Source organism: Actinoplanes palleronii (assembly GCF_016862315.1).
Taxonomy (GTDB): Bacteria; Actinomycetota; Actinomycetes; order Mycobacteriales; family Micromonosporaceae; genus Actinoplanes; species Actinoplanes palleronii.
The window spans coordinates 1-56,550 of the sequence record NZ_BOMS01000088.1; the positions used below are offsets into that span (position 1 = coordinate 1).

General features: G+C 71.0%; 48 protein-coding genes (1 of these 48 only partly in view). 31 read left to right on the forward strand and 17 right to left on the reverse strand.

Annotation, left to right across the window (positions count from 1 at the left end):
• The first annotated feature begins 158 nt into the window (after nt 1-158).
• Entirely contained in the window at nt 159-1,319 is a 1,161-nt protein-coding gene (locus Apa02nite_RS27585) for an epoxide hydrolase family protein (protein ID WP_203827568.1), read from the forward strand.
• Nucleotides 1,320-1,522: 203 nt separating this feature from the next.
• On the opposite strand, the gene Apa02nite_RS27590 is transcribed toward Apa02nite_RS27585, so the two are convergent.
• The gene (locus Apa02nite_RS27590) at nt 1,523-9,040 is read right to left on the reverse strand and encodes a type I polyketide synthase (RefSeq protein WP_203827569.1); all 7,518 of its coding nucleotides are present in this window, start codon (nt 9,038-9,040) and stop codon (nt 1,523-1,525) included.
• A gap of 134 nt (nt 9,041-9,174) precedes the next feature.
• Here Apa02nite_RS27590 and Apa02nite_RS27595 point away from each other — a divergent pair, with 134 nt between their 5' ends.
• The 3 genes from Apa02nite_RS27595 to Apa02nite_RS27605 all read left to right on the forward strand — a co-directional run bounded on the left by Apa02nite_RS27595 (nt 9,175) and on the right by Apa02nite_RS27605 (nt 11,990).
• Nucleotides 9,175-9,555 (forward strand): BlaI/MecI/CopY family transcriptional regulator, encoded by a 381-nt coding sequence (locus tag Apa02nite_RS27595; protein ID WP_239164616.1) that lies wholly within the window; start codon nt 9,175-9,177, stop codon nt 9,553-9,555.
• A complete protein-coding gene (locus Apa02nite_RS27600) occupies nt 9,552-10,442 on the forward strand; it encodes a M48 family metalloprotease (RefSeq protein ID WP_203827571.1) in 891 nt (296 codons plus the stop codon). Before Apa02nite_RS27595 ends, Apa02nite_RS27600 begins: the two co-directional genes overlap by 4 nt.
• Nucleotides 10,443-10,556: 114 nt before the next feature.
• A complete protein-coding gene (locus Apa02nite_RS27605; RefSeq protein WP_203827572.1) occupies nt 10,557-11,990 on the forward strand; it encodes a glycoside hydrolase family 76 protein in 1,434 nt (477 codons plus the stop codon).
• Between the two features lie 27 nt (nt 11,991-12,017).
• Here the strand turns inward: Apa02nite_RS27605 and Apa02nite_RS27610 are convergent, their stop codons facing one another.
• Entirely contained in the window at nt 12,018-12,704 is a 687-nt protein-coding gene (locus Apa02nite_RS27610) for a hypothetical protein (protein ID WP_203827573.1), read from the reverse strand.
• A 176-nt stretch (nt 12,705-12,880) separates the two neighbouring features.
• Between Apa02nite_RS27610 and Apa02nite_RS27615 the strand changes: the two genes are divergently transcribed.
• From Apa02nite_RS27615 to Apa02nite_RS27625, 3 genes are read left to right on the forward strand one after another with little or no spacing between them, the layout of a single operon-like run.
• Entirely contained in the window at nt 12,881-13,192 is a 312-nt protein-coding gene (locus Apa02nite_RS27615) for a hypothetical protein (RefSeq protein ID WP_203827574.1), read from the forward strand.
• A gap of 4 nt (nt 13,193-13,196) precedes the next feature.
• Nucleotides 13,197-13,628: a hypothetical protein gene (locus Apa02nite_RS27620; RefSeq protein ID WP_203827575.1), complete on the forward strand. Its 432-nt coding sequence runs from the start codon at nt 13,197-13,199 to the stop codon at nt 13,626-13,628.
• Complete coding sequence (locus Apa02nite_RS27625) at nt 13,625-13,939, forward strand: transcriptional regulator (RefSeq protein WP_203827576.1); 315 nt, start codon at nt 13,625-13,627, stop codon at nt 13,937-13,939. The genes Apa02nite_RS27620 and Apa02nite_RS27625 overlap by 4 nt, the downstream gene beginning before the upstream one ends.
• A gap of 62 nt (nt 13,940-14,001) precedes the next feature.
• On the opposite strand, the gene Apa02nite_RS27630 is transcribed toward Apa02nite_RS27625, so the two are convergent.
• Nucleotides 14,002-14,202, reverse strand: a complete 201-nt coding sequence (locus tag Apa02nite_RS27630) for a hypothetical protein (RefSeq protein WP_203827577.1) — start codon at nt 14,200-14,202, stop codon at nt 14,002-14,004.
• 295 nt (nt 14,203-14,497) lie between these two features.
• Here Apa02nite_RS27630 and Apa02nite_RS27635 point away from each other — a divergent pair, with 295 nt between their 5' ends.
• The 5 genes from Apa02nite_RS27635 to Apa02nite_RS27655 all read left to right on the forward strand — a co-directional run bounded on the left by Apa02nite_RS27635 (nt 14,498) and on the right by Apa02nite_RS27655 (nt 21,495).
• Nucleotides 14,498-16,159, forward strand: a complete 1,662-nt coding sequence (locus Apa02nite_RS27635) for an SWIM zinc finger family protein (RefSeq protein WP_203827578.1) — start codon at nt 14,498-14,500, stop codon at nt 16,157-16,159.
• Between the two features lie 15 nt (nt 16,160-16,174).
• Nucleotides 16,175-18,574: a helicase-associated domain-containing protein gene (locus Apa02nite_RS27640; RefSeq protein WP_203827579.1), complete on the forward strand. Its 2,400-nt coding sequence runs from the start codon at nt 16,175-16,177 to the stop codon at nt 18,572-18,574.
• A gap of 146 nt (nt 18,575-18,720) precedes the next feature.
• Entirely contained in the window at nt 18,721-19,164 is a 444-nt protein-coding gene (locus tag Apa02nite_RS27645) for a hypothetical protein (protein ID WP_239164617.1), read from the forward strand.
• Nucleotides 19,165-19,815, forward strand: coding sequence for a nucleotidyl transferase AbiEii/AbiGii toxin family protein (locus Apa02nite_RS27650; RefSeq protein WP_203827580.1), 651 nt, complete (start codon nt 19,165-19,167; stop codon nt 19,813-19,815).
• 216 nt (nt 19,816-20,031) lie between these two features.
• Nucleotides 20,032-21,495 (forward strand): plasmid pRiA4b ORF-3 family protein, encoded by a 1,464-nt coding sequence (locus tag Apa02nite_RS27655; protein WP_203827581.1) that lies wholly within the window; start codon nt 20,032-20,034, stop codon nt 21,493-21,495.
• Here Apa02nite_RS27655 and Apa02nite_RS27660 read toward each other — a convergent pair.
• Nucleotides 21,470-22,036 carry a sigma-70 family RNA polymerase sigma factor gene (locus tag Apa02nite_RS27660; RefSeq protein ID WP_203827582.1) on the reverse strand — a complete coding sequence of 189 codons (567 nt, stop codon included), beginning with the start codon at nt 22,034-22,036 and terminating at the stop codon, nt 21,470-21,472. The genes Apa02nite_RS27655 and Apa02nite_RS27660 overlap by 26 nt on opposite strands.
• Before the next feature lie 480 nt (nt 22,037-22,516).
• Here Apa02nite_RS27660 and Apa02nite_RS27665 point away from each other — a divergent pair, with 480 nt between their 5' ends.
• Nucleotides 22,517-22,939, forward strand: a complete 423-nt coding sequence (locus Apa02nite_RS27665) for a hypothetical protein (protein WP_203827583.1) — start codon at nt 22,517-22,519, stop codon at nt 22,937-22,939.
• Nucleotides 22,940-23,029: 90 nt separating this feature from the next.
• Complete coding sequence (locus tag Apa02nite_RS27670; protein ID WP_203827584.1) at nt 23,030-23,182, forward strand: hypothetical protein; 153 nt, start codon at nt 23,030-23,032, stop codon at nt 23,180-23,182.
• Nucleotides 23,183-23,217: 35 nt separating this feature from the next.
• On the opposite strand, the gene Apa02nite_RS27675 is transcribed toward Apa02nite_RS27670, so the two are convergent.
• Nucleotides 23,218-24,441 (reverse strand): COG4705 family protein, encoded by a 1,224-nt coding sequence (locus Apa02nite_RS27675; RefSeq protein ID WP_203827585.1) that lies wholly within the window; start codon nt 24,439-24,441, stop codon nt 23,218-23,220.
• Nucleotides 24,442-24,716: 275 nt separating this feature from the next.
• Between Apa02nite_RS27675 and Apa02nite_RS27680 the strand changes: the two genes are divergently transcribed.
• Nucleotides 24,717-25,565, forward strand: a complete 849-nt coding sequence (locus Apa02nite_RS27680) for a COG4705 family protein (protein ID WP_203827586.1) — start codon at nt 24,717-24,719, stop codon at nt 25,563-25,565.
• Between the two features lie 361 nt (nt 25,566-25,926).
• A complete protein-coding gene (locus tag Apa02nite_RS27685) occupies nt 25,927-26,532 on the forward strand; it encodes a hypothetical protein (RefSeq protein WP_203827587.1) in 606 nt (201 codons plus the stop codon).
• A 106-nt stretch (nt 26,533-26,638) separates the two neighbouring features.
• Here Apa02nite_RS27685 and Apa02nite_RS27690 read toward each other — a convergent pair whose 3' ends face one another.
• Entirely contained in the window at nt 26,639-27,517 is an 879-nt protein-coding gene (locus Apa02nite_RS27690; RefSeq protein WP_203827588.1) for a GNAT family N-acetyltransferase, read from the reverse strand.
• A gap of 241 nt (nt 27,518-27,758) precedes the next feature.
• The gene (locus tag Apa02nite_RS27695; RefSeq protein ID WP_203827589.1) at nt 27,759-28,478 is read right to left on the reverse strand and encodes a sulfite exporter TauE/SafE family protein; all 720 of its coding nucleotides are present in this window, start codon (nt 28,476-28,478) and stop codon (nt 27,759-27,761) included.
• 356 nt (nt 28,479-28,834) lie between these two features.
• Here Apa02nite_RS27695 and Apa02nite_RS27700 point away from each other — a divergent pair, with 356 nt between their 5' ends.
• From Apa02nite_RS27700 to Apa02nite_RS27725, 6 genes are all read left to right on the forward strand, one after another.
• Nucleotides 28,835-29,827 carry a serine hydrolase gene (locus Apa02nite_RS27700; RefSeq protein WP_203827590.1) on the forward strand — a complete coding sequence of 331 codons (993 nt, stop codon included), beginning with the start codon at nt 28,835-28,837 and terminating at the stop codon, nt 29,825-29,827.
• 156 nt (nt 29,828-29,983) lie between these two features.
• Nucleotides 29,984-31,204: a sensor histidine kinase gene (locus Apa02nite_RS27705; protein WP_239164628.1), complete on the forward strand. Its 1,221-nt coding sequence runs from the start codon at nt 29,984-29,986 to the stop codon at nt 31,202-31,204.
• Nucleotides 31,201-31,860 carry a response regulator gene (locus Apa02nite_RS27710; RefSeq protein ID WP_203827592.1) on the forward strand — a complete coding sequence of 220 codons (660 nt, stop codon included), beginning with the start codon at nt 31,201-31,203 and terminating at the stop codon, nt 31,858-31,860. Before Apa02nite_RS27705 ends, Apa02nite_RS27710 begins: the two co-directional genes overlap by 4 nt.
• A 74-nt stretch (nt 31,861-31,934) precedes the next feature.
• Complete coding sequence (locus tag Apa02nite_RS27715) at nt 31,935-32,627, forward strand: ABC transporter ATP-binding protein (protein ID WP_203827593.1); 693 nt, start codon at nt 31,935-31,937, stop codon at nt 32,625-32,627.
• Nucleotides 32,624-34,927: an ABC transporter permease gene (locus tag Apa02nite_RS27720; RefSeq protein WP_203827594.1), complete on the forward strand. Its 2,304-nt coding sequence runs from the start codon at nt 32,624-32,626 to the stop codon at nt 34,925-34,927. Before Apa02nite_RS27715 ends, Apa02nite_RS27720 begins: the two co-directional genes overlap by 4 nt.
• A 115-nt stretch (nt 34,928-35,042) precedes the next feature.
• Nucleotides 35,043-36,734 (forward strand): amylo-alpha-1,6-glucosidase, encoded by a 1,692-nt coding sequence (locus Apa02nite_RS27725; protein ID WP_203827595.1) that lies wholly within the window; start codon nt 35,043-35,045, stop codon nt 36,732-36,734.
• Nucleotides 36,735-36,764: 30 nt separating this feature from the next.
• Here Apa02nite_RS27725 and Apa02nite_RS27730 read toward each other — a convergent pair whose 3' ends face one another.
• Nucleotides 36,765-37,388: a hypothetical protein gene (locus Apa02nite_RS27730; protein WP_203827596.1), complete on the reverse strand. Its 624-nt coding sequence runs from the start codon at nt 37,386-37,388 to the stop codon at nt 36,765-36,767.
• 260 nt (nt 37,389-37,648) lie between these two features.
• On the opposite strand from Apa02nite_RS27730, the gene Apa02nite_RS27735 reads away from it, so the two are divergent.
• The 3 genes from Apa02nite_RS27735 to Apa02nite_RS27745 are packed head-to-tail and all read left to right on the forward strand — an operon-like array spanning nt 37,649 to nt 40,799.
• Nucleotides 37,649-38,146, forward strand: a complete 498-nt coding sequence (locus Apa02nite_RS27735; RefSeq protein ID WP_203827597.1) for a hypothetical protein — start codon at nt 37,649-37,651, stop codon at nt 38,144-38,146.
• Nucleotides 38,147-38,154: 8 nt separating this feature from the next.
• Nucleotides 38,155-40,158, forward strand: a complete 2,004-nt coding sequence (locus Apa02nite_RS27740; protein WP_239164618.1) for a sensor histidine kinase — start codon at nt 38,155-38,157, stop codon at nt 40,156-40,158.
• Nucleotides 40,155-40,799: a response regulator transcription factor gene (locus tag Apa02nite_RS27745; protein WP_203827598.1), complete on the forward strand. Its 645-nt coding sequence runs from the start codon at nt 40,155-40,157 to the stop codon at nt 40,797-40,799. The genes Apa02nite_RS27740 and Apa02nite_RS27745 overlap by 4 nt, the downstream gene beginning before the upstream one ends.
• Before the next feature lie 54 nt (nt 40,800-40,853).
• On the opposite strand, the gene Apa02nite_RS27750 is transcribed toward Apa02nite_RS27745, so the two are convergent.
• Genes Apa02nite_RS27750 through Apa02nite_RS27760 form a run of 3 tightly spaced genes read right to left on the reverse strand, consistent with a single transcriptional unit; the run spans nt 40,854 to nt 42,689 of the window.
• Nucleotides 40,854-41,510, reverse strand: coding sequence for a hypothetical protein (locus tag Apa02nite_RS27750; protein WP_203827599.1), 657 nt, complete (start codon nt 41,508-41,510; stop codon nt 40,854-40,856).
• 18 nt (nt 41,511-41,528) lie between these two features.
• Complete coding sequence (locus Apa02nite_RS27755; RefSeq protein WP_203827600.1) at nt 41,529-42,308, reverse strand: hypothetical protein; 780 nt, start codon at nt 42,306-42,308, stop codon at nt 41,529-41,531.
• Nucleotides 42,309-42,311: 3 nt separating this feature from the next.
• Entirely contained in the window at nt 42,312-42,689 is a 378-nt protein-coding gene (locus tag Apa02nite_RS27760) for a hypothetical protein (RefSeq protein ID WP_203827601.1), read from the reverse strand.
• A 176-nt stretch (nt 42,690-42,865) separates the two neighbouring features.
• Here Apa02nite_RS27760 and Apa02nite_RS27765 point away from each other — a divergent pair, with 176 nt between their 5' ends.
• Nucleotides 42,866-43,267: a hypothetical protein gene (locus tag Apa02nite_RS27765; protein WP_203827602.1), complete on the forward strand. Its 402-nt coding sequence runs from the start codon at nt 42,866-42,868 to the stop codon at nt 43,265-43,267.
• Entirely contained in the window at nt 43,264-47,604 is a 4,341-nt protein-coding gene (locus Apa02nite_RS27770) for an Hsp70 family protein (protein WP_203827603.1), read from the forward strand. The genes Apa02nite_RS27765 and Apa02nite_RS27770 overlap by 4 nt, the downstream gene beginning before the upstream one ends.
• A gap of 358 nt (nt 47,605-47,962) precedes the next feature.
• Here Apa02nite_RS27770 and Apa02nite_RS27775 read toward each other — a convergent pair whose 3' ends face one another.
• Nucleotides 47,963-48,229, reverse strand: coding sequence for a hypothetical protein (locus Apa02nite_RS27775; RefSeq protein WP_203827604.1), 267 nt, complete (start codon nt 48,227-48,229; stop codon nt 47,963-47,965).
• Nucleotides 48,230-48,482: 253 nt separating this feature from the next.
• On the opposite strand from Apa02nite_RS27775, the gene Apa02nite_RS27780 reads away from it, so the two are divergent.
• A complete protein-coding gene (locus Apa02nite_RS27780) occupies nt 48,483-49,418 on the forward strand; it encodes a FadR/GntR family transcriptional regulator (protein WP_203827605.1) in 936 nt (311 codons plus the stop codon).
• Nucleotides 49,419-49,433: 15 nt separating this feature from the next.
• Here the strand turns inward: Apa02nite_RS27780 and Apa02nite_RS27785 are convergent, their stop codons facing one another.
• The 3 genes from Apa02nite_RS27785 to Apa02nite_RS27795 all read right to left on the reverse strand — a co-directional run bounded on the left by Apa02nite_RS27785 (nt 49,434) and on the right by Apa02nite_RS27795 (nt 51,305).
• Nucleotides 49,434-49,604, reverse strand: a complete 171-nt coding sequence (locus Apa02nite_RS27785; protein ID WP_203827606.1) for a hypothetical protein — start codon at nt 49,602-49,604, stop codon at nt 49,434-49,436.
• A 65-nt stretch (nt 49,605-49,669) separates the two neighbouring features.
• Complete coding sequence (locus Apa02nite_RS27790) at nt 49,670-50,455, reverse strand: alpha/beta fold hydrolase (RefSeq protein WP_203827607.1); 786 nt, start codon at nt 50,453-50,455, stop codon at nt 49,670-49,672.
• Nucleotides 50,456-50,468: 13 nt separating this feature from the next.
• Nucleotides 50,469-51,305: an alpha/beta fold hydrolase gene (locus Apa02nite_RS27795; RefSeq protein ID WP_203827608.1), complete on the reverse strand. Its 837-nt coding sequence runs from the start codon at nt 51,303-51,305 to the stop codon at nt 50,469-50,471.
• Nucleotides 51,306-51,503: 198 nt separating this feature from the next.
• Here Apa02nite_RS27795 and Apa02nite_RS27800 point away from each other — a divergent pair, with 198 nt between their 5' ends.
• Complete coding sequence (locus Apa02nite_RS27800; RefSeq protein ID WP_203827609.1) at nt 51,504-51,755, forward strand: hypothetical protein; 252 nt, start codon at nt 51,504-51,506, stop codon at nt 51,753-51,755.
• On the opposite strand, the gene Apa02nite_RS27805 is transcribed toward Apa02nite_RS27800, so the two are convergent.
• The gene (locus Apa02nite_RS27805; protein WP_203827610.1) at nt 51,748-54,510 is read right to left on the reverse strand and encodes a helix-turn-helix transcriptional regulator; all 2,763 of its coding nucleotides are present in this window, start codon (nt 54,508-54,510) and stop codon (nt 51,748-51,750) included. The two genes, Apa02nite_RS27800 and Apa02nite_RS27805, sit on opposite strands and share 8 nt — an antisense overlap.
• Nucleotides 54,511-54,580: 70 nt before the next feature.
• Nucleotides 54,581-55,141, reverse strand: coding sequence for a TetR/AcrR family transcriptional regulator (locus Apa02nite_RS27810; RefSeq protein ID WP_203827611.1), 561 nt, complete (start codon nt 55,139-55,141; stop codon nt 54,581-54,583).
• Between the two features lie 130 nt (nt 55,142-55,271).
• On the opposite strand from Apa02nite_RS27810, the gene Apa02nite_RS27815 reads away from it, so the two are divergent.
• Nucleotides 55,272-56,078 (forward strand): alpha/beta hydrolase, encoded by an 807-nt coding sequence (locus Apa02nite_RS27815; RefSeq protein WP_203827612.1) that lies wholly within the window; start codon nt 55,272-55,274, stop codon nt 56,076-56,078.
• Nucleotides 56,075-56,550 carry the 5' portion of an alpha/beta fold hydrolase gene (locus Apa02nite_RS27820; protein ID WP_203827613.1) on the forward strand. Its footprint extends 367 nt past the window's final position, so 476 of the gene's 843 nt are visible here — the first part of the coding sequence; its start codon is at nt 56,075-56,077; its stop codon lies beyond the right edge, outside the window. The genes Apa02nite_RS27815 and Apa02nite_RS27820 overlap by 4 nt, the downstream gene beginning before the upstream one ends.

Below are 56,550 nucleotides of genomic sequence, written 5' to 3' on the forward strand. Positions count from 1 at the left end.
CAGCACGCAACCTATCAACCCGGTAGTGGATCTTCCAGCCGCCCGCAGCGACTGGACGCCCATCCGCCTCGACGGCAGATCGCCATTCCCTGCCCTGCTCCGCAGGCGTTCCATTTTCTCCCCGGCCCGAAGGCCGGAGTATCCACGAAAGGAATCCGATGACCGTACCGACGCCGACCTCGGCCCTCATCCGCCCGTTCACCGTCTCGATTGCGGATGCGGAGATCGACGACCTGAAGCGGCGACTGGCCGCAACCCGCTGGCCGGATCCGGAAACGGTGGGCGACTGGTCACAAGGGGTTCGCGTGGCGAACGTCAGATCCCTGGTCGAGCACTGGGAGCACCGCTACGACTGGCGGCGCTTCGAGTCCGATCTCCATCAGTTCCCTCAGTTCCTGACCGAGATCGACGGGCTGGACATCCACTTCATCCACGTCAGGTCCAAGAATCCCGGCGCGATCCCGCTGATCCTGACGCACGGATGGCCGGGCTCGATCGTCGAGTTCCTGAAGCTGATCGGCCCGCTGACCGATCCGGTCGCGTACGGGGCGGACGCCGCCGATTCCTTCGACGTGGTGATCCCGTCGCTGCCCGGGTTCGGGTTCTCCCAGAAGCCTGCGACGACCGGGTGGACGGTGTCGCGCATCGCGAGTGCATGGGTGGAGCTGATGAACCGCCTCGGCTACGCGAGATGGGCCGCGCAGGGCGGCGATTGGGGCGCCGTCGTCACCACCGCCCTCGGTGCCATGCAGCCCGAGGGGCTTCTCGGCATTCACCTGAACACCCCGTTCGCCTTCCCGGCCCGGATACCGGACACCCTGTCGCCCGAACAGCGCTACGCCGTGGACACCCTTGCCCGCTATACCGGTGATCTCGGTGGCTCGAACCACCTGCAGAGCACCAAGCCGGAGACCGTCGGCATCGCCTTGGCGGACTCGCCCGCCGGTCAAGCGGCCTGGATCTACGAGAAGTTCCAGTCCAAGACCGACAATCGCGGTCTCGCCGAGGACGCCCTCAGCGTCGACGACATGCTCGACGCGATATCGCTCTACTGGTTCACCAACAGCGCGGCGTCATCCGGCCGTATCTACTGGGAGAACCGGTCGGGGACCTTCGCCGGCCCGAAGCTGACACTTCCGGTCGCGGTGACCGTCTTCCCCAGGGACATCCCGCGCCTGCCACGAAGCTGGATCGAGGACACCTACAGCAACCTGATCCACTACGGCGAGGCCGACAGGGGCGGCCACTTCGCCGCCCTGGAGCAGCCCGAGATCCTGGTCAGCGAGATCCGCGCCGGGCTGCGCACCCTTCGTTCCTGAGGCCGTCTCGCTCTGCCCGCTTCCGGGAGCACGTCGGGCACCGTCAACAAGAGTGCACTGGACTCAATCGTTGCCGGGATGGATCGTTGACGCATGCCCCGGCGGCAGACCTGCCCTCCGTAGTGAGAGAGACCGTCGACGGAACAGCTCCTCTGGACGAGCCCCGACCGGCACCCGGCGGCCATGAGCGCAGGTCAGGGTGGTCATGGGTGGCCGTTGTCGCGCAGCCAGAACCGGATGGCGTCCGCGGTGGCACCGGCGTCGGTGTTCAGCGTCGTGTAGTGGTCGCCGGGGACGTCGGCAACGTCGTGCGGCACCGGCCAGCGCGGTCGCCAGTCCCGGCCGGGATCGGCATCGATCATCTCCCGGGTCGGTGCCGCGCGCAGCAGGAGGGTAGGCAGCCCCGCGGGTTCCGGCCGCCAGCCGTCGAAGATCCGCACGTAGGCGCCGCCGGCGATCATCATGGCGTCGGAGAAGACGCCGTCGAACATCTCCGCCGGCCGGTTGCGGTCGGCCGCCACGAGCGCGAGCAGCCTCGGATCGTCGCGGCCCTCGGCGCCGTAATGGGAGTCGATCATGATGACGCCCCGTGGTGGTGTGCCCGCTGCGCCCAGGTGGGTGGCGACGGCATGGGCGACCCCGCCGCCGGTGCTGTCGCCGATCAGCACGAACGGCCGGTCGCCGGCGACGGCGTGAATCGTGTCGGCGTGCAGTCGCACCAGGGTGTCCACGCTGTCCGGGACGTCCCTGCGGGCCCCGAACCCGGGATGGGTGAGCATGTGCAGGTCGTAGTCGCCGTCAACTGCCTCACCCAGCCCGGTGGGCGTCGGATCGTGCAGGGCCAGGAAACCGGGGAAGAAGATCAAGATTGGCCGGTGCGGTTCACCGGTCGCGAGGCGCACCGGGGCGAGGGCGTGCCGGGCACGGTGCTCGGAGCCGAACGTGGGCAGTCCGTAGGAGGCGACGTAGCGCAACGTCATCGCCGCCGGGGCGCCCTGGTCGCTGATCACCCGGTGGTAGATGGCGGTGAACCGTTCGCCGGCGACGACCGCGGGCTCCGTCTCCTCCGGCGCGGCGAATCCGTGCATGGCCGCGTACACGTGCGCGGTCAGGCCGGCCAGCGTCGGGTGGTCGAAGGCGATCGTCGCCTTCAGCGGTACGCCGGTGACGACGCTGAGCCGGTCGCGGAGCTGAATGGTCGCCAGTGAGTCGAAGCCGAGGTCCTTGAGGTGCCGGCCGTTGCCCAGCGGCGCCGCCTCCGGATCGGGGTAGCCGAGCAGGTCGGCGATCTCGGCGTGGATCAGCGTCGACAGGGCCCCGTTCCGGGCGTCCACCGGCAGGCGTGCCAGCACATCCCGCCAGCCGCCGGGCTGGCCATCGGTGTTCTCTGGAGCCTCGGCGCTCGTGACGCCCGGCCCCGCGGGTGCCGGCCGGCGGGGGACGAGCCCGCTGAGGATCGGCGGCGCGCCCGTTGCCGGCACGTCGATCATGATCGGTACGAGCAGCGTCTCGGCGGTCCGCAGAGCCCTGTCCAGCAGCGCCGTGCCCTGTGTCGCGCTGATCGCCCGGATGCCGCCGTCGGTCAGCACCCGTCGGGCCGCACCGGCTGCCGTGCGGGCGGCCATGCCACCATCGTCGGCCTCCCACAGGCCCCAGGCCAGTGATTGGGCCGGCAGCCCGAGGGCGGCGCGGTGGGCGGCGACGGCGTCGACGAAGGCGTTCGCGGCGGCGTAGTTGGCCTGGCCCGGCCTGCCGAGCACGCCGGACGCCGAGGAGTAGAGCACGAACGCCGCCAGGTCCAGGTCTTTCGTGGCCTGGTGCAGATACCAGGCGGCATCCGCCTTGGGAGCCAGGACGGCGGCGATCCGTGCGGGAGTCATCGCGGTCAGCACCCCGTCGTCCAGGACCCCGGCCAGGTGGAACACCCCGGTCAACGCGGGCCCGCAGGAGGTGACCAGTGAGGCGACGGCTGTCCGGTCACTGAGGTCACAGGCGGTGACGGTCACCCGTGCATCCAGATCGTCGACCCAGGCGGGTGCGGTTCCCGACCGGTTCGCGAGGACGAGATCGCGTACTCCGTACGCGGTGACCAGGTGGCGGACCAGGATCGCGCCGAGGGCACCGGTCCCGCCGGTGATCAGTACCGGTCCCGCGGGGTCCAGTGCGGCGGGGGTCGCGTCGGCCGGGCCGGCGAGGGCCAGGCGCGGTGCGAGGATGGCGCCGTTGCGCACGGCAACCCGGGGTTCGGTCAGCTCGGCGGCCTGCGGCAGGACGGCCGCGGAGGCGGGCGCGCCACACAGATCGACGACGGTGATGCGGCCGGGGTGTTCGCTCTGGGCGCTGCCGAGAAGACCCCAGACCGCTGCGGCGGCCGGATCGGGGTCGTCGGCGGTGGCCCGCTCGGTCACGATCACGAGCTGGCCGGGTTGGTCGGCGGCGAGCCAGCCGTTGACCTCGGCAAGGGCTCTGGTCAGCATGGCACGGGTCCGGGCGGGCACGTCGCCGGAGGGCTCGGCGATGTGGACGATGTGGTGAGGGGTGTTGTCCCGGGTGGTGGGGGAGGGAAGCCAGGTGAGACGGTGCAGTGAGCGGCGGGCGGCCGACGCGGCCGCATCCGGGCCGTCGATCGGGCGGGTCTCCATCGTGTCGATGGTGACGATCGGGCGGCCGGCGTGGTCGGTGACAGTGATCCGGGCGCTGCCGGGGCCGATCGGGGACAGGACCACCCGCGCGGTGGTCGCGGCGGCGGCGTGCAGTTCGACGCCGTGGAGAACGAATGGCACCCGCAGCCGGTCGGGCTGCTCGGCCAGCAGGACGGCGTGCAGCGCCGCATCGAGCAAGGCGGGGTGCACACCGAAGCGAGCGGCGCCGGCAGCCGCCACGGACGGCAGGCTCACCTCCGCGTACACGTCGTCGGGTCCTTGCCAGACCGCGGTGACCGCGCGGAACGCCGGGCCGTAGTGGAAGCCGGCGGCGGTGAGCCGCGCGTAGTCGACGGGGACGGGCCGTGCGCCGGGCGGTGGCCACGTGGCGGGAACGTCCGGCACGTGGCCGGTCGCGGCCGTGAGGGTGGCGGTGGCGTGGGTAGCCCATCGGTCTGCTGAACCGGCGGGCCGTGACCAGACGGTCAACAGCCGGTCGCCGGTCCGGTCCGGTGCGTCGACGACAACCTGGACGTCGACGGGCCCGGCGAGAGTCAGCGGCAGACCCAGCGAGAGCTCGGCGAGCCGGACAGCAGTGCGATGGGGTGTGCCGGCTGCGTGGAAGGCGAGCTCGACCAGGGCAGCGGCCGGGACGATGACGTCGTCGCCGATGACATGGTCGGCCAACCACGGCTGGCGAGCGGCGGACAGGACCCCGGAATACCGGATCTGTGGTCCGTCGGCGGCCGGTTGCGGGTCACCGAGCATCGGGTGCGACACCGGTGGTTCGGCGTTCTCCAGCCAGTAACGCCGCCGTTGGAAGGGGTACGTCGGCAGGTCCCGGCGGCGGGCACCACTGCCGGCGTACACCAGCGGCCAGTCCACCGGCGCGCCGTGCACGTGCAGGGTGGCGAGGTTGTCGAGGAACCCGGTGAGCCCGGTGGTTCCGGGTACGAAGGCATCGGCGGCCACGCACCGTTCGGCCAGGAGGGCGAGAACGGCGGCGGGCCCGATCTCGACGTATGCGGTGGCACCGGCCGTCTGCAGGCCTGTCACCGCGTCGGCGAAACGGACCGCGTCGCGTACGTGCCGCACCCAGTAACCGGCGGTGGCCATGTCGGCCTGGACGGCGAGAGCACTCGACACCGGGATCGACGGCTGGTGGTAGGTGATCGATGCGGCGACGGTGCGGAAGTCGTCCAGGATCGGCTCGAGGAGTGATGAATGGAAGGCGTGACTCACGCGCAACCGGTCGGACCGTCCGTCCAGGTGCCCGGCCACCGCGATCACGGCCGGCGCCGGGCCGGAGAGCACGACCGACTCCGGACCGTTGACCGCGGCGATCGACACCTGATCGCCCGCCGCGGCGAGCAGCTTCTGTACCTCGTCCTCGGTCGCTCGTACGGCGATCATCGCGCCACCCGCGGGGAGCGTGGCCATCAACCGTCCCCGCGCGGCGACCAGGACGACCGCGTCGGCAAGGGAGAAGACCCCGGCGACGTACGCAGCCGTGATCTCACCGAGGGAGTGACCGGCCAGCCGGTCCGGCCGGATGCCGAACGACTGGTAGAGCGCATGCAGCGCCACCTCGAAGGCGAACAGTGCGGGCTGGGCGTAATCGGTGCGGTCGAGCAGAGCGGCGTCCGTACCGTCGATCACCGCGCGCAGGGGCCGGTCGAGATGAGGCGTGAACGCCGTACATACCGCGTCGAAGGTGTTGGCGAAGTCCGGGAAGGCCTCGGCCAGCTCACGCCCCATGCCGAGGCGCTGCGCGCCCTGACCGGTGAAGAGGAAGGCCAGTCGCGGGTCGCGCCGGGTGGGTGCCCGGTGCACGGACGGATGCGTCACACCGCGAGCCAGCGCGTTCAGGCCGTCACGGTGACCGCCCCGGACGACTGCCCGGTGATGCAGCGCCGCTCGCCCGGTCGCCAGGGTGAAGGCCACATCCCGGGCGGGATGGTCCGGCGACCTGTCGGCGAGCTGAGCCGCCCTGGCCCGCAGCCCCGCCTCGTCGGCACCGCCGAGCAGCCACGGTGCGGCGTCCCATCCGGGGTGCGCAGCCGTGTCCCGGTTGTCCTCGACGTGATCCGGTTCCTCGAGGATGATGTGGGCGTTGGTGCCGCCCAGGCCGAAGGCGGAGACCGCGGCCCGCCGGGGACGATCACCGGCCGGCCAGGGCTGTGCGGTGTCCAGGAGCCGGACCGCTCCACCGGCCCAGTCGATGTGCGGCGACGGCTTCTCGGCATGCAGCGAGCGGGGCATCTCCCCGTGTCGCATCGCCTCGATCATCTTGATCACCCCGGCGATGCCGGCGGCGGCCTGAGTGTGGCCGATGTTCGACTTCACCGAGCCGAGCAGCAGCGGACGGTCGGCGGGGCGCGCCTGGCCATACGTCGCGAGCAGCGCGTGCGCCTCGATCGGGTCACCGATCCGGGTGCCGGTGCCATGTCCCTCCACGACATCCACGTCGGAGGGCCCCAGGCCCGCGTCGGCCAGGGCCAGGCGGATCAGGTCACGCTGCGCCTCACCGTTCGGGGCGGTCAGGCCGTTGGAGGCACCGTCGGAATTGACCGCGGAACCCCGCAGGACCGCCAGCACCGGGTGCCCGTTGCGCCGGGCGTCGTCCAGACGCTCCAGCAGGACCATCCCCGCACCCTCGCTCCATGCGGTGCCGTCGGCGCCCGCAGCGAACGACCGGCACCGGCCGTCGGCTGCCAGGCCGTGCTGCCGGCTGAAGATGATGAACGACTGCGGGGTCGCCATCACCGCCGCGCCACCGGCCAGCGCCAGCGTGCACTCACCGGCACGCAGCGCCTTCGCGGCCAGGTCCATCGCCACCAGCGACGACGAGCACGCGGTGTCGATGGTCATGCTGGGGCCGCGCAGGCCCAGCAGGTACGCGATACGCCCGGACGCGAGACTCCCGGCGGAGCCGAGGCCGATCTGCGACTCCAGCTCGTGGGCGTCGCGACGGTGACCGTAGTCCCCGTGCATCAGCCCGACGAACACACCGGTGTCGCTGTTGCGCAGGCTGGGCGCCGGGATTCCGGCGCGTTCGAAGGTCTCCCAGGCGACTTCGAGCAGCATCCGGTGCTGCGGGTCGGCAGCCAGGGCCTCACGGGGAGAGATACCGAAGAAGGCCGGGTCGAAGTCGGCGGCGTCGTGCAGGAAGCCACCGCGCCGGGTGCTGGTCTTGCCGATCCGGTCCGGGTCCGGGTCGTAGATGGCGTCGACGTCCCACCCGCGGTCGGCGGGGAAGTCACTGGTGGCGTCCACCCCGTCGGCGACCAGTCGCCACAGGTCCTCGGGAGTGCGCACACCGCCCGGATACCGGCAGCCGACCGCCACGATCGCGATCGGTTCGCCGGCCTGCCTCGGCCGGCGGCCGGGAACATCGCGAGCGTCACCGGTAAGACGTGCCTCCAGGTAGCTGATCAACGCGGCCGGACTGGGGTGGTCCCACATCACGGTGGCCGGGAGCCGCAGGCCGGTGTGCTGACTGAGCCGATGCCACACGGTCATCGCACCCATCGACGTCAGGCCGAGATCCGCGAACGCCGTGTCCAGGTCGTCGAACGGACCGCAGAGCGCGGCCACCTCGGCACGGACCAGGTCGGCCGGCGAGCTCGTCCCGGTGAGGCGCCCGGGGCCGGATATGAGCGCTTCCCGCAGCAGCCGGCGGCGGGGCTTCCCGGACGACGTACGCGGAATGATCGGCGCCAGGAAGATCTCTTCAGGGATTTTGTACGGCGACAGCCGCCGCGCGAGACCCGTGAGCAGGACGGTGGGATCGATCGACTCGCCGGCCGGTACGACGAACGCCACCGGCACCTCACCGAGCACCGCATGAGCGCGAGCCACCACGGCCGCGTCCCGCACGCCCGGCAGGGCACACAGCGCCAGCTCCACCTCGGCCGGGTCGACCTTGAGACCACCACGGTTGATCACGTCACTGACCCGGCCCACGACACTGAGGTGGCCGTGGGCGTCGAGCCGGCCGAGGTCGCCGGTGCGGTACCAGCCATCGACCAGCGCCGCGGGCCGGCCGTGGTAGCCGAGCATCAGATTCGGGCCGCGAACCCAGATCTCGTCGTCGACCAGGTGCACCTCGACACCGGGGGCGGGCGGGCCGCTGGTGCCACCGACCCGGGGCCCGGTAGCCGGTTCGACGGCGATCATCCCGCACGTCTCGGTGCTGCCGTAACAGTCCAGCAGCGGCGCGCCGATCAGCGCCTGCACCGCGGAGCGCAGCGCCGGGTCGCTGGCCGCGCCGGCGGTCAGAGCGATCCGCAGCGACGAGGCGGCCACCGGGCCACCGTCGAGCAGCTGACGGTAGACGGCCGGCACCCCGGCCAGGACGGTCGGCGACTCCTCGGCGATCAGCCGGGTCACCTGGCCCGGCCCGGGCTCACCGACGATCCGGGCGCTCGCACCGGCCACCGTGATGCCGAGGATGCACAGCGAATGGGCGAAACTGTGCGCCATCGGCAGCGGCCAGAGCAGATGGTCGTCGGCGGTCAACCCGAGCACCGGGCCGTAACAGGTGAATGCCGACCAGAGCGCGGCCCGCTGGGTGGAGACCACGGCCCTCGCCGAACCGGACGTGCCCGAGGTGTAGAGCATGAACGCCGGCTCGTCCAGGCCCAGGTCGTCGTCCGGCGTTCCCACCGGCAGCGGTGCGGCCCCCGTCACGAGCAGCCGCACCGGTGGGCCCGCGGCGGTCACCCGGCGAACCTGGTCGAGATGCCGCTCGTCGATGACCAGGAGGGCCGGTGCGCAGTCGGCGAGCAGGGCGGCCAGTTCGGCATCGGTCGCCTGCGCGTTCAACGGCACGCCGATCGCCGCGGCCCGCACCGCCGCCAGGACGGATTCCACCAGGTCCACACCGTTGCCGAGGACGAACGCCACCCGGTCGCCGCGTCCGGCACCCAGGCCGGCCGCGAGCCGGGCGGTCCGCTTCTCCAGCTCGCCCCATGTCACCCGGCGACGGTCGTCGGCGAACGCCAGCCGGTCCCCGTACCGTCGGGCATTTTCCTGCAACAGCTGCGGTATCGACCGGATCGCGTCCTGGTGCAGCATCGATGTGGAGCCTCTCGCTTGCCGGCAGCGTGTCCAATGTGGGCGCCATGGTGGCACGACCCCTCCACCCACGGGTCAGGCCAGGTCGGCACGATCCGCTGCCGGGCTATTCTGGGCGCGGAGGTCAGCGAACAGTGACGACGAAGGACGGGCGCCGCGCGCCGGGCACGCTCGAGGCCGGCGTGATGGGGGTCCTGTGGGCCGCCGCGACGCCGATGAGCGCCGCCGACGTGCAACGCGAGCTCGGCGGTGAACTCGCGTACAACACCGTGCAGACCATCCTGATCCGGCTGCACGAGAAGAAGACCGTCGAGCGCCGCCGGGCGGGGCGAGGCCACGTGTACTGGCCGGTCGAGGACGCCGCCACCGCGGCCGCCTCCCGGATGCGGGCCGCCCTGGCCGGCCTGCCGGACCGGCGCGCGGTGCTGCAGCATTTCGCCCAGGCGCTCGACGACGCCGACGCCGAGCTGCTGCGCGACCTGCTCGCTGGCACCGAGCAACGCCGGCAGCCGTGACGTTCGCCGTCTACCTGCCGCTGCTGCTGGCGTTGCCGCTGACGGTCACGGCGCGGCGGATCGCCGCCCGCGGCACCCCGGGCTCGGCCGCCTGGGCGCTCACCGTCGCCGCGGTCATCGCCGCCGCCTGCTCGACCTGGTCGCTGATCCTGCTGGCGCTGACCATGCTTGACGATCTGCCGCCGCTGTCCGCGCTCGACGACCACCCGACGCTCGAGCTGCCCGAGCCGGTTCCCGGCCCGATCGCCCTGGTCGCCGGCCTGCTGCTGCTCGCGGGCGGGGCCAGGCTGCTCACCGACGTACGACTGCGTCTGGCCACCTACCGTGACCTGCGCGCCATCAGTGAGCCGGGGGAGCGGTTCGTGGTGGCCGACCTGGCCACGCCGATGGCCGTGGCGGTGCCGGGCACCGCGCGCCGCCCCGGGCACCTGCTGGTCACCACCGGCATCCTGCGGCTGCTCGACGCCGACGAGCGCCGGGTGCTGTTCGCCCACGAGCGCGCCCACCTCGACCGGCACCATCACCGGCTGGTCGCTGCGGCGGCTGCGGCGGCCGCGCTCAACCCGCTGCTGATCCCGGTCCGCGAGACCGTCGCCTACCTGGTGGAACGCTGGGCCGACGAGGACGCGGCCGCGGACGTCGGCGACCGGGCGCTGACGGCCAAGGCGGTGGCCCGCGCCGCGCTGGCGACCGCCGGCACCCCGCCGCTGACGGCGCTGGGCATCGGCGGCGGCGCCGCGGTGCAACGGGTCCGCGCGCTGACCGCACCGGCGCCGGCGCCCCGGCGGCGCCGTCTGGTCGTACCCATGCTGGTGGTCGTGGTTTTTCTCGCGGTCGTGACCGTGGCGACCGGTGAGTTCATCGCCCTGGCCCGGGCCTGGCTGTAGCCCGGCGCCCGCGGGCCTGACCCCGTCCTCGGCGCGCAGAAGAGTTAACACTCTTGACTAATTGACGACAGTCGATGTCAAATGTGACAACGTTGTCGAGCGGCGGGAGCGGTCATGATGGCTCGGGGTGTGCTGGCAGCCGTGCTCACCGTCGGTGTGGTGCTGCCGGCGGTGCCGGTGCGGGCCGCGGTGCAGGCGGTGGTCTGCAATCGCTACTGCGACGGGCGCGACGCCGGCTCGGCCGCCGGCGACCGGATCGCGGTGACCAGCGCGCTGTACGGGCGCACGTTCCGGCTGCACGTCAACGACACCGACGCGATGGCCTGGGCCACGGTCGACGGCGGGCAGGCCGGTGACCAGGTGTGGCTGGACCGCTCGTTCGACGGCGGGCGCACCTGGGCCGGGGACAGCAGGCTCGGCGTCACCACCGTTCCGGCCGGCTCGACCGGCTGGCGCACCGGGCAGTACAACGTCGACGACTGGAACACCACAGGTGTCGGGGCGCTGCGGGCCTGCGGCAAGGCCGGCGACCGGCCCGAGATCAGCTGCACGTCGTGGGCGCGCAGCAACTGGAACGCCTGGGATCGCCGGACGGCCGCCGCGACCGCCCTGATGATGCGGTTCGACCGGGGCACCGGCCTGTTCGACGGCGACGGCTGGTGGACCGGCGCGAACGCGCTCACCGCCGTGATCGACAACATCAGGCGCAGCGGTATGCACAGCTACCAGTACGCGATCGCCAGCACGTACGACAAGAACGTCAACGCCCGGCAGGGGCAGTTCCGCAACGAGTACCTCGACGACACCGGCTGGTGGGGCCTGGCCTGGGTGGCCGCCTATGACGTCACCGGTGACAGCCGGTATCTGAGCACCGCCCGGGCGGACGCGGACCACATGTACAGCTACTGGGACGCGACCTGCGGTGGCGGCGTGTGGTGGAAGACCGATCGCAAGAACAAGAACGCCATCGAGAACAGCCTGTACATCCAGCTCAACGCGATGCTCAGCCAGCGGATCAGCGGCGACGTCACCTATCGCGGCCGCGCTCAGCAGGCCTGGGCGTGGTTCCAGGGGACCGGCATGATCAACGGTTCGAGCCTGGTCAACGACGGCGTCAACCTGAGCACGTGCAAGAACAACGGGGACGTGACCTGGTCGTACAATCAAGGGGTTTTGATCAATGCCTTGGTGCAGCTGAACAAGCTGACCGGCGACGCCAACGCCCTGAGTGTGGCCCGGCGCATCGGTGACGCGATGACCGGTAGTACCTACCTGTCGCCCGGCGGGATCCTGCGCGAACCGAACGAGCCGGACGCCTGCTCCGGCGACGGCGCGTCGTTCAAGGGCGCGGCGATCCGGGGTCTCGGCGTGCTGAACACGGCGGCCGGCGGCGCCTACAACACCTACCTGACCCGCAACGCCGACAGTGCCTACAGCCGCGACCGCGACAGCCTCGACATGTACGGCTCGCACTGGGCCGGTCCGTTCGCCGGGACCAACCACAGCTGCCAGCACAGTGCGCTGGACCTGCTCAACGCCGCCCCCTGAGCCGATCTCACCCGGTGGCGCTGACCGTCACCGCTGAGTCTCGAACGTGAGGGGAACTCCCGGATCGCCAATTCTCTCCTGGAGCGTCCTGCCGGTGTCACCGTCGCGGATGAGCACGTCGCACTGGTCCTCGACCGGGGTGGCGAGGATGCGAATCTTCTCGACCCCGCTGATGAGCACCGAGTCCGATCGCGTCTGTGTGATCGTGAACGGAAGTGACGCCACGCCGGCGCCGGGGCGCGGGCGGGCCGTACCTTCTCCGGAGGTCTTGCTGATCCGGTACCGGAAGGTTCCCGAGGAGCGCACCTGGAGCCAGGCGGTGCCGCTGGAGTCGTTGGTGCTGTACACCTCGCCGATGGCCTCGTCGGAGCTGTTGAGCAGTTCCACCCAGCAGCTGACACCGGTGGTTTCCAGGCGCCAGGGGGCCGTGGCCCCGAACGACTCGGACGCCGCGTGGAAGTAGGCGTCCGCTCCGTCGGCCGGTGTGGCTCTTGTGGTCGACGCCGGGGAACCGGGCGCTTGTCTTTCGTCTTCCACCGCGTCCGGGGACTCGTCTGGCGGTGGGACGCGGAGCTGGCCAGGTTCACCGGCGATCCCGTCCCGCAGCACCGTGGCGAAGTTCTTGGTGAAGTACGTGAGCGGCGGCTCGCTGCCGGATCCGGTGGAAGCGAACCAGGCCGCGCCGAACGGGCCGCTGGCCGCCATGGTGTACACGCCGTTCGCCCTGGCGCGGACGGCCAGGTCCGCCGAGGATCCGGACAGGCTGTTCGCTTGTTCGGTCGCGATACCCGAATCGCACCGTATCCGAGACCGGTCGTGCTGCGCCGGGGCGCCTCGGTCACCGACCTGGCGGTGCAGAGGCAGAGCTGATCCTCCTCGTCCACCTGCCCGTGTCCGACGACGTAGAACAACGCGACGTCGCGGGCCTCGCCGAAGAGCTGGACCAGCTGATCCGGCAGATCGGACAGGTAAAGGGAGGACAGCAGCGCCGGGTCGGACACCTCGACTTCCAGTTCGACCAGCTCATCCGGGTGGGCGTTGCCCGAGGCGGCGGTCCGCAATCCCGCCACTGTGGAGCGCCGATCGGCCCGGCCCTCGCGCCATGCCGGTCCCGGGAAGTACCTGAGCAGTTCGTGGCATCCGTGGCCTATCTTTCCGTCTCGGAAACAACTTCTCTTTCTGAGACGGAAAGATTGGAGTGATCTCATGTCGAAGGAGACCACGGGCCAGGGCGCCGAGGATGCGCTGGCCGTGATCCGGCAGGAGCAGGACGCCGTGGCCGACCGGCTGAACCGCGCGGCGTCGCCGAGCCGGCAGTGGGTCTTGGCGGGGGTGATGGGCGCGGCGGTCGCCGTGCTCCTGGTGGACAACGGCGTGGTCCTGGCGGCCTCGATCGTGATCTACCTGATCGGCACGCTGCTGGTGATGGGCAGCCCGGTCCGGGCGGGGGTGGCACCCCGGCCGAGCCGCCGGCAGCTGGGCCAGTCGATTGCCGCGGCAGCAGTGCTGCTCGTGGTGCACGCCGTGGGTACGACAGGGATGTTGCACCACGTGTGGTGGCTGACGGTGCTGGCCGCGGTCCTGGCGAGCGTCGTCACGGTGATCATGATCCGTTGGAAGCGCGCTCTCCGGTCATGAGCTTCGGGGCCGGGTTCAACGAGATGATCCATGCGCCGTACCGGTTGCGGATCTGCGCGATGCTGTCGGTGTCCGAGGCGGTCGAGTTCGGGACGCTGCGCGACGCGCTCGAGGTCAGCGACTCCGTTCTCAGCAAACATCTGGCGCCGCTGACCGCCGCGAACTACATCACGACCCGGCGCGTGGTGGGTGTGCCCCGGCGGGGACGGATGTGGGTGTCGCTGACAGTCGACGGCCGGCGTGCCTTCCAGGCACACGTTCAAGCCTTGCAGAGCATGGTGACCGACGCCGGAATGGCTACCGACGAGTGAAGCCCGGTGTCCATGGTGGCTTCTCGGCCACCATGGACACCGGGCTTCACCAGCCGGGGAAACTAGCAGAGCTTGGAATCGGCCCAGGCGTAGTAGGCCGCGAAGGAGCCGGAGAGTGCGGCCAGCGCGCCGAGCTGGGACGCGGTGATGAGCGTGCCGGCGATCACCACGCCGACACCGGTGGCGGCGAGTGCCCCGAGGGCGATAGCGCCGAGAGCGAAGAACGCGGCCCGCAGGAGACTGCATCCCGCCGGCGTACTCATCGGTCGCAGATCTTTCGGATGCCGGCGGCGAGCTATCGCAGCGTGCGGCGCAATGTCTCCAGGGCGCGCACGGTTTGGCTGGTCACCGTAGTCAATGAGCGAAAGCAGCCGAGAAATGTTCGGTACGCCCAGACGGCCCCTGTCCACCGGCATCCTGGCTGTCCAGGCCACGGCTCACAAGTGTGCAGCGTCCTTGCGCGGACTGTTTGCGTTGGCCTGTGAGGCGGCCGGGGACTCGGCCGGCCCGGCAGCCCCGCGCGAGATCTCATACCCAGCCGGGGTACGTTGAGCGACCATGGCGTGGTTCACCAAAGTCGATCTCGAAGAGCTCGCCGGCAGCCGGTCGTTCAGCCGAGGGCAGGGGTACGTCGAGGCGGTCGTCAACGTCCGCGATCTTCCCAACGGTGTCGTCGCGACGGTGCACGGATCCGATGAATACCAGGTCCGGCTGTACGACACGGGCGGTGATCTCGATGGTGAGTGTGACTGCCCCTACGGCGAGGAGGGCAACTTCTGCAAGCACTGCGTCGCCGTCGGTCTGCGGCTGTTGAATCGCTCCAGCGTCACCGGTGCGGCCGGCACCGGTGGATCATCCCCGGAAGAGGGAGCGGTGGATGTTCACGCGTTCCTGAGCACTCTCGACCACAGTGAGCTGGTCGAGCTGGTGTGGGCGCAGGTCAGCGAAGATCCGGCGCTCTACCAGCGGATGCTACTGCGGGCGATCGCCGGGGCGCAGACGGTGGACCTGTCGCTGCTGGTCCGGCAGGTGGAGAACCTGGCTGTGGACTGGCTGCAGTACGGCGAGGAGGAGACGTACGCCGAGGGGGCGGACGCCGTCGTCGCGGCCTTGGCCGGGTTGCTTCCCGGGCACGCGGAACAGGTCCGACCGCTGCTTCAGCGGGCGCTGGAACTGTTGGGTCAGGCTGCCAGGCGCAGCGAGGACCATTGCGGGGCGGCGCTGGGCTCGGCCGCCGAAGCCTGGGACGTGTTCCTGGCCGCCTGCGAGGAGGCCCCGCCGGACCCGGTGGGTCTGGGAACCTGGTTCGCCGAATTCCGGCTGACCGGAGTGGACATCCTGGACATGAGTATCACCGACGTAGCCGAACTGCTGGGTACCGATGGCTTGGATGCCTACTGGAACGCCTTGGACTCTGCACGCCGTGCGAACCATGACAACTGGACCGTGCGCTCGCTCCGCGAGGAGATGATCAAAGCGACCGGGGATGTCGACATGCTGGTGGCCTGCTACGCCGAGGACCTGTCCACCCCGGACCGGTACGTGCTCATCGCCCGGTTGCTGCGCGAACACGAGCGTCCGGCGGAGGCCGTCGAGTGGCTGGAGCGCGGTCGTGCCGAGGCTGGTCGCTTCGGTCACCGGACCGGACCGCTCGTTGATCTCCTGATCGAGTTGTACCCCGAGGCCGGGCGTACCGGGGACGTGATGGTCCTGCACTGGGAGCGGTTCCGCGCCGAGGCAAGCGTGGACTCCTACCGGCGGCTGCGAGAGTTCATCCTGGCCACCGATCCGCAGCGGTGGCCGCAGCGGTGCGAAGAGGCTTTGGATCTGCTGCGTACCCGCGCGACCGGCGGGGGTGCCGGGAACGCGTGGAATGCCGGCGAGGTCTATCTGCGGGTGCTGCTGTCCGAGGACCGGGACGAGGCAGCGTGGGAAATGCTGGATCAGGTCCGCTGCGAGGAGTCGACCCGACTCGCGGTCGTCGGCCGTCGGGCTGCCACCCATCCTGCCGAGGCACTGAAGATCTACCTGCCGGCGCTCGAGAATGCCGTTGCCCGGGCCAACAACGCGGATTACGAGTGGGCAGCCGACCTGCTGGTCACCCTGAAGGATGTATTCCGGCGGTCCGGTGAAGACCACGGTGCGGAGGTCGCTCGCCTGAAAGTGGCCCACTCCCGTAAACGTAACTTCATGGCTGCCCTTCGGCAGCGGGGCCTCTGAACGGCGGAGACATCTATGCGTGACGACGACCAGGCACTACTGATCTGGCTGGAGAACCTCCCGGTGGAAGCGCTCGCGCGGTTGCTGGCCCTCCGCCCGGAATCGCTGGAACCACCCTGGCCCCGGCACCTACGGGCGCTGGCGGAGCGCATCGGCGAGCCGGCTGCCGTCACAACAGCCATCCGAGGTCTGCCAACCCCGACCGTCCAGGTGCTGCGTGCCCTTGCCGCGCTGCCGGACGGCGCGACAAGCCAGACCCTGGCGTCGTTCCTCGGGCTGCCTCCGGATGATCCCGATCTGGCGCGGACCTTGACGACGCTGGCCGACTACGGGCTGGCCTGGATCGACGCGGGCGATCACGTCCGTCAGCCCCGCGGGGCGGTGGACGGATGGCAGCGGCCGCTCGGCCTCGGCCGTCCCCTCGCCGTATTCCTCAAGAGACTCGACTTCGGGCGGGTCAAACAGATGGCGCGGACCCACGACCTGCCGGTGAGCGGCGGGAACCAGGCGCTGACCGAACGCCTCACCGCCCACCTCAGCAGCCACGATCGGCCGGCCGAGATCGTCGCGGCCGGGCCGGCTGGAATCGAGGATCTGCTGCGGCCGTTCGTCTGGGACCGGCCGGTCGGCGCGGCCCCGGGGATGCGCTCCTATGCCCCGCCCAACGGGCCGGAGACGCCGGTGCGCTGGGCCGCGGACCGCGGGTTGCTGTGGTATCAGGACTGGGACCTCGCCGAGATGCCCCGCGAGGTGTCTCTGGCCCTACGTGGCAAGGACTATCACGCCCCGTTCGACCCGCAACCCCCGGCGGTCGCGACGGCTTCAGTGGATACGAGGGCAGTCGACCAGACCGCCGCCGTGGCCGCGGGTCATCTGCTCGACCGGGTCAGCGCGCTGCTCGATCTCACAGCCAAGACCCCACTGGCCGTCATCAAGACCGGCGGTGTCGGCCAGCGCGAGATCAAACGTGTTGCCAAGCTCCTGAGCTGTGCCGAGGACGAGATCCGGCTCCTGTTGGAGATCGCCTTCGGCGCCGGGCTGATCGGCGAGTTCGACAACGCTGTCCGAGTGACACCACGCCAGGCTCGATGGGTGGAGGGTGGTCCGGCGCAGCGGTATGCGGCCCTGGCCCAGGCCTGGTGGACCAGCCCGCATTCGGCGTTGCGGGTGCCGGAGGGACCGCGGCCGGCGGCGCTGGCCGACACCGATTACGGCGAGGTCGGGGTCGCGGTCCGGCGGGCCCTGCTGGTCGCGCTGTCCCGGCTTCCTGCCGGGACCGCAGCGGACCTGACCGGAGAAGCCTGCACCATCGCCGGGTACGTATGGTGGCTCTGCCCGGTCTACCCGGCCGACCTGGTCGATGGCTGGATCCCGTCGGTAGCCGCCGAGGCACAGCTGCTCGGTGTGATCGCCGCGGGCGCGTTGAGTATTCTGGGCCGCGCCCTGGCAGCTGGCGGCGACGTCGTCACCACCGCGCAGGGACTGCTGACGGCGTCCTGCGAGACGGCCCTGCTCGGCGCGGACTACACGGCGGTGGTGACCGGCCCGCCGTCTGCCGAGCTGGCCCGCGTCCTCGACCGCTTGGCCGACCGGGAGTCCCGAGGCACCGCCTCGATCTGGCGGTTCAGCCCGACCACCGTACGCAAAGCCCTCGACGAAGGGTTCACCGAGGAACGGATCCTCGCCGACCTGGCGGCCATCGCCGCGGGCGGGTTACCGCAACCCTTGGAGTACCTGGTCAAGGACGCGGCCCGCCGGCATGGTGAGATCGCCGTCACCGAGGTGGCCTGTGTGATCCGCGGATCGGATCAGCCCCTACTGGCCGAGTTGGTCGCCCATCGCAAGCTCGCCAAGCTCGGACTGCACCTGCTGGCGCCGACCGTGCTGGCCAGTGGGCTCCCGCCGGAGCAGACTCTGGCGATGCTGCGAGAGGCCGGGTACTACCCGGTACCGGCCGGGCTCGACGGCATCTCGACGATCCGGCGCGCTGACCAGCCAAGGGCCGACCGGAAGGAACGGGAGATCCGCGCCGACGACACTGGCCCGAAATCCGCAACGAGCGCGGCGTCACGGCCAACCGAGACCACTGCCGCAGTCCCCGACCCACGGTTGCTGGCCGAACGGCTGCGGACCGCTCCAGTTCCGGCCAGATTGTCCGAGACTGAGACCCGGGATCTGATCGCCCGGTACACCGGGCATCAGCGTGGCGTCGCCCCCGGGCAATTGCAGTACTACGTGACCTACCGGGTGCCGATGCGGGTGCAGGAGAGGCTCGAGGACGGAACGAAGACCTGGTGGGCGCTACAGTCCGCAGAAGTCGAGGAAGACTCACTCATCGGCTGGTGCCCCGAGTTCCACGACTACCGGCGGGTCCGGCTCGACGCGATCCTCCAGGTCCACCAGCACTGGAGCTGAGGGCAACACATCAACCGGGAACCCGACATCGGCCTGCCCACTCGTCCCAGCCTCTGGCACACACGTCAGGCTGCTTCGGATAACGCCGGATCCTGTGTTCACCGAAATCCCGGCGGTCCGGGCTACGGCTCGACGGGGGACCTACGATGACCGCTTCTGTGTATCTCCGTCTGGATTTCGGCGACGCGGTGGAGGGCAAGTACGCTGATACCGTGGGCGAGTTCTCAGATCACCTGGATTCGGATACGGCCCGACCGCCGGCGGGTTACCTTCCATACGGCGAGCGGAAGCCGTATGTCGTGGCCGATTCGCTCGCCGCGTTGACTGGGCCGACCCGAGGCGTGGTCTCTCTGCCACGTCATCTGGACTGGTCAGGCCGCGCAGAATACGACTTGAGCAGACCCGCTCGTCTGGTCAGCATGTACAAGGTGGTGCTCAGTGAGGCGGGCAGCGTCGACGATCTGTGCGCCTGGCTCGACGGTGGTCTGCTTCTTCGGCTGTGGCCCACGCTGTGGTTGCCGCCGCAGCTGCGGCGGCGCTGGGAGGAGCGGTTCCCGGAGCTCGCTGCCGCACGCCCGGCTGCCGCGTAGGTGGATCTTTTTCACGAGCGGCTCGCTCGGCTCGGGCTTGAGGCCGCCGGGCGGTACGGTTTCGCTCTTGCCGGTGGTTACGCGGTCCAGGCGGCCGGTCTTCTCGAACGGCCGAGCGAGGACGTGGACCTGTTCACCGCGTGGGAGCGTCGCGACGAGTTCAACACGGCCGTCACTGCCGTTGTTCAGGCGTACCGGGATGTCGGCGTCATAGTTGAGGTCGAACGGCGTTACGACACCTTCGCGCGGTTGATGGTGACCGAGGACGGCCGGACCGCGAAGGTGGAGCTCGGCGTGGATTGGCGCGCCAATGACCCGATCCTGATGTCCATCGGCCCGGTACTGCATCCCGACGACGCGGTGGCCAACAAGATGAGCGCACTCTACGGCCGGGCGTTCGCCCGCGACTTCATCGACATCGATGCAACGCTGTGCTCGGGCAGATACTCCGGTGAAGATCTCCTACGCCTTGCGGAGCGGGCCGATTCCGGCTTCGACCGGCGCATCTTCGCCGCAGCCCTCGGACAGGCCGGCCTGCTGGACCCGGCGGATTTCGCCCAGTACGGCATCGCCGGCCAAGACCTCGACGAGTTGCGGACCCGGTTCGCGGCGTGGCGTCACGATCTACTCACCGAGTCGTCGCCGGAATAGCCGCGCGCGGCGGGCCGGCTGGCCTTCGCCCGGCGGTGGGTGGTCACCCGACGAGCACCGGCTGTTCGGCAGACTGGCGCGATGAGTTCTCGAAGCCGACGCCCCGCAAAGCGGGGAACCAGCCGGGCCCGCCGCCCAGATCTCACCATCGTGTCCGGCGCAGAGCAGGCCTGCGATTGCCCCGGCTGCGCAGAAGGCGGACCGGACCCCGAACAGATGCTGACCGACCTGGTCGATGACGCGTCCGCGCTGGCCGAGGTCGATGATCCGCTCGAAGCGGAGCTGGCCGGGGCGCTGTTCGTGGCGATGAGCCGGGCCGGCGGCGAGGAGATAATGGCGGCGTTCGCCGGTGCTTTCATCCCAGCGATCGAGGCGCGCGGCACCCGGGCCGCGCTGACGTTGCTCACCGCGATCGGTGCGATGGGCGGCGAGGCGGAGAAGCCGGTCACCGAGGCCGCCCGGGCAGCCTCGGCACGGATGCGCGCCAACAGCGTCCCGGCCCCGACCTGGGCCGACGATCTGGCACAGCCGCTGACGGCAGGGCCGTTCACCCGGATGCATGACGACCAGGACATCATGTCGGTGCTGATCGGTGTCTTCCAGCGGGCCGGCCGCGACCATGCGCTGATGATCACAGTGGATCACCAGCACTGTGGCGCTGCGGAACAGATCTACCTGCTCGATGCCGAGGAGTTACCGACCGCGGTCGCCGCGATCCACCAGGGCGCCCGGCAGGACGGAGTGAAAATCAGTACGAAGAAGCTGGGCGCGCCGGAATTCCGCTGGCACGTCGAGCAGGCGTTGGAGGCGCGTGCCGTCCACGACGAGGAGGACGGACCGAACGACGATGCCCCGGTCGATGCGAATCTGCTCGACGAGGAGGAAGGCCCGGGATACGCCCCACTCGCCGTCCTCACCCGCAGCCGCCTGGAGACTCTGCCTCCCACTCGCCGGCCGCGCGGCGCGACCGCGTCCGGCCACGCCGCCGATCGAACCGCGATGGACGTACTCCAACAGTTCGCCGCCCTGATCGGCAACTCCGGCGGCCCGGCCGCGTTCGGCCTCGACCTGCCACCGGCCCGCCGACCGGCACCGGCGAAACTCCCAGCCAAACGCAAGAAATCGAACGGGCCGGCACCGATCTATCAGATCAAGGTCGGTCTGCGCGGTGCCAAACCGCCGATCTGGCGGCGGCTGCTGGTACCCGGCGACATCACCCTCAACCGGCTGCACCAGACGATCCTCGCCGCGTTCGGCTGGCACGGCGGACACCTGCACGTCTTCGACACCGCATACGGCCAGTTCGGACGGGCCGACCGCGACCTCGGGCACCGCTCGGACGGCCCGGTCACACTCGAACAGGTCGCACCCGCGATCAAGGACAAATTCCGCTACACCTACGACTTCGGCGACGACTGGGAGCACGACATCCTGGTCGAGAAGACGGCACCCGCCGACCCGGCCACCACCTACCCGGTCTGCATCGGCGGACGGCGCGCGGCCCCACCCGACGACTGCGGTGGCATCTGGGGCTACCAGGACCTGATCGAGGTACTCACCGACCCGAGCCACCCGGAACACCAGGAACGGCTGGAATGGCTCGGCCTGGACCACCGCGACCAGTTCACCCCGGACACATTCGACCTGGATCAGGTCAACCAGCGACTACGAACCCGCTGACCAACCGGCCACGAACAAGCCGCCGCTCGTTGACGCGCCTGCCACCCGGGCCGATACACCAGCGAGCGGCGGGCCCGTGCCCCGGCCTCGGATGCCTTTTCGCGGTGCTGGGCGCGCAGCCCAGGATTCGCGCGGTCTGTTCCACGCTGAGGTCCCTGATGAATCGCAGCGAGAGAACGGCCCGTTGCCGGTCGCCGAGTTGCCGCATTGCGGCTGACAGGAGGCTGCGGTCCTCGACTGCATGTCGGCTGTTGACCACCGGCCCGGAGTCGACCATTGCCGCTGTCGTGATCTCGTAGCGCCAGCGTGAACGCTGTCGCTCGGTCAGGAAGATGCTCATCACCACCTGCCTGGCGTATGCCTGCAGTTCGGTGTGCCGGCGTAGCCGGAGCCAGCGTTGGTAGATTTTCCACAGTGCCATCTGGACGAGATCGTCAGCCTCGTGCCAGTCCTTGCAGACGCGGTAGGCCTCATAGCGCAGCCAGCGCCGGATTCGTTGAGCGAATACCTCGAAGTTCGCCTCATGGGCCTCGTCGGCCATCAGTTGTTCCCCGTTCCCCGTGTGATGTAGGACCGGCGTGCAGCACGCCGCTGGAGCTACGTCGTGTATTCGATGGGCCTCACCTCGCCGAGTTCCGGGCACGAAGACGCCGCGCAGGATCACTGCGCGTGGCGGGAGACTGCCAGGGGCTTTGTGGCCGAGAGGTAGCGTTGTCGCTACTTATCGATAAATTTCAATGCCGCGGTTCGGAACCCTGCCACGAGGTCGGCCGGTTCTGCAACCCCGCCATCGCCCCTGTGGGAATCCTGTGTGGCTACTGTGGATTCGTGCGGAGCGGACGCCTGATCAACAATTCTTTGCGTTAACTGTCAAAGATCCAGATGGCGTTCTGCATTGGCGTGTGCCGGGTTTCCTGGGTCGTCGGAATCTGCTGGCGGCGTGCAGTTTTCCGGCGGTCGCCGGTCGTGTTGAAGATGAGACCCGCTCGAAGATCGCACCATCCACGAAAGGAACGAATTCGTGCGCTCGAAACTCGTCACCAAGTTCGCCATCGTCACAGCCGGCGCCGCCGTGATCACCATGGGCGTCGCCCCTGCCATGGCATCCGCGGCTGCGCCGCACACCAGGGTGGCTGTCGCGGTGTCCCAGGTGGACACCCGTACCGTCGCCGAGGCCGACGCCTTGACCGCCGCCGGCCTGCCGCTGCAAACCGTCATCACGGCGTTGCGGCAAGGGGGCCTACTGCTGCAGGCCATCGTGGGCGCCGTCAGCCCGGAGGCCGGCCTGGTCATCCTGCAGCATGCCAACAGCATCGCTGACTTCCTCGAGGAGGCTCAGCAGGTCGACCGGGCCGGCATCATCGCTCACCTCGTCGGACTCGGCGTGCTGGAGCGGACCACCGGCATCGTCGCCGACGTACTTCTGCTGATCATCCAGGGCTGACGGCGACTGGCCGGTCAGGGTGTGACCGGGACATGGCCGGTCACACCCTGACCGGGCCCACAGCCGGCCACACAGTGGAACCGGAAGTGGATGCCCGCGCGGGAGCAGTACACGCTGATCGGCTCCAGGGTCACCGACCTGACCTGGCTGGAGCGGGTTCCCCGCGGCCGTCAGCTGCTGATGATCGCCGAGGGGTTGGTGCCCTTGACGCGGTCGATCGCCATCGTGCGGTTCCGGTTCTGACCGGCTGCCCGGAGAACGGGCGGCCGGGTGCCGGGTCAGACGCCGTCGAACGTGTTGAGGGTGTTGAGCAGGGTGGTCAGCTTGGCGGCGCAGTCGGCCTGGTTCGGGGTGCCGGCCCGCAGCGCGGTCAGCACCTCGTCGATCTGGTCGTCCAGCTCGTGCCACTTGCCGGAGTCGCGGGGCTTGAGGCCGGCCTCGGCGTCGTCCCAGGCAACCTCGAGGTCCTTGACCCGGGTCTTGCGGCCGGACAGGTCGTTGCCGGTGACCTTCGCCTGCAGGTCGGTGACGATGGTGGCGAACGCGCTCACGTTGCCCAGCCGGGTGGTCGGGTGCACGACCTGCTTGACCGGCACTGCGGTGGCGGCCACGCCCGGCTCTGTCGCTGAAGACGTGTTTCCGCTGCTCAGCGCGATTCCTGCGGCGGCGATCACCACGGCCGCGCCGGCGGCCCACGCGTAGTCACCGCGCTGCCCGGCGCCCTTGCCGCCGGGGCGGCCGGCCAGCAGCTGCTCCCGGCCGACCAGGATCACGATCACGGCGAAGAACAGCAGGCTGGTGGCGCTGGCGCCGAGGTCGAGACCGCCGAAGTCCTTGGCCTGGGTGAGCAGGTCACCCAGCGAGGCGCCGAGCGGGCGGGTCAGCACGTAGGCGATCCAGAAGGTCAGCACCAGTCCGGCGCCGAACCGGCCGGCGAGCCAGGTGACCAGGATCAGCCCCGCGAAGATCACCGTGCCGGTCCGGAAGCCCAGGCTGAGTGCCTCGGTGGCCAGGTCGCCGGCGGCGGTGCCGAGCGCGAACGTGGTCAGGATCGCGCCCCAGTAGAACGCCTCCCGGCGCGAGGTGTCGATCGAGGTGATCGCCAGGGTGCGCTCCTGGCGGTACCAGGCGGTGAACACGACGGCGAGGATGACCGCGAAGACCGCGGAGCTGACGTAGAGGCTGACACCGAGGGTGTCGGTGAAGAAGTCGGTGATCTGGGTGCCGACGATGCTGACCAGCACCACGCACAGCCAGTAGATCCACGGTGTGTACCGCCGGGTCCGGAACTGCACGCCGAGCGCGACGGCGAGCACGGTCATCATCACCGCGTCGGTGACCAGCGGGCCGAGTCCCACGTTGACGGCCAGGTAGTCGGCGAACGTCTCACCGACCGTGGTCGACAGCATCTTGATCACCCAGAAGATGGCGGTGATCGCCGGGACCTTGGTCAGCCAGGCGCCGGCGCTCGTGCGCGTCGCCGTGCCGTGGGCGTACTCCATCGTTTCTCCTGCCGAAGTGGGACGGCCACGCCGCGGCGACCGTTGATCGTCACCACCATGGGGAAACGGTCCTGAGAGCGGCCTGAAGGCCGCACCGGCTTGCCGACGGTGACATCGGCGCCCACCTCGACGGTCGCAGAAACCGGGTCGCCAGCGCCGCCGCCGCTCTCGGCAGGCCCTTAAAGCAGCATAAATCTCATTTTCAGGGGTTATTCAGGTTCGGTGTCGCACGCTTCTGCTCGAACGATCTCGACCGACTGTTCCGAGGAGAAGACATGACCGCATCCGTGATGCCGCCGCCGAGCCGGGCCAAGGCCGTGATGAAGAAGCTGCCGGAGATCACGCTGGCGTTCTGGGTGATGAAGGTAGCGGCGACGACGTTGGGTGAGACCGCGGGCGACATGATCTCGCAGACGTTGAAGCTGGGCTACTTCTTGAGCACGGTCACGTTGTTCGCGATCTTTGTGGTGACGCTGGTGGTGCAGCTGCGGTCGAGCCGGTACCACCCGGTGTTCTACTGGACGGTGATCCTGTCGACGAGCATGGCCGGGACCACGTTGTCGGACTTCATGAACCGGGACACCGGGAACCTGTCGGCCGGGACGACGTCGCTCGGGTGGGGTCCGCAGGGGCTGGGTCTGGGGTATCCGACGGGTGCGGCGATCCTGACGTCATTGCTGATCGCGGTGTTCGTGGTGTGGAAGATGACCGGTCTGACGTTCGACATCAGCAAGATCAATACGTTTCGTGGTGAGGCGCTGTTCTGGACCGCGATCCTGATCTCGAACACGCTGGGTACGTCGATGGGTGACTTCCTGGCCGACAGTTCCGGTCTCGGCTATCTCGGTGGCGCGGTGCTGATCACGGCGGTGCTGGCGGTGCTGGCCGCCTTCACGCAGGTGCGGTGGATTCCGAACGTGCTGGTGTTCTGGCTGGCCTTCGTGCTGACCCGTCCGCTGGGTGCGACGGTGGGCGACTTCTTCACCAAGCCGGCCGTGAAGGGTGGCCTCGGCCTGGGCACCTACGGTGCTTCGGCGGTGCTGCTCGCGGTGCTGGCCGGCTTCATCGTGTACGCCATGGCCGGCGAGCGCCGCCGCCGCGCGATCGCGGTGCCGGCCGCCTGACCCGCGCACTCCGAGATCGTTCGAACCCCGCAGCGCTGTTCTGGCTGTTGTGTGGGGACTTTGGGTGCGGAGCGCGCCGCAACTTCACACGCAGCGTTGTCTTGGCTGTTGTGTGGGGACTTTGGGTGGGGAGCTGCTTGCATCGTACAAAAAAGGGGCGGACCTGAGGTGTCGCGGACCTGGGGGAATTTTTATGAGAATTCATTAGGAAATCGGGTTGCGGTTGAGTTAGAAAATGGTTGCCCAGGTGGAATGAAGGTTGTTGACAGCCCATTCATAAGTGGCGCGCGGATTGTCTTCATCAGCAAGCGGCGCCGGAATTCGGCCGGGTCGCACAACGAACGGAGTCACCCTCGTGTCGATGAACTCGAACAAGATGGCGAAGCGGGCCGGCCTGGCGGTTGCGGGCGTCGTGACGGCCGGAGTGTTCGTGCTCGGCGGGTCGGCGATGGCCAGTGCCGCGACCTCGGCGCCGAAGGCCTCGTCGAGCGCGTCGTCGGACAGCGGCAAGCCGGCCCGGGGCGGGTCGGCCGACACCGCGGTGACCGGTGACGAGCTGGCGAAGGTGACCGCCGCGGTGACGGCGAAGGACTCCGCGATCACGGTGACCAGCGTGCGGATGGACCCGGACAAGTCCTACGACGTGGTCGGCACGAAGAACGGCGCGACGGTCACCTACGACGTCAGCGCGGACCTGAAGACGTTCACCGCGCGCAGCGGCCGCGGCGGCGGCAAGGGCGGCGGGCACGGCGGCAAGTCGGCCGACACCGCGGTGACCGGTGACGAGCTGGCGAAGGTGACCGCCGCGGTCAAGGCGAAGGACGCGACGATCACGGTGACCCGGGTCGGCAAGGACCCGGACGGCTCCTACGACGTGTTCGGCACCAAGGCCGGCGCCACCGTGATGTACGACGTCAGCGCCGACCTGACCACGTTCACCCAGCGGACCCGCACCGCCGGCAAGTGACCTCTCGCCCGGGGTCGCCGAGCCCGGCGACCCCGGAGAGGCCGTTCGCCGCGCCTAACGCTTGGTGATCAGCCGAGGCCTCCACTTCACGGTTGCGATGGCACAGTCACCTCGTGCGGCGGAAGTCGGTAACCTCCGGGAACTTCTGAAAACCAGCCGAAACGTACGTCGCCACGGCGCCGACGTTGCTGCTCGGGGTGCACACTGTCGCGCTGGACGAACCCATCTGCTGCAATGCGGCGGCGGCGGCCACCGTGATGGCGCGGCCGTATCCGTGACCACGGTGATCCCGATGAACGCCCAGTGGTTCGAGCAGACCCGGTCGTCCTTCCCCTGCCGACCAAACCGTCACCGCGGCGACCGCGTCGCCGTCGCCGTCGTAGCCGACCAGGCACCGGGCCCGCCGGTAAGGCGGTGCAGCGGCCATCGCACGCCAGCGCTCCACAGTGAACGCCGAGTTGGCGAACGCCGCCCGCTGCACCGCGACCCGATCATCAAGGATCCGATCCCGAATATCGTGCGCGTCGATGACCTCGACCCGGAGCCCGCAGTCCTCCACCGGTTCGATCAGTTCGCGAGACAACGGGGTCCACGGTTCGTCGGCCGCCCAACCGCCGCGATCCAGGAGATCTCGAAGAGCAGTGCCGAAGCGGGCCTCGACGGCCCCGGTGCCGTCGGGCAGGACCCCCTGCTGCGGATCCGACAGATCGGCCAGCAGCCGGGCCGCGAACGCGGCGTCTTCGTCGACGCCCGGTGCGATGCCCATGCGGATCACCCCGTCGTCCATCATGCCAACGGCCAGGACGTGCCCGTTACGGGCCCACACCCTGACGGCCTCGGCCACCTTCCGTCGGCCGAACCTCCAGTGCCACCCGAGGTCGCCTGGATGAAGCTGGACCGGCCCGCCGGTGTGCTGCCAGACCGCCACTGCCTCAACGATCTCGCCCAACGCATCCGGCGTCGCAAGCTGCATCGTGACCGACATGCGCCGACCTAACCACACCACGGAGACGACGCAATTGGTTTTCACCGCCCGAGTGCCGGCCCATGGCCCGCGCGCATGAAGGCGGTCAAGGCAAACTGCAGACCAGACGAAATCAACCCAGCCAGATCCGAAATACTCTCATGACCGCATTCCGTGCGGCTGGTGAGTTCGGCCTTGTGGTCGCTCGTCTGGAGGTGGCGGGGGACCCTCGGAATGCGCGCAGGCGGGGCCGGTCGGTGGTTCAGGGGAGGTCGAGGAGGAAGAGTGCGCCGGCGGCGACCAGGCCGGCCTCGACCAAGAGGATGAAGGTGCGGTCACTGACCCGGCTGACGAGTCTCCTGCCTGCCCACGCCCCGGCGAGCGTGGCCGGGGTGAGGGCGGCGCCGAACCACAGCACCCGCGGGGTGAGCAGGTCACCGGCACCGTACACCGCGATTTTGGTCAAGTGCATGGTGAGCGCGGCGGTAGCCTCGGTGCCGATGTAAGCCGCCCGGGTCAGGCCGTAGGCGAGGAAGAACGGTGCGGTCAGCGGCCCCACCGAGCCCAGCAGCGCGGAACCGAAACCCGACGCCGCGCCGACGGCGGCGAACATCCGGTCGCCGGGCTTGCCGGTCCGGGGCCGCAGGCGGCGCCAGATGACGACGCCGATCAGGAACGCGCCGAGGAGGTGCTTGAGCGGGCTCAGCGGGGCGTGGGTCAGCAGCAGCCCACCGGCGACCGCGAGGGGGACGGCTCCGGCCGCGAACCACCCGACCAGTGGCCACCGCACCGCGTCGCGGTTGAGCCAGGTCCGGGAGCCGTTGCTGGAGAGCTGGGTGAGCGTCAGCATCGGCACGGCGAAGCGCAGCCCGAACAAAGCAGTGAACACCGGCAGCAGCAGCACGCCACCGCCGAACCCGGCGACGGCCGACAGCATCGCCAGCAGGAACGCCGCCGCCGACGCGATCACCAGGGTGGTCATGCCGGGGACGCTACAAGGGTGACCGGTTGCGCATGCGGCGGCTGCGCAACAACTCGACGGCGTTCGACCCGGCCACGGCGCGGTGATGCTGGTCGGCACGGGCGCGGCGGGTTGCACGTAGGCGCGCTGCCCGCCGTACGAAAGCAATGCGCTCTTGATCGTGGTGTCGGTCGCGCAGCCGGCGACGGTGATCGACCCGGACGGGCCGGGGGTGGGGGCGGCGAGCACAAGAGCGATTTTCGGTACGACCATGGCGCGCTGCCTTCGGGACGGCTCCTGGAAGCGGCACCGGTCTCGATCATGAGCGAGTGTGTTGTACCTTGCTGCCTGACTTGTCCGTCCACATAGGGAGCACGATGTCAGTCAATTTCTCCCGGCGCTCCGCACTCGGCCTCGGTGCCGTCGCTGCCGCGGCGACCGTCGGTGTCAGCTCGCCCGCGGAAGCTGCCGTGTCGGGTCCCGCGTCGATCAAGAAGGTGTACGAGAAGCAGAAGGCCAAGGTCGGCGGCCTGTGGCACACCCACATGGCGGCCGTGGACGCGACCGGTGCGATCACGCCGTTCGTCGAGGACGACGCCGACCACGTCACGTACGGCTACAGCGTGCAGAAGCTGGCCGTGGCGACCGCGGTGCTCGACAAGGTCGACCGGGGTGAACTCACCATGGGCACCAAGGTCGACCTGCAGGGCGACATCGTCCTCGACGGGTCGGGCATCTACTTCCTGCAGGGCACGTACGGCGACGACCTCACCGTGGCCGGGTTCCTGACCGCGATGCTGCTGGTCTCGGACAACACCGCGGTACGCCTGTGCGGCCGGCTCGTCCCCGCGCTGGAGATCAACGAGATCCTCGCGGCCAAGGGGTTCGTGCAGACCCGGGTCATCCCGGTGGCGAACCCGAACCGGTTCTACCTGGGGGTGACCACGCCGCGCGAGATGCACGACCTGCTGTGGCGCCTGGCGACCAAGACGCTGCTGTCACCGGCCTCGTGCGACTTCATGCTGCGGGTGACCCGTGGTCTCAGCGGCTACCACGACGGCGTGCGCCGGGTGATGTCGTCGCGGGAGCGCGAGCGCGTCGCGACGAAGTACGGCGCCGACTTCAACGAGCTCGGTGAGTCGCGGCACGAGGTCGGCATCATGTTCGACACCAACGGCGTGCCGCTGCTGACCTACGCGATGTTCGCCGAGGGCCTGGGTGACCCGCTGAACTACGGTGCGACGCACCCGGCGGTCGAGGCGCACGCGAAGATCGGCCGCGCATTGATCGACAACCTGCCGCCGACGCCGGGCGCCACGGTGGCGCCGCGGTCGAAGATTCAGCACTTCAAGCCGGTCAGCGGCGGCTGACGTGGCCGCGGTCATGGCAGCCGGCCGCTCGATGCCGCCTGCCATGACCGCGGCACCACGGCGCGCCGGCGTAGTCCTCGAGGACTACGCCGGGAGCCCGTCGACCGGCGGATGCGACCGGCCGCCGGCGCGCCCTAGATTCGGTACGTGAACGGTATGGACAGTGCGTCGGCACGTGCCTGGTGGGCTGCCACCGCGGACCCGTTGCCGCGGGCGGCGACCCGATGGCGCGCCTGGCTGCCGCACGTGCTGGTGGCCGGCTTCGCGGTGCTCACCGCCGCCGTGACGACCGGCCTGGCGTTCAGCCAGCCGGTCAGCGGCGCGGACCTGACCGTCTCGCTGCTCGCCTGCGCGGCGGTGGTCCTCGCGGTGTTCCGCCCGGTCCCGGCCTGGTGGTCGGCGATCCTGATCCTGATCGCCGGGGCGTTGACGACCGGACCGCCGTACCCGTGGGGTTACCTCGCGATGCTGCCGGCGGCCGGAGTGCTGTTCCTGCTGGCGCTGCGGGTCCGCGCCCGGGTGCTGTTCGCCTCGCTGGCCGTGGGCCTGCTGGCGCTGCTGGCCGCGACCGGATTCGACATCGGGGAGCATCGCGGATACGGCGTCCTCGGCCTGCTGACCGGCACCGACCCGGGCCGGGTCACGCTGCTGCTCGCCGGCGTCGCCGGGGCGGGAGCGCTGCGCCGGACCCGGCGGGTGAGCAGTGCCCGGCTGGCCGCGCAGGTGACCCTCAACGCCGACGAGCGGGCCCGGCGCATGCTGCTGGAGGAACGCGGCCGGATCGCCCGTGAGCTGCACGACGTCGTCGCCCACCACCTGTCGGTGATCTCCATTCAGGCGCAGGTCGCGCCGCACCTGGTCACCGACCCGCCGGCCGAGCTGCGGGAGAACCTCACCGGCATCCGGCAGAACGCCCTCGACGCGCTCACCGAGCTGCGCCGGGTCCTCGGCGTGCTGCGGGCCGGCACCGCGCCGCACGCGCCCCAGCCGGCCCTCGCCGACCTCGGCGAGCTGGTCGCCAACGTGCGCGCCGCCGGTCCCGCCGTCGCGATCGAGGTCACCGGGACGCCGCGCCCGCTGTCGCCGGGCGTGGAACTGTCCGCGTACCGGATCGTGCAGGAGGCGCTCAGCAACGCCATCCGCCACGCGCCGGGCGCACCGGTGCGGGTGCGGATCGCGTACCGTCCGGCGAGCCTCGGTGTCCGGATCGGCAACGCCGCCCCGGCCCGGCCGGGGCAGCCCTCGCCCGGTGCCGGGCACGGCCTGCCCGGCATGCGGGAACGCGCCGCCATGCTCGACGGTGACCTGGCGGCCGGGCCGACCCCGGACGGCGGGTACGAAGTCAGCGTGACCCTGCCGGCCCCGGCCGCCCCGTGACCGGCATCCGCGTGCTGATCGCCGACGACCAGATGATGGTCCGGCAGGGCTTCACCGTGCTGCTCGGCGCCGAGCCCGGCATCGAGGTGGTCGGGCAGGCCGTCGACGGCCTCGACGCGGTCGCCAAGGTCGCCGAGCTGGCCCCGGACGTCGTGCTCATGGACATCCGGATGCCGCGCCTGGGCGGCATCGACGCGACCCGCCGGATCTCCGGCGGCGCGGTCAAGGTCCTGGTGCTGACCACGTTCGACCTCGACGAGTACGTCTACGAGGCGCTGCGCGCGGGCGCCTCCGGGTTCCTGCTCAAGGACGCCTCGGCCGCCGAGCTCGCGCACGCGGTCCGGGTGGTCGCGGCCGGCGACGGCCTGCTCTCGCCGGACATCACCCGGCGGCTGATCGCCGAGTTCTCCCGCACGAGCGGCCCGCCGCGCGCCCCGCTCAAGGACCGGGTCGGTGAGCTGACCGAGCGCGAGACCGAGGTCCTGGCGCTGATCGCCCAGGGCCTGTCCAACGCGGAGATCGCCGCGCAGCTGTTCGTCGCCGAGCACACCGTCAAGACCCACGTCAGCCGGATCCTGACCAAACTCGGGCTTCGCGACCGGACCCAGGCCGCCATCTTCGCGTACGAGGCCGGCCTGGTCCGCCCCGGCGGGTAGTCCTCAGGAGTGAGGCCGGGGAGTCGCTCCGCGGACGGATGCCCGCCCGGTGCCGCAGTTCCTAGCGTCGTGCCATGACCAGTGAAGAGATCGTCGTCAGCCTCGACGAGGTACGCAAGGAGTTCGGCGACACGACCGCCCTGGGCGGGGTGTCGATGCGGATCCGCGCGGGGGAGGCCGTCGCGGTGACCGGGCCGTCCGGCTGCGGCAAGTCGACCCTGCTGAACATGATCGCCGGCCTGGACCGGCCGACCGCGGGAACGGTCACCGTGCGGGGCGAGGACCTGGGACGGCTGACCGAGACCGGGCTGGCGCTGTTCCGGCGCCGGCACCTCGGCATGATCTTCCAGTTCTTCAACCTGCTCGACGACCTGCCGGCCCTGGACAACGTCGCGCTCGCCGGCCAGCTCACCGGCGCGTCGGCCCGGCAGTCCCGGATCCGTGCCCTGGAGTTGCTCGGCGAGCTCGGCGTCGCCGCCCGCCGGGACAGCTACCCGGCCGCGTTGAGCGGCGGCGAACGCCAGCGGGTGGCCGTGGCCCGGGCGCTGATGAACCGCCCGGCGCTGCTGCTGGCTGACGAACCGACCGGCGCGCTGGACAGCCGCTCCGGCGAGGACGTGATGCAGATGCTGCTCGACCTGAACCACAGCGGGCAGACCCTGCTGATCGTCACGCACGATCCGCGGCTGGCCGCCCGCTGCGGGCGCATCGTCGAGATGACCGACGGCCGGGTCTCGCGCGAGCGCACCCCGGAGCGCGCGGCATGAGCGCCGTGGGGACGGCCGCGCGGTCGATCGTCCGGCGCCGCAAGGTGCAGACCTTCGTGATCGCCCTGGTGGTGCTGTTCTCCACCCTGACAGTGGTGATCGCGCTGGCCCTGCTCGTCGCCGCCTCGGCACCGTTCGACCGGGCCTTCGCCGCGCAGCTCGGCGCGCACGCGATCGTGACGTTCGACCGGGCCCAGGTCTCCGGTACACAACTCGAGCAGACCTCCGGCCGCCCCGGCACGGTGGCCGCCGGACCCTTCGACGCGGTCGTCCTGGAGGTTCCCGAGGATTTCCTGTGGCGGACAGCCGGACCACTGGTCGTGGTCGGTCGCCCCGGCCCGGGCGGCCCGGTCGACCGGCTCGATCTGGTGTCCGGCCGCTGGGCCACCGCCCCCGGCGAGATCGTGGTCAACTACCCGGCCGGCGGCGGGCGACCCGCCGACCTGCTCGGCGTGCCGATCACGGCGACCGGCGCGCCCACGCTGACCGTGGTCGGCTTCGCCACCAGCATGAGCGGCTCGGCCGACGCCTGGGTCGCGCCCGCACAGATGGCGGCGCTGCACCCGACCGCCCGGCAGATGCTCTTCCGGTTCTCCGCGGCGTCGACGGACGCCCAGGTCGCCGCGGGCGTGGACCGGGCCACCGCGGGCCTGCCGCCGGGTGCGATCACCGCCACGCAGTCCTATCTCACCGGCAAACGGGCGTTCGCCGCGATGGCCGACTCCTACCTGCCGATCATCACGGTGTTCGGGCTGCTCGGCCTGGTGGTCTCGGTGGTGATCGTCGGGAACGTGGTCAGCGGCGCGGTCGTCTCCGGCTACCGGCGCATCGGGGTACTCAAGGCCCTGGGGTTCACCTCACGCCAGGTGATCGCCGTCTACCTCGCGATGATCGCCACGCCGGCGCTCGCCGGGTGCCTGCTCGGCGCGGTGTCCGGCGCGCTGGTGGCGCCGGCCATCCTGAAGATCGCGTTCGCCGGTATCCACACCGGCACCGCCGTCATCGCCGTGCCCGCCTGGGTGCCGGTGCTCTGCGCCCTGGGCATGCTGGTCCTGGTGGTGCTCGCCGCACTGGTGCCCGCAGTGCGGGCCGGCCGGCTCTCCGCCGCCCGGGCGATCACCGCGGGCAGCGCACCCCGGGCCGGACGGGGCCTGCGCGCGCAGCGTTACCTCGCCGGGCTGCCGATCCCGCGCCCGGTCAGCTTGGGCCTCGGCCAGCTGGTCACCCGCCCGGGCCGGGCCGCGCTGACCGCCGTGGTGATCGTCCTCGGGGTCGCCACCGCGACGCTGTCGACCGGCCTGACCAGCACCATGGTCGCCTTCGCCGGGCTCGATCACGGCGACGGCGTGCCGGTGGTCGACGTGGTGGTCGGCTCACCCGGCAACCAGCACGCCGTACCCGAAAGGACCGACAAACAGATCGAAGAGCTTTTGTACGCGGTGCCCGGCGCCGATACCGTCACCGCGCGGGCGTTGCGCCAGGTCCGACTGCTCGGCCACCCGCAGCCGATCTATGTCAACTTCTACCGCGGTGACACGTCGGCGGACGCCGAGCAGATCGTCGCCGGGCGGATGGCGGCCGCGCCGGACGAGGTGGTGACCGGCCCGTCGTTCCTGACCCAGCACGGGGTGGCGGTCGGCGACCGGATCATCCTCGAACTCGGCGGCCGGCGCGTGCCCGTGACGATCACCGGCGAGTTGATCGGCAGCAGCCCCGAGGCGGTCGACGCCACCTGGGCGCTGCTGGACCGGCTCGCGCCGGGCACCCCGGCGGTCGACTACACGGTCACCCTGACCCCCGGCGCCGACGCGGCCGCCTACGCCCGGTCGGCCGCGGCGGCCGAACCCGGCATCATGGTCGCGGCGCGCGGCCCCGGCAACGCCGCCACCACGACCATCGTGACCTTCGCCGCGGTCTTCACCGTGCTGCTGGGCGCGGTCGCGGCGCTCGGCGTCTTCAACACGGTGCTGCTCACCACCCGCGAACGCCGCCGCGAGCTCGGCATGCTCAAGGCGATCGGGATGACACCGCGCCAGGTCGTCACGCTGACCGTGACGTCGGTGACCGCGCTCGGCGCGCTCAGCGGGCTGCTGGCCATCCCGGCCGGCATCGCCGCACACCGGCTGATCGTCGACCACGTCGGCGTGGTGGCGTTCCCGGAGTCGATGAAAGCGGTCTGGCACGCGCCGCAGCTCGCCGCCCTGGCCGTCGCCGGCGTGCTCATCGCTGTCCTCGGCGCGCTGGCCCCGGCCCGCGCGGCGGCCCGCCTCACCGTCGGCGAGGTGCTGCACACCGAATAGCGGTGGCTCACCGCACGACGACTGCGGCCGGGGTGCAGGTCCGTCGGTGGATCGGCGCGCGACACTGTGGTGTCGCCGGCGCCGTCGAGGACCGGCCGTCACAGGAAGGCCGTTCATGGCACCCACCTTCTCCGTCCAGGACATTCCGTTCAGCTGTCGCGGGTCCTGGTTCGGCATCTCCCCGGTGATCGCGGAGAAGACCTACGCGGACGACCTGCACCTGGTGTCGCACCAGACCGGCATGCATCCCGTGCTGCGGTTCGAGGCCCGTGACGGTGCCGCCCGCGCCGACCCGGCCGTCGTGGCGACGCCCTCGCGGCTGACCTGGCTCGGCGACGGCGGCCGCATCGACCTGGTTTTCGACAACCCCGACACCATTCGGGTACGAGGTGAAGGTCTCGGCCTGCGCCTCGCCGCGGCGGCCACCGAGCTGACCCCGTTCAGCGGCACCTACCTCTACACCGACCCGGTCGACGGCTCGCACGTCTTCACCTCGTACGAGACCGGCCGCCGGTACCGGGTCACCGTGCTCGCCGGTGACCCGGTGGTGGCCGGCTCGCAACTGCTCGGCGCGGGGGAGCGTCACGTCGACCTGCCCAGCGGGACCACGTGGGAGATCGCCGTCGAGGAGTACGCGACGGCGCGCGCCCGGTACTCCTCGACGGCGAGCTTCGAGCAGGTGGCTGACGCCGTACACCAGCAATTTGCTCTTTTCCTGGAAGCGGTCGCGCCGTGGCGCAGCGACCGCACCCCGGCCGCGGACCTCGCCGCCTACGTGATGTGGTCGGCCACCGTGGACCCGGGCGGTTTTGTCACCCGCCCGGCCGTGCTGATGTCCAAGCACTGGATGGACAAGGTGTGGAGCTGGGATCACTGCTTCAACGCCATCGCGCTGGCCGCCGGCGACCCCGGCCTGGCCTGGGACCAGTTCCGGCTGCCGTTCGACCACCAGGACCCGGCCGGCGCGCTGCCGGACTCGGTGACCCACTCCGAGGTGCTCCACAACTTCGTCAAGCCGCCGATCCACGGCTGGGCGCTCGGCCTGCTGCGTGCGCGCGCGCCCCTCGACCGCGAGCAACTTCGTGAGGTGTACGAGTCGCTGAGCCGCTGGACCCGGTTCTGGCTGACCGGCCGCCGGGCACCCGGGCACGAGCTGGCGCACTACCAGCACGGCAACGACAGCGGCTGGGACAACGCCACCACCTTCGACGAGCACCGCGTCCTGGAAACCGCGGATCTCGCCGCCTTCCTGGTGATCCAGCTGCGCGAACTGGCCAGGCTCGCCGCGGAGCTCGACGAACCGGCCGCCGCCCAGCGGTGGAGCGCCGCCGCCGACCGGATGCGCGACGCGCTGCTCGACCAGCTCTGGGACAGCGACCGGTTCATTGCCCGCAGCCCGATCACGGGGGTGCCCAGCACCAGCGCCAGCCTGCTCGCGCTGATGCCGATCGTGCTCGGCGCCGAGCTGCCGGCCGAGGTCGGTGCACGTCTCGCCGCCGGCCTGCGGGCGCATCTGACCGCGCACGGGCTGGCCACCGAACCGGTCGGCTCGCCGCACTACGCCGCCGACGGGTACTGGCGCGGGCCGATCTGGGCGCCGTCGACCGTGCTGATCGAGGACGGTCTGCGCCGGGCCGGGCACACCGAGCTGGCCGACGAAATCAGCCGGCGGTTCCGGGCGCTGTGCGAGAAGTCCGGGTTCGCGGAGAACTTCGACGCCGTGACCGGGGCCGGGTTGCGCGACCGGGCGTACACCTGGACGGCCAGCAGCTACCTGATCCTGGCCGCCGCCTGCGAAGGTCGCTGACCGCGGGCTCGCCGGGACCCGCCGCCGCGATCAGGCGTACCGCGCCCGGTCCGGCCGGGTGGTCGTCGCCGGGAAGTAGCAGCAGCGCATCCCGGTGTGGACCCGGGCGCGCAGGTGACCGCCGATGATCGCGTCCCGGTCGTGGATCCGGGTGATCGCCCGGCGGATGGCCCGGCCGGCGGCGAGCCGGGCGCGTTCCGCGTCGTCGGTGAAGTCGCGGGACCGGCCGCCGAGCCCGACGCCGGCGGCCATCTCCCGGACCAGCCAGTCGCGTTCGGCCCGGGCCCGCGCGACCTGCTCCGGCGGGCCGGCCGACTCCAGCTCGTCGATCTCGTCGCGCAGCCGGGTCAGCCGCTGCCGGTACTGCTGGATCGCCGTGCGGTCGAGCACCGGCTGGGCCGACCCGGCCGCGCGCGGCACCGGCTGGGCCAGCGCGGCCACGCCACTGACCAGCTCGATCGCCGGAATGTCGACCCTCGGGTTGGCCAGCAGGACCGCCAGGTGCAGCAGGCCGACGCTGTGCGCGACCAGCAGCCGGCGGCCGCCCAGGCCGACCCGCCACGACCGGCCGTCCCGGACACACGTCGCGATCCCCCCGTCCACCGTGGTCTCGTGGCCCGGCCACGCGTCGACCACCACCGCCGTGCTGACCATTCGTCGCTCCCCGTCGTCGCGGCCCCCGGAGCGGCGGCCGACGCCCCTCAGGGTGGCGAGGATCGTGTCCCGCGGTCGTGGTGCGGATGTCCCGTCCGGCCGGGACGTTCCGGCACCGGCGCGGCTGCGTCGGATATCGGTCTCGGTCGTTGTCCTCTGATCGTCGATCATGTCGCCTGTGCGACAGCACGGCCCCGGGACACTGCGCACACTGCATGAGGCCCCCAGCCGGAACCGCGTTCACTCTCGGAGGAGCCGTCATGTCCGCAGGTCTGCCCCAGGACATCAATCTCATCGTCATCGCCGTCTCGGCCACGAGCAGCCGGGCGCACCTCTATCCAGATGTGAAGACGCTGCTCACCGCCCTGGACGGACTGGTCGTGGCCGGTGGGTCCAACCTGCGGATGGAGTTCTTCGACAAGCAGGGGGTGCGGATGCACCCGGTGTTCGGCAAGAAATGGCAGCTGGTCGGCATCGAGGCCGGTGTCGACGGCCCGGAGCCGGAGATCCTGCTGAGCCGGCTGCGCACCGTCGTCACGGACATCGAGACCTTCCTGTTCGACCCGGTCGTGGCGGACGTGCTGGCCGGGATGAAGCTGACGCCGAAGCAGGCCGCCGCGCGGCTGCCCCGGCTGGCCGAGGTGACCGACCTGGCCGAGGCCCTCCGCCGGTGCGACGGCCCGTTCGGGCACGCCGACGCCGACCCGGGCGACAACGGCAGTCCGCTGCACAACCTGTTCGTCCACGGCATCCTCTGACCGCCGAGGTGGCCACCGTCCTGACCACGCCGGACCCGATCGCGGCGAGTGCGCCCGCCGGGGCCCGGACCGCGCTGATCACCGGGGTGGCGCTGCTGACGCTGGCGGTGGCCGGCCAGGTGCGCGGCACCGGTGAGGTGACCTCCGGGGTGATCGGGCTGACCGCGCCGATCGCCGTCGCGTACACGATCATGGGGGCTCTGGTGCTGGCCGGCGTACCCGGCCAGCCGGTCGGGCGGCTGACGCTGGCCGCCGGCGGGCTGGCCGCGGTCGCCACGCTCGCGGCGAGCTGGTCGCACTGGGTGGTGGCGGCCTGGCTCAGCCAGTGGCTGTGGTGGCCACCGATCGGGCTGATCTTCCTGGCCCTGCTGGTCTTCCCGGACGGGCGGCTGCCGTCGCGGCGGTGGCGGCCGCTCGCCGCCGGGCTCGCCGCGGCGACCGTGGTGGCGAGCGTGGCGCTGGCGCTGGCCGCCGCCGCCCATCCGTACACCCTGCTCACCGAGGTGACCGTGGTGACGCCGCGGGCCCGGCTGCTGCTGCGGATCGCCGCCGCCGCGATCGTGCTCGCGGCGGCCGGCCTGTTCGCCGTGCTCGGGTCGCTGGTCGTCCGGTGGCGCCGGGCCGCCGGGGAGACCCGCAGCCAGCTCGCCTGCCTGGTCGCGGCGGGCGCGATGCTGGTCGTCGGGCTGGCCCTGAGCGTGCTGAACCTGCCCGGCTCGTCCGTGGTGATCACGCTGGCCCTGCCGCTGGCGATGACGGTGGCCGTGCTCCAGCACCGGCTCTACGGGCTGGACCAGGTCATCCACCGGGGCATCGTCTGGCTGCTGATGACGGTGCTGGTGGTCGGTGGCTTCGTGGTGATCGTCGCGGGCCTGGGCGGCGAGGTCACCGGCGGGGACACCTCGATCGCCTCGCTGGTGGCGACCGGGCTGATCGCGGTGACGTTCGAGCCGCTGCGCCGGCGGGTGCAGCGCTACGTCGACCGGCTCGTCTACGGCGACCGGGACGACCCGTACGAGGTGATCGCCCGGCTCGGCGGGCTGCTCGGCTGGACCGGGGAGCCGACCGCGCTGCTGCCGCTGCTGACCGGGTCGATCGCCGGCTCGCTGCGGGTGCCGTACGTGGCGGTGGAGATCGACGGCCGGGCCGGCCCGCGGCTGCTGGCCGAGCACGGCACGGCCGGCACCCCGATCGAGGCCTTCGACATGGTGGCCCGTGGTGACCGGGTCGGCCGGCTGCTGGTGGCCACCCGCAGCCGCGGCGCCCGGTTCACCCGACGGGAACGCCGGCTGCTGCGCGACGCCGCGGTGCACGCCGGGGTGGCCGCCGAGGCGACCCGGCTGATCCGCGACCTGCAGGACTCCCGCGAGCGCCTGGTGCTGGCCCGCGAGGAGGAACGCCGCCGGCTGCGCCGCGATCTGCACGACGGGCTCGGCCCGGCCATCGCGGGCATGTCCATGCAGGTCCGCGCCGCGCAGAAGCTGCTGACCGACCCGGACCGCGCCGCCGAGCGCCTGCCGGAGCGGGCCGGCGAGATCCTCGGCACTCTCGCCACCGACCTGCGCACCTGCACCGCCGAGCTGCGCCAGCTGGTCGACCAGCTGCGCCCGGCGGCCCTGGATCACGGCCTGGCCGACGCGTTGCGCGCCGAGTGCCGGCGTTTCGACACGACCGGCCTGACCGTGCGGCTGCGGATCGAGCAGCCGCTGGACGGTCTGCCGGCCGCCGTCGAGGTGGCGGCGTACCGGATCGTCGCCGAGTCGCTGACCAACGTGGCGCGGCACGCCCGGGCCGGCGCCTGCCAGGTCACCGTGCGGCGCGGCCAGACCCTGCGCATCGACATCGTGGACGACGGCGTCGGGCTGTCCGCGGCACCCCGCAGCGGGGTCGGCCTGGACTCGATGCGTGAGCGGGTGGCCGAGCTCGGCGGGGAGTACGAGATCGGCCCGGCCCAGCCTCGCGGCACCGCCGTGCGGGTCGCTCTGGCCCTGCCCGCGGAGCCGGCGTCGTGATCGCCGGCCAGCGCGTGCTCGTGGTCGACGACCACCCGGTGGTACGCCGGGGTCTGCGCGCCATGCTGGAGAGCGAGTCCTGGGTGGCCACGGTCACCGAGGCGGCCACGGCCGCCGAGGCGGTGCGCGCGGCCACCGTCGGGCCGGTGCACCTGATCGCGATGGACGTGGGCCTGCCGGACGGGGACGGCATCGACGCGGCCGGCCGGATCCTGCGGGCCGCGCCCGGCACCCGGGTGCTGATCCTGACCATGGACGACGACGAGAGCGTGGTGGACCGGGCACTGCGGGCCGGCGCGCACGGTTTCCTGCTCAAGGACACCGATCCGGAGCTGGTGGTGGACTCGCTGCGGACCGTCGCCGGCGGGGGCGTCGTGCTCGGCCCGCGCACGGCGGGGGCGCTGCTCACCGGGATGCGTTCGGCGCCGGCCCGGGTCCCGGCGCCGTTCGACCGGTTGTCCGAGCGCGAACGTGAGGTGGTGACCCGGCTGACCACGGGGGAGAGCAACGCCCAGATCGCCCGGTGGCTGGGACTGAGCGAGAAGACCGTACGCAATCAGCTCTCCTTGATTTTCGCCAAGCTCGGCGTGACCGACCGGCTCCGGGTGGCCCTGCTGGCCCGCGACGCGGGCCTGCGGTGACCACGGAAATCGCCTCGGGCAGCCACCGGACAGCGGTGGCTGCCCGAGGGCCGGTCACTTGCTGATGACGACGATGGCCACCACGATCAGGACGACGACCCAGTTCAGGATGTCCTCGTCGGTGGGGTGGCCCGGCCCGGTCCCGCCGGGGCCGTCGGCCGCGACGATGAACTGGGTCATGTGGTCCGAGCCGGTCTGCAGCGCGGTGGCGAAGGACGGCGACGTCTTGGCCTTGGTCTGCACCTGACGCAGCAGCTCGGGAAGGAAGTCGGGTTCCAGGTTGGCCAGCACCGCGGGCACCGGCATGCTCCGGGAGATCTTCGGTTGCGGGCGGTCCTGACGCTGGGTGTAGGACAGGAAACCGAAGGCCAGCAGGGCCCGGGTTTCCGGGTTCTCGTTGACGGCGGCGTCGATGGAGTCGCTTCCGGTCAGGTTCGTGATCCGGCGGCGGACCCAGGCGAGCAGGTCGTCCGCGCCCGGGTCCCGGGGTGCGGACTCGGCGTAGGTGGCCAGGCTCGTCTTGAGCAGCCCGGTGGCGCCCTCGAGGTTGACCGCGCCCTGGTCGGCGTTGACCAGGTTCAGCACCCGGCGGGCGTGCAGCGCGGTCGCCGGGTCGGTGGCGGCCGACGCCGCGGCCGGCATGATCGTTCCGGCGGTCACGGCGGCCAGCGCGGCAGCGCCCCCGCCCACGATCAGTGTTCGTCGGTCCATGACGGTTGTTCCCTTTCCCTAACTGGTGAGAACCGGCAACGCGGCCTGGGCGACCGGATAGCTGGTCGCACTCACGGCGTCGTTGATGGCGGAGGTGTGGTCGATCGGCGGCAGCGGCTGGCCGCGCTTGATCCGCAGGACGACCGAGTCGTACCCCTGCGCGCCGTTGTAGGCGGTGCAGATGATCTCCACCTCGACCGGCTGGCCGGGCCCGGCGTCACCCCACAGCGGTATGTCGCGGCAGGACGGCTTCAGCCTGGTCAGGACCGTGGTGTCGGCCGAGGTCAGCGAGCTCCGCAAGCCCCCGGTCATCAGGCCCGCCGAGGTACGGGCGAGCAACGCGATCGGCCCGACCACGTTCACGGCGAAGCCGAGCTCGTCCACCGACGCGGCACTGCCGACCGTGGCGAGCAGCGACTGGGCCAGGGTGACGCAGTCGGTGGCGTTGAGCGCGAACAGTTGCCGGCTGTCCGGGCTGAGCGCGCCGATGTCGGCCACGTTGATCACCGCGCTGGTCGTGCAGGCGCGGACCTCGGCCGTGGCGAGCCGGTCGGTGTGCCGCATGATGTCGGTCTTGGCGGCGTTGACCGCGTCGATGATCTTCGTGGTGGCGTCGTCCAGCGTGAGGCCGCCACCGGCCAGCTTCTGGTAGACGTCGTACGCCTTCAGGGCGGCGCCGACGATGGTCGCCGGGTCGACGGCCTGTGCGGGCATCGGGGTGGCGGCCACCAGGGCGGCGGCGGTCATGGCGGCGATCGCGGTGGCGGCCGGCCGGCCGCCGAGTCGTCGGAACATCATCGGTCAGAAGTTCCGGTTCACGGTGTTGGTCCGGACCGAGACGACGGTGCCGTTGGCCTCGCGCACCGCGACCTGGCCGTGGATCTCGTCCTCGCGGTTGAACGGGAAGTCGTCCTCGTTCAGCGTTCCCTGGTCGACCAGCTGGCCGGGCAGGAAGTTGCCGAGGAACTGGTCGAACGGGAAGTCCTCGGCGTACAACGAAATGCTGGTCGGCGTCCCGCCGGTGCAGTTCAGCAGGATCCGGTAGACGGTGGTGCTGGGCCGGGCGAAGTCCAGCTGGCAGCTCGCCGCCAGCGCCGGGCCGCTGAGCCCGACGGCGGCACCGAGCCCGCAGCCGACGGCTAGCGCGGCAGCGGCGAACCTGTTCGTGGAACGGTGCATCTCATGTCCTTCCATCCGCGGAGGTGCGGTGTTCACGAAGGAGGCGTTCCGTTCCGTTCCATCGCCTGGGCCGTTCATACGACCCCGATCGGGGCTGTCGGATCGGGCCGGGATTTGGTCATAGTTGTCGGGAAGTTGCGGGCGTTCTGATCCCGGATCTGTCGAAGGGTCAACTGGTGGATCTTGATATTTTGGCGGTGACCGCGGCTGCCGCAGTGGTGCAGGCGGCGAGCACCGACGCGTGGACCCTGGTGAGCGGCAAGGTCGCCGGACTGCTGAGCCGCGGCGACCGGAGCCGGCGCGACGTGGTCGAGCACCAGTTGCTGCACACCCGCGAGATGCTCGGCTCGTCGCCGGGCAAGGAGTCGGCCGCCGCCGAGGAACAGCTGTGGGCGATGCGCCTGGCGGACCTGCTCGCGGAGCGCCCGGAGACCCGGCCGGAACTGCAGAACCTCGTCGACACACAGAAACCGCGGCCGAACGTGACGATCGGCCCCCACGCGTTCGTCGTCATGGGCGACCACAACCAGGCGCACCAGACGCATCACCATTACGGACCGTCGTCCCCGCCGCAGTGACCCGCCACGACGTGGACACCCGGCTGCGGCTGACCGACCGGATCTCCCGGATCGGCCTGCAGGACTGGATCTTCGGCGGCAGCGGCAAACGTCTCGCCCGCGCCGTCGCCGCGGTGGAGGCCGGGTTCGCGACCCCGCTGCCGGCCCGGCCGGTGCTGCGCCGCTACCGCCGGGCGCTCCGGCTGGCGCTGCGGGCCGACCCGCGCGAGGCGGTGGGCCTGGTCCGCCGCTACCACGCCAGGATCCCGGCAGACCGCTACCACGAGGCTTTTCGTACGGGTGACGCCGGCTGGCTGGCCGGCCACGTGGTCGACGGCGACCAGCACGCGTTCGCCGTGGTGCTGGAACTGGCCACCACGCTGTGCCTGCCCGACCTGCAGCAGCGCGCCCGGGACCGGATGTCCGCGGTTCTCGGCCGGTCGTCGGACGTGAACGAGGTGATCGGGCACCTGCGGCGCTGGTCGCAGCTGCAACTGCTGGACCTGGACACCGCGACCCGGGTGCTGCGCGGCTGGCTCGACCGCGCCACGCTGGAACGCGACGACCAGGTGTGGCAGGCGTTCTTCGGCGAGCTGCCGCAGTCGCAGGTGCCGGACCTGTTCGAGGTGCGCTGCTTCGTCGGCCGCGGCGTCGACGCGGTACGCCTGGCCGACGGCAGCGTGCCCCGGCTGCGTACCGCGGTGGAGGTCTGCGCCCGCTCCTCCTCGGTGATCGACGTGGACGCCGGCCTGGGCGCGGCCCGCCACCAGCGCTGGAGCGTCGAGGTCCGCAACCTGCTGGTGCGCCGCGGTGACCTGCTGGTGGCCGACCGGCTGTTCAACGAGGCGCTGCTGTCCTACCAGGAGGCCGGACGCGCGGACCGGGTCAGCGAGTGCCACGAGATGCGGGGCCGTCACGGCAGCGCGTTCGACACCTGCCCGCTGCACCTGACCGACCGGCTGATCCGGCTGGCGGCGCTGTGCCAGGACGACGTGCACGAACTCGCCGACCAGGGCGACTTCGCCGCCGCCATGAACCGGATCCGGGCCCTGCTCGGCCGGCTGGAGCAGGCGGCGCACTCCGCCGACGTGCTCGAACGCGACGGCGCGGCCGACGTCGTGGCCCGGTGCCGGACGGCAGTGGCCAGTCAGCGCGACGACGTCCTGAAGGCCGGCCGGCACCACTTCGGCGCCACCACCCCGATCGCGCACGCCGCGTGGAGCCGGTTCGAGGAGGCCGCCGGTGACCTGCTGATGGCGGCCCAGCAGGCCGAGGCCGCTCAGGAGTCGCACCGCGCGGCCCGGCTGTACCGCGACTGCGGGCAGTTCGGCCGCGCGGAACGCATCCACCAGGACGACACCAGCGTCGAGGCGCTGCGGGACCGGGCCGAGACCCGCAAAGCCGCCGGCGACGCGCTCGGGGCGGCCCAGATCCTCCAGCAGACCGCCGACTTCGACGCCGCCGCCGATCTCTACCTGCAGGCCCAGGAGTACGACGCCGCGATGGCGTGCCTGCACCAGCTGCACACCGACCGGGTCGTCGAGGATCCCCGTACCGTCGCCTGCCTGCGCGGTGGCGGCGACTACGAGCAACTGGTCGCGCTCTGCCTGCGCTCGCTCGCCGGTGGCAGCGGATCGGCGCGCGAGGAACTGCGGCTGCTGCGCGCCGACCCGATGGTGCCCGCCGCGCTGCACCAGGACATCGACACCGCGCTGCACGAGCTGGAAGCCGGCAAACGCGAGGCATTCGTACGGCTGGCACCCGGCTGGGTCGCGCAGGCCCGCGACGAGACCGACCGGCGCTTCGCCGGCATCTGGGGGCTCGACCTGGGCACCAGCACCTGCGCCGTGGCCGTCTTCGACACCGTCACCGACCGCGCCGTGCTCTGCCCGACCGAGGCCGGCGAGCACCTGTTCGCCGCGACGCTGAGCCGCGACGTGCACGGCGACGAACTCGTCGGGCTCGCCGGCGAGCGACTGCTCGCCGGGCGGCTGGTCGGTCACATCGCCGCGGCCAAACGCGCGATGGGCACCGACCGCACATTCGCCATCACCGACCGGGAGTACCGGCCCGAAGAAGTCGCGGCCCGGCTGATCAGTCACGGTCGTAGCGTTGTCGAACGGTTCCTGGCCGAGCGGGTCGCCGCCCGCGTCGCCGAGCTCGCCCGCGCGGAGCTGGGCCCCTTACCCGAGGAACTGCTCGCCGCGGCGGCACAGCGGCACGACCTGCGACTGTCGCGGTCCCGGGTGCTGGTGACCGTCCCGGCCTACTTCACCAACAACCAGACCGCGGCCACCCGGGCGGCCTGCTCGATCGCCGGGGTCGAGCCGGTGCTGCTGCTGCACGAGCCGACCGCCGCCTGCGTCGCGGCCTCCCTGCAACACCACCTCAACGGCGCGGTGGTCGTGATCGACCTCGGCGCCGGCACGCTGGACGCCAGCTACGTCGAGGTCGTCGACGGCGTGCACAACGTGCGGCAGGTGCTCGGCGACACCCAGTTCGGCAGCATCGACTTCGACCAGGCCATCGTCGAGGAACTCGTCGCCCGGCTCGGCCGCCAGGGCATCCAGGCGCCGGCGAGCGGACCGGCCCGGCAACGCCTCGAGGTCGCGGCCGAACACCTGAAGATCACCCTGTCGTCGGTCTCGGAGGCCGAGTACGTGCTGGTCGGCTACGCCGGCGACCGCGACGTCACGCTGACCCTGTCGCGCACCGACCTGGCCGGCGTGCTCACCGCCGCGCTGGGCCGGCTGCACCGCATCTGCACCCAGCTGCGCGACGAACTGCCCGGGACGCCGCAGCACCTGGTGCTCGTCGGCGGGCCGATGCAGTCGCCGCTGGTGCGCGAGGTGGTCGAGAAGGTCTTCGGGCTCAGCCGCACCGGCATCCAGGATCCGCGCACCGTTGTCGCGTGCGGGGCCGCCCTGCAGGCCGCCGTCATGGACGGCAAACTCCAGCAGCGACTGATCCACGACGTGACCCCGTTCTCGCTGGGGATCCAGGTCGCCACCGGGACCGGCACGCAGGAGTACTCCAGCATCGTCGAACGCAACGCCCGCATCCCGGTGACCCGGTCCGCGATGTACACCACCCACACCGACCGGGCGACCAGCGTCCGCATCCAGATCTTCAACGGCGCGGTCGACAGCAACTTCCTGATCGGTACGTTCTGGCTCGAAGGCCTGCCCCCGGCGCCCCGGGGAGTCCCGAAGATCGAGGTGACGTTCACCATCGACGAGAGCTGCGTGCTCGAGGTGACCGCCCGGGAGATCCAGACCGGGATCGTCGCGGGCATCAAGATCACCGACAGCACCCTGCTGGCGCCCGCGGAGATCGACGCGTTGACCCGCCGGCACCGCGAACTCGCCCTGCAGCAGGACCTGCGACAGGCCGGTGAGCGGCTCCGCCGGGAGCTGCGGGCCCTGGTCGCGACGGTCGCCGGGCGCGACGTCGATGCGGCCTGGCAGCGGTTCTGCGACCGCAAAGCCGCCCACCGGCCCTCGGCGCACGCCGACGCGGACACCCAGCGGACCCTGATCGAGGTGTTCCGGGACGCGAACCAGACCAGCATCGACCTCGACCTGGTCCGGGTGCCGCTGCGCGACCTGCTGACCAACGCCCGGCAACACCTGGACCGCCCGCCCGCCGATCCGGCCGGGGACCTGGCCACCGGGCAGCACCTGCTGCACGCCGTCCAGCGGCACCTGCCCCGGCTGGACCCGCTGCTGGCCCGGATCGCTCGGTGGAACGCCACGCTGGCCCGGCTCACCATGGCCGACCCCGACCCGCTGTGGCGCTTCCGCGCCCAGCACGACACCCGGGAGTACGCCCCGGCGCTCGACTCGCTGCGCGCCTACGGCGGACGGCTGAGCGACCCGCAGGACGTCACCCGGCACCTGCGGTGCCTGGCCGAGACCGGGCACGCGGACACCTACCGCCGGGTGCTGGCCGCGAACGCCGCCGTGCTCGGCCTGGTGCTGCCCGACCCGGACCGGCCGGAACGGTTCCTGGACCCGGTGCGCGACGCGCTGACCCGGGTCGAGGCCGCCGGCGGTCCGGCGGCGATCCGGCTCCAGAGCCCGGCCGGCACCGACCTGATCCGAATTGGCCATCCGAAGCTGCTGCGCGTCGGCGACCGGGTCTGGGCCGTCCGCGAGCACGGTGCGGCGCCGCTCACCGCGGTCGCCGGTGTCGTCAACCGGTTCGGTCCGGCCGACGGCACCGGCGCGCGGACCTTCGCGATCGAGATCGAGGGCCCGGTCGCGGACGGCCCGCTCTTCAACGACCTCGGCGAACTCGTCGGCCTCCGCACCGGCACCTGCGCGGTCCAGGTGGGCGGCCACGCACCGGCACGGTGACGTGGCGGCCGAGCGGGATCGGCGCCTCGGAAAGCACGGTGGACTTCCCGACCTTCACCGTGACGGCCGGCCGGTAGCGCGGCCGGCGGTCAGAGACGGATCCAGCAGTTCAGGGAGTCGCCGTGCGACTACGTCGCCCGCCGCACCAACGAGGCCGCTCAAACGCGAGATCATGCGCAGCTGAAGCGCTGGATCAGCAGACAGCTCTTCCGAACGCTGAACGGCGCCAACCCGGCTATCAGCAGCACGTGACAGCTATAGAAGCATCTTTATGAAGGTGGATGCCGTCACCAGTGTCGATGGCCTTGTCGGCACCCCCTGCCCGGCGAGCCGAGTAGGGGGTGCCGACCACCCGCTTTCAGGAGAGGGTCGGGCCCCGGGTGTTGATGTCGTGTGAGTCCATGGCGACCGGCAGTGCCTTCTTGTGGATTTTCATCGCTGCGTAGCTCGACGGCATGGGGCTGTGGGTCAATGCCTCAGCAATGGCGATGATCACCATCAGGGAAAGGGTTACGGTGAGCGATATCAATGCGATCTTGATGCGTCCGGCAGGAGCGAGGCTCGCCAGCGCCGCCGACACGAGGGCGAGGGTCAACACGATGACCGCGAGTTCGCCGACTTTCATTCATCCTCCTGGATTTGGCCTGAGGGATGTCATTCCCCTCCCCCTCTCAACGACCGCCAGCAGGCGAGGAAGCGTGCCCCAGTACGCCACGAAAGGGGTACTAGTCTTGTTGGAAAGTACGACTTATTGCGCTCCTGCGCTCAGGTGATAGGTGACGCGCTGCGCGACATCTATCGTGTGACGGTCCGGGATATCTGCAGCTGTAAAAGTACGATTTTTTGGCATCACTTGCAGAGGTTTGAGGGGACCCTTGGTGTTGGACGCTGCGGAGCAGGGGCGCGAAGGAAAGAAGTTCTACACGGCTATGCGCGGATTCGGGAGGTGGATCGCGACCGGCAAGCGTGGCGGGGCGGTGCGAAGCCTCGAGGATGTTGCTCGTGAGTTCGGAACCACTCGTGCGATGGCTCGGGACATCTGTCTGATCCTGCAGGCCAAGGGCATGGTGCAGATGAGGCAGCGGGTCGGCGTAACCATCCAGCCGATGGAGAACTGGGATTCGCTCAGCCGAGATGTGATTGCTTGGCGCATGCATGCTGACCGATGGACACAGCTCAGTGAGCTAACCGAACTACGCCTGGGCGTCGAACCGCACTGTGCACGGCTCGCAATTGAGCGTGCATCCTCGAGCCAGAAAGGCAGCCTGCGGAGGCTCGCGGATGATCTCCGTGTTGTCGGTGAGCGCTGGATCGCGGCTGACGAAGCGGTGGCCAACATCGACCGCGATTATCTCGATCTTGACCAGCAGTTCCATCGTACGATGCTGGCCGCGTCTGGTATCGCATTGCTGCGCGCCCTCAGCCCGGCATTCGATCTGGCCCTGGAGGTCCGAAACGGTAGTTTCGACTCCACAGACCAGGAGTCCGCAACGCCGCCGCAGCGGGTCTCACTTCTCCTGCACGAAGCAGTGGCGGCAGCTATCTATGACGGTCACGCAGATGAAGCGGAACTTTGCGCGGCATCGATCCTTCACGAGGTCCGGGGCAAGCTAACCTCGGACCTCGTGGACCGGTTGAAGGTGGCACTGGTCAAACTCCACCTTTACACCCCGGAGAACCAGGCAATCCTGACGGCAGCACGGCAAGACGACCTCTGGGCAGTCCCTTCTGCGGTCGGCCCCGGTCTCGCGGCCGGCGGGCTTGTTCCCGGCCAGTCGACGGTGTCGCGAAGGATCGCATCGTCTGCTGAATAAGTCCCAGGGTTTGCGCTACCCGCCATGGGCTGGGACGACGCGGTGCGGGGGCCTGGGTCTTGGCGGATCTGCCGGGTCCAGGGCGGCGATCACGGCGTCGACGGTGGCTCGGGACGGCAGGGCGCCGACGAGGACGTAGATCGGATGCAGGTTGAAGGCGCCGACGTTGTCGTTGACGGTCGGCATGGCGGCTCCCGGGGACGGGGTGACCCGGCCGGCGACGCTGGCGGCCGGGTCACGAAGGCGATGGGTCAGCGGGCCGCGGCGGTGATCACGGCGGTGATGGCGGCCGGGTTGCTGACCATCGACAGGTGCGGGGCCTTGATCCGCACAACCCTGGCGCCGGCGCGGGCGGCCATCAGTTCCTGCTCGGCCGGCGGGATGACCCGGTCGGCCGTGCCGATCACGTCCCACGCCGGGATCGTCGTGTAGGCGGGCGTGTTCGGCGACGGCTCGCCGAGTGCCGCGCCGGAGAGCGGCCGCTGACCGGCGGCCAGGCGCGCGGCGGTGCGGGCCGGGACGCCGCCGGCGAAGATGGCCGGGAACGCGGTCTGCTTGATGTAGAGGTCGGCGCCGACCTGGTCGAAGACGGTGCGGTCGCCGAGCGCCGATCCGGGGCTCTCGCCGGTCAGGCCGTTCACGGTGTCGCCCTGGCGGGGGACGAACGCGTCGACATAGACCAGCGACGTGACGTCCGGGTCGCCCGAGGCGGCGTTCGTGATCAGCATGCCGCCGTAGGAGTGGCCGGCCAGCACGATCGGGCCGGTCAGATGGTCCAGGTAGGCCTTGAGCGCGGCCGAGTCGGCGGTCACGCCGCGCAGCGGGTTGGCGAAGACGATCACGGCGTAGCCCGCGGCCTCCAGGCGCTCGGTCACGCCGGCCCAGCTGGAGCCGTCTGCCCACGCGCCGTGCACCAGCACGATCGTCGGCTTGACGCTGGTCGAATGGTGAGTGGTCGAGGCGTCGGCCGAGGCGGCGACGGTGACGGACAGGGCGACCGCGGTGATCGCCGCCAGGGCGGTACGGCGCAGTTTCATGATGATCCCCCGATTACTTGACGACGACGAACTCGAGCAGGGCCTGGTTGACCTGGTCGGCGTGGGTCCAGATGATGGCGTGCGGACCACCTTCGACGGACAGGTGCCGGGCGTCGGGCAGCAGCGTGCGCAGGCGCTCGCCGGTGGCCGGCGGTGGCAGGATGCGGTCCTGGTCGCCCTGCATGACCAGCACCGGCACGTCGATGCGGGGCAGGTCGTCGCGGAAGTCGGTCAGCCACGCCTGGATGCACGCGACCACGGCGATCGGGGAGGCGAGCAGGGCGGTGTTCCAGCTGGCGCGCAACCGGTCCGCACTGACCCTGGTCCCGCCGTACACGTCGTAGTTGTAGAAATCGTTGAGGAAACCGGTCAGGAAGGCCGGGCGGTCTCCCGCCGCGGCCGAGGCGAAGCCGTCGAAGAGCGCCTGCGGCGCGCCGGGCGGGTCCTCGTCGGTGGCCAGCAGGAACGGCGGCAGTGGGCCGAGCAGGGCGGCCCGCGCGATCCGGTCGCTGCCGTAGGTGGCCAGGTAGCGGACCACCTCGCCGGTGCCCATCGAGAAGCCGCCGAGCGTGACGTCGGTCAGGTCGAGGGCGGTGAGCAGCTGGTTCAGGTCGGCGGCGAACGTGTCGTAGTCGTAGCCGCCGGCCGGCTGGCTCGACTGGCCGAAGCCGCGCCGGTCGTACGTGATGACCCGGTGCCCGGCGGCGAGCAGCGCGGCCTCCTGCTTCTCCCACGAGGCCCCGTCGAGCGGATAACCGTGGACGAGCACGACCGCCGGGCCGTCGCCGTGATCCTCGTAGTGCAGCTGGATCGGGCCGGAGCTCTCCCGGCCCACGTCGATGAACGGCATCTGGTCTCCTGTATCTGCCGAGCCCGGACGTTCCGCGGCTCGGTGGATTCATCAGACCGTCGGCCCGGTCCGGGCACATCACGCGAATGCGGTGGGGAGATCGCCGCAGCGGGCCGGCCGGGGGTCGCGCGTTCACGCGATCGACGCCGTTTTGTCCATCTGTTCTACTCAGGAAGGAGCAGGTGAGGGAGGTTCTGGTTGTACTTTCATGTGACGGCGGCGCTCGCCGATCCGGCATCCGCGCGCGCCTTCGAGGCGGCCGGGCCGACATGGCGGGAGCTCAGGGACGAGAGGGTGATCATCGGCTCGTGGCGGTGTGTCGACGGGACCGGCATCTACCTGATCGTCGAGGCCGGTGACGGGGACGAGGCCCGGCGCTCGATGTCGCGGCTACCGTGGGTGCTCGACGGGACGGTGACGCTCTCGGTGACCGCAGTCGAGATCATTTAGGAGCAGCCTGATCCCGTACGACGTTGGCCAGCTGCACCCGCGATCGGACGCCGAGCTTGCCGAACACCGCCCGCAGGTGGGTGTTGACCGTGTTGGGGGAGATGCCGAGTTCGGTGGCGGCCGACCGGTTGGTGTGCCCGGCCCCGATCAGGTGGGCGACCAGTTGCTCGGTGTCGGTGAGCGACCACCAGCCGGTCAGCGAACGGACGGCGGCCGGTGTCTCCCGGCGCCGGCGGACCCCGAGGCGGGTCAGTGAGGTGGACGCCGCCCGGACGCCGGCCTCGGCGCCGGAGCGCGCGTAGAGATCGGCGGCCTCCTCCAGCAGCGGCACCGCGGCGCTCTGGTCGCCGGCCATGACGAGCAGGTCGGCGTGGTCGGTCAGGGCCCGGGCCAGCAGCAGTGGTCGCGGCCCGCCGCGCAGGATGGTGACCGCGGCGTGCAGCTCGCCGGCGTCGCCGTCCAGCATGCCGCCGACCTGCCGGGCCGTGCCGGTCCAGCTGGCCACCTGCTCGTTGTGCCGGGCGACCAGGCGGGCGTCCTCGACGATGTGCTCGGCCAGCGGCCGGTTCCCGGCGCGCAGCGCGATGTCCAGCAGCAGCGGCGACCAGGACGGCGACCACTGCGACGAGCAGTAGCCGTTCCGGTAGGCGGCCACGATCGGCATGATCATGCGGACCGCCGCGGTGGTGTCGTCGCCGCGCAGCGCCGCGGTCGCGTGCAGGATCCGCAGGCCGGTGGACCATTCGACGACCGGCGACGAGGGCAGGTCGCTCGCGGTGAAGTCGAGCGGGCCGCCCTGGTGCAGCCGGACCTCGGCGAGCACTGCGCCCGCGCCGACCCGGTGCGCCGCGACCTGGGTCTCCGGGGCCTGCCCGGCCAGGGCCAGGGCCAGCGCGCCGGCCGTGGTCAGCCGTCCGAGGTCGAGTTCCTGGCGGGCGGCGGCCAACATCACCGAGGCCTGCAGGTGCCCGAAGTCGCCGGCCGCGATCGCGCCCGCGCCGACCGCTTCCAGCAGGGCCGCCGCCTCGTCGAGCCGGTCGACGTCCTGCAACGCGCGAACCCGCTCGGCGGTCGCGGCCGGTGCCGGGGTGACCGGGGCGGCCACCGCCCGCCAGGCGTCCCCGAAGCGGGACAGCCGGCGCGCGGCGACCGCACGGGTGCTGGCCACGGTCTGACGCGTGGCCGGGTCGGCGGCGCTGTCCTCGAGGAGCTGTTCGGCCCGTACCGTCAAATCTTGCAGGGACTTTCTCGGCCCGGCCCCCGCTGCCGCGGCGATGGCCAGCGAGTCCAGGCGGGTACGGTCGGCGCCGGTGACGCGAGCGTCGGCGAGCAGCGGCGTGGCCCGTTCGGTCACCGCGTCGTAGCGGCCGGCCGCGACCAGCGAACGCATCGCGGCCAGATGCCACCACAGGCCCGGCTCGATCGTGGTCAGACAGGGACCGCTGGCCGCGGCCAGCACCGCGTCGGCGATGGTGACCACGTCGCCGTGCCGCTCGACGCCGGCCAGGATCTCGGTCGCGGTCCGCGCCAGGTCGCGCATCGACGCGCTGGACAGGTCGGCGACCAGCGTCCACCCGCAGCGGGCCAGCACGGCCGCTCCGGCCGGGTTCGCCGCGACCCGCTCGGCCGCCGTGCGCAGCACCCGGCGGGCCAGGCCGACGTCGCCCGCGGCCTCGGCCAGATCCAGGTGGGCGGCGGTCTCGGCCTCGCCGCCGGGCCGGTCGAGCAGGATGTCGGCGCAGCGCCGGTGCCGGGCGCGCCGGTCGGCCGCGTCGATCTCGGCGTAGACCGCGTCGCGCACCCAGGCGTGCGGGAACGCGACGGTCTCGCCGGCGCGGGTCAGCACGCCGCCGGCCCCGGCCTCGCGCATCAGCTCCACCGCCCAGCTGGGATCGGGCCCGCCGAGCAGTGCGGCCGCATCAGCCGTCGACAGCGGGCGCCCCCACACCGCGGCGTGCCGGACCAGGTCGACCGCGCCGGCCGACAGGGCGCCGAGCCGGCGGCGGACGGTGGCCCGCATCCCGACCGGATCCAGATCGTCCGGCCCCGGCGGCGTGGCATCCGCGGTCGTCAGCCCGCGGACCAGCTGATCAGCCCAGAACGGGTTGCCGCCGGCCGCGCCCAGCACCTCACCGGCCGGCACCGTGCCGAGCCGATCCCGGGCCAGCTCGTCGATGTCCGGGCCGGTCAGCGGCCGCAGCACGATCCGGGCGACGGCGGTGGCCGCCTCGGCCGCCTCGATGGTCTCGTCGAGCACCACTGTCGACAGCGTCCGGCTGGTCAGCATCCAGGTGACCGGCACGGCGCTGAGCCGGGCCGGCAGCATCTTCAGCGCGAGCCGGGTCAGGTCGTCGGCGATGTCGACGTCGTCGATGGCCACCAGCAGCGGCGTGGCCGTGGCGGAGGCGGCGAGCAGCTCGGCGATCCGGTCGATGAGCCAGATCGGCCGGTCGTAGAGCGAGGCCAGCTCGCTGAACGTCGTGCTGTCGAGCAGCGGCTCCGGCCCGGAACGCAGCGCGATCAGCAGCGCCGCGCCGGGAATCGCCCGGGTCTCCGGTCCGGCCTGGCCCATGCCGACCCGGAAGCCCAGTGAGCGGGCCTCGTCGGCGACGGCCCGGGCGAAGGCGCTCTTGCCGATCCCGGCCGCGCCGGCCACCGTGACCACCGCGCCCTGCCGGGTCCGGGCGACCCGGCGCAGCGTGCTCAGGGCGTGCGCGATCTCCGCCGACCGCCCGCGCAGCACCAGGCGTGCCATGGGTCCACATCCTCTCCGAGACGCGACCCGGACGTTATTCTGAACCGATCGGTCCGGCAAGCCGGAATGACTAACGTCCTAACCGGAGACCGGCTTCCCCGGCGATCGTCTCGGCCAGCTCGATCGCCCGCGCGGAGTCCATCCGGGACGTGGCGATCAGGCCGAGGTGCCAGGCGGTGAGCACGTCGGCGTGCCGTTCGGCCTGCTCGTTGGCCCGGGCCGCGTGCTGGAACGCGGCCCGCAGCCGGGCCTGGAACTCCAGCACGGTCGCGGTCGCCGCGTCGTCGAGATGGCGCAGCTCGGCCGAGGTGTTCAGGACCAGGCACCCCCAGGTCGAGCCGGCCCGGAAGTAGTCGGCGAAGGCCCGGAAGAACGCGACGATGTCGTCCGGGCCGGCATCCGGGCGTTCGAGCGGCGCGAGGAACGGGCTCATCACCGTGTCGATGTAGTCGCGCAGGGCCCGGTCGAACAGGGCTCGCTTGCTGCCGTACGTCTCGTACAGGCTCGATTTGCTCAGCCCGGTGGCGCTCTGCAACTGGGCCAGGGAGCTGGCGACATACCCGTTGGCCCAGAAGACGTCGCGGGCCGCGGTCACCACGGCCGCGTCATCGAACGCCTTGCTCCGCGCCATGATCGCCAGGCTACCTGCGGGGAATCACGCGTCCGCGTGACGTACGCAAGCGTCGGTCGTCAAAAGCCCGGCGGGCGCCCTCGCGTGTTCAGGGGATCCGGCATCCGCGGCCCGTTGGTGAGCTTGACGCATGCAGATCGAACGCACACCTGTCGTGTTCATCCACGGCCTCTGGCTGCACGCCGCCAGCTGGACACCCTGGCTCGAGATGTTCCGGGAGGCCGGTTACGACCCGATCGCGCCGGGCTGGCCGAACGAGCCGGACACCGTCGAGGGTGCCCGGGCGAACCCCGACGCGGTCGCGAACACCAGCATCGACGACGCCGTCGGGCACTACGCCAAAATCATCGCCGAGCTGCCGGTCGCCCCGATCATCATCGGACATTCGTTCGGCGGCATGGTCGCCGAGAAGCTGCTCGGTCAGGGCGTCGGCGCCGCCGCGGTGGCCATCGACCCGGCCCAGATCAAGGGCGTCCTGGCGCTGCCGCTGGCCCAGCTGCGCTCGGCGCTGCCGGCCCTGAAGAATCCGGCCAACCTGCACCGATCGGTGTCGCTGACCCGCGACGAGTTCCGCTACGGCATCGGCAACGCGCTCACCCCGGAAGAATCCGATGCGCTGTACGACGCGTGGGCGATCCCGGCGCCGGCTCGCCCGCTGTTCCAGGTGTCCGCGGCCAACTTCGCCCCGCACTCCGAGGCCAGGGTCGACACCGGCAATCCGGACCGCGGTCCGCTTCTTCTCATCTCGGGCACGAACGACCACACCGTCCCGGACGCCAGCACGCGGTCCAGCTTCCGTCAGTACCGGGACTCGGCGGCGGTCACCGAGCTACGCACGTTCGAGGGGCGCGGGCACTCGCTGACCGTCGACCACGGCTGGCGCGAGGTCGCCGGGGTCGTCCTGGAGTGGCTGGCCGGGCAGGGGCTGCGCGCATGATCGAACACCGGATCACTACCGGTCGGGGCCACGTGTTCGCCGAGGAGTATCCCGGCGACGGACCGGCGATCGTGATGACCCACGGTTATCCCGACGATTCGCGGATCTACCGCAAGCTGCGGCCCGAGCTAGCCGGACGCCACCTGGTGACTTTCGATTTCCAGGGGTACGGGCGGTCCGCGCGGATCGTGGACGGGTCGCGGGAGAACGACCTGGCCGCCGTGATCGAACAGCTCGGGCTGGACCGCCCGGTGCTGGTCGGCCACGACTCCGGCGGTCCCGTGGTGATCAACCACGCGCTGGACAATCCGGGTCAGGTGAGCCGGCTCGTGCTGCTCAACACGTATTTCGGGGCGTCGCCGACACTGCGCTTCCCGGAGTTCATCCGGCTGCTCGCCGACCCGGCACTGACCGGGCTGGCCGACGCGGTGCTGGCCGACCCGAAGATTCTCGGCTGGATGCTCACCTTCAC

Excerpts from the sequence above, each read along its gene's own strand:
- Apa02nite_RS27585 (WP_203827568.1), top strand. The coding sequence starts at position 159 with ATGACCGTACCGACGCCGACCTCGGCCCTCATCCGCCCGTTCACCGTC.
- Apa02nite_RS27590 (WP_203827569.1), bottom strand. The coding sequence starts at position 9,040 with ATGCTGCACCAGGACGCGATCCGGTCGATACCGCAGCTGTTGCAGGAA.
- Apa02nite_RS27605 (WP_203827572.1), top strand. The coding sequence starts at position 10,557 with ATGATGGCTCGGGGTGTGCTGGCAGCCGTGCTCACCGTCGGTGTGGTG.
- Apa02nite_RS27620 (WP_203827575.1), top strand. The coding sequence starts at position 13,197 with ATGTCGAAGGAGACCACGGGCCAGGGCGCCGAGGATGCGCTGGCCGTG.
- Apa02nite_RS27625 (WP_203827576.1), top strand. The coding sequence starts at position 13,625 with ATGAGCTTCGGGGCCGGGTTCAACGAGATGATCCATGCGCCGTACCGG.
- Apa02nite_RS27630 (WP_203827577.1), bottom strand. The coding sequence starts at position 14,202 with ATGAGTACGCCGGCGGGATGCAGTCTCCTGCGGGCCGCGTTCTTCGCT.
- Apa02nite_RS27635 (WP_203827578.1), top strand. The coding sequence starts at position 14,498 with ATGGCGTGGTTCACCAAAGTCGATCTCGAAGAGCTCGCCGGCAGCCGG.
- Apa02nite_RS27640 (WP_203827579.1), top strand. The coding sequence starts at position 16,175 with ATGCGTGACGACGACCAGGCACTACTGATCTGGCTGGAGAACCTCCCG.
- Apa02nite_RS27645 (WP_239164617.1), top strand. The coding sequence starts at position 18,721 with ATGACCGCTTCTGTGTATCTCCGTCTGGATTTCGGCGACGCGGTGGAG.
- Apa02nite_RS27655 (WP_203827581.1), top strand. The coding sequence starts at position 20,032 with ATGCTGACCGACCTGGTCGATGACGCGTCCGCGCTGGCCGAGGTCGAT.
- Apa02nite_RS27660 (WP_203827582.1), bottom strand. The coding sequence starts at position 22,036 with ATGGCCGACGAGGCCCATGAGGCGAACTTCGAGGTATTCGCTCAACGA.
- Apa02nite_RS27670 (WP_203827584.1), top strand. The coding sequence starts at position 23,030 with ATGCCCGCGCGGGAGCAGTACACGCTGATCGGCTCCAGGGTCACCGAC.
- Apa02nite_RS27675 (WP_203827585.1), bottom strand. The coding sequence starts at position 24,441 with ATGGAGTACGCCCACGGCACGGCGACGCGCACGAGCGCCGGCGCCTGG.
- Apa02nite_RS27680 (WP_203827586.1), top strand. The coding sequence starts at position 24,717 with ATGACCGCATCCGTGATGCCGCCGCCGAGCCGGGCCAAGGCCGTGATG.
- Apa02nite_RS27685 (WP_203827587.1), top strand. The coding sequence starts at position 25,927 with ATGAACTCGAACAAGATGGCGAAGCGGGCCGGCCTGGCGGTTGCGGGC.
- Apa02nite_RS27690 (WP_203827588.1), bottom strand. The coding sequence starts at position 27,517 with ATGTCGGTCACGATGCAGCTTGCGACGCCGGATGCGTTGGGCGAGATC.
- Apa02nite_RS27695 (WP_203827589.1), bottom strand. The coding sequence starts at position 28,478 with ATGACCACCCTGGTGATCGCGTCGGCGGCGGCGTTCCTGCTGGCGATG.
- Apa02nite_RS27700 (WP_203827590.1), top strand. The coding sequence starts at position 28,835 with ATGTCAGTCAATTTCTCCCGGCGCTCCGCACTCGGCCTCGGTGCCGTC.
- Apa02nite_RS27705 (WP_239164628.1), top strand. The coding sequence starts at position 29,984 with ATGGACAGTGCGTCGGCACGTGCCTGGTGGGCTGCCACCGCGGACCCG.
- Apa02nite_RS27715 (WP_203827593.1), top strand. The coding sequence starts at position 31,935 with ATGACCAGTGAAGAGATCGTCGTCAGCCTCGACGAGGTACGCAAGGAG.
- Apa02nite_RS27720 (WP_203827594.1), top strand. The coding sequence starts at position 32,624 with ATGAGCGCCGTGGGGACGGCCGCGCGGTCGATCGTCCGGCGCCGCAAG.
- Apa02nite_RS27725 (WP_203827595.1), top strand. The coding sequence starts at position 35,043 with ATGGCACCCACCTTCTCCGTCCAGGACATTCCGTTCAGCTGTCGCGGG.
- Apa02nite_RS27730 (WP_203827596.1), bottom strand. The coding sequence starts at position 37,388 with ATGGTCAGCACGGCGGTGGTGGTCGACGCGTGGCCGGGCCACGAGACC.
- Apa02nite_RS27735 (WP_203827597.1), top strand. The coding sequence starts at position 37,649 with ATGTCCGCAGGTCTGCCCCAGGACATCAATCTCATCGTCATCGCCGTC.
- Apa02nite_RS27750 (WP_203827599.1), bottom strand. The coding sequence starts at position 41,510 with ATGGACCGACGAACACTGATCGTGGGCGGGGGCGCTGCCGCGCTGGCC.
- Apa02nite_RS27755 (WP_203827600.1), bottom strand. The coding sequence starts at position 42,308 with ATGATGTTCCGACGACTCGGCGGCCGGCCGGCCGCCACCGCGATCGCC.
- Apa02nite_RS27760 (WP_203827601.1), bottom strand. The coding sequence starts at position 42,689 with ATGCACCGTTCCACGAACAGGTTCGCCGCTGCCGCGCTAGCCGTCGGC.
- Apa02nite_RS27775 (WP_203827604.1), bottom strand. The coding sequence starts at position 48,229 with ATGAAAGTCGGCGAACTCGCGGTCATCGTGTTGACCCTCGCCCTCGTG.
- Apa02nite_RS27785 (WP_203827606.1), bottom strand. The coding sequence starts at position 49,604 with ATGCCGACCGTCAACGACAACGTCGGCGCCTTCAACCTGCATCCGATC.
- Apa02nite_RS27790 (WP_203827607.1), bottom strand. The coding sequence starts at position 50,455 with ATGAAACTGCGCCGTACCGCCCTGGCGGCGATCACCGCGGTCGCCCTG.
- Apa02nite_RS27795 (WP_203827608.1), bottom strand. The coding sequence starts at position 51,305 with ATGCCGTTCATCGACGTGGGCCGGGAGAGCTCCGGCCCGATCCAGCTG.
- Apa02nite_RS27805 (WP_203827610.1), bottom strand. The coding sequence starts at position 54,510 with ATGGCACGCCTGGTGCTGCGCGGGCGGTCGGCGGAGATCGCGCACGCC.
- Apa02nite_RS27810 (WP_203827611.1), bottom strand. The coding sequence starts at position 55,141 with ATGGCGCGGAGCAAGGCGTTCGATGACGCGGCCGTGGTGACCGCGGCC.
- Apa02nite_RS27815 (WP_203827612.1), top strand. The coding sequence starts at position 55,272 with ATGCAGATCGAACGCACACCTGTCGTGTTCATCCACGGCCTCTGGCTG.